49 protein-coding genes (2 of these 49 cut by a window edge) are annotated in these 57,671 nt (G+C 71.0%); 36 read left to right on the forward strand and 13 right to left on the reverse strand.

From position 1 onward, the window contains the following. On the forward strand, positions 1-888 hold the 3' portion of the coding sequence (locus F8566_RS04805; protein WP_151558409.1) for a bifunctional glycosyltransferase/CDP-glycerol:glycerophosphate glycerophosphotransferase. 1,350 nt of this gene lie to the left of the window's left edge; 888 of the gene's 2,238 nt are visible here — the last part of the coding sequence; its start codon lies beyond the left edge, outside the window; its stop codon occupies positions 886-888. A 36-nt stretch (positions 889-924) separates the two neighbouring features. Further along, on the forward strand, positions 925-4,374 hold the full coding sequence (locus F8566_RS04810) for a bifunctional glycosyltransferase/CDP-glycerol:glycerophosphate glycerophosphotransferase (RefSeq protein WP_192809520.1): 3,450 nt from the start codon (positions 925-927) through the stop codon (positions 4,372-4,374). Positions 4,375-4,387: 13 nt separating this feature from the next. Here the strand turns inward: F8566_RS04810 and F8566_RS04815 are convergent, their stop codons facing one another. Continuing rightward, entirely contained in the window at positions 4,388-6,403 is a 2,016-nt protein-coding gene (locus F8566_RS04815; RefSeq protein WP_151558413.1) for a PIG-L family deacetylase, read from the reverse strand. A gap of 285 nt (positions 6,404-6,688) precedes the next feature. Between F8566_RS04815 and F8566_RS04820 the strand changes: the two genes are divergently transcribed. From F8566_RS04820 to F8566_RS04880, 13 genes are all read left to right on the forward strand, one after another. Next, a complete protein-coding gene (locus F8566_RS04820) occupies positions 6,689-7,405 on the forward strand; it encodes a glycosyltransferase family 2 protein (RefSeq protein ID WP_225992884.1) in 717 nt (238 codons plus the stop codon). Beyond that, positions 7,402-7,794 carry a DUF2304 domain-containing protein gene (locus tag F8566_RS04825; RefSeq protein WP_151558415.1) on the forward strand — a complete coding sequence of 131 codons (393 nt, stop codon included), beginning with the start codon at positions 7,402-7,404 and terminating at the stop codon, positions 7,792-7,794. Before F8566_RS04820 ends, F8566_RS04825 begins: the two co-directional genes overlap by 4 nt. Positions 7,795-7,982: 188 nt before the next feature. Continuing rightward, positions 7,983-9,992 (forward strand): DUF6077 domain-containing protein, encoded by a 2,010-nt coding sequence (locus F8566_RS04830; RefSeq protein ID WP_151558417.1) that lies wholly within the window; start codon positions 7,983-7,985, stop codon positions 9,990-9,992. Positions 9,993-10,043: 51 nt separating this feature from the next. Further along, entirely contained in the window at positions 10,044-10,469 is a 426-nt protein-coding gene (locus F8566_RS04835) for a phosphomannose isomerase type II C-terminal cupin domain (protein ID WP_151558419.1), read from the forward strand. Positions 10,470-10,492: 23 nt separating this feature from the next. Next, positions 10,493-11,596 (forward strand): acyltransferase family protein, encoded by a 1,104-nt coding sequence (locus F8566_RS04840; protein ID WP_225992885.1) that lies wholly within the window; start codon positions 10,493-10,495, stop codon positions 11,594-11,596. Positions 11,597-11,721: 125 nt separating this feature from the next. After that, entirely contained in the window at positions 11,722-12,906 is a 1,185-nt protein-coding gene (locus F8566_RS04845) for an acylneuraminate cytidylyltransferase (protein WP_151558421.1), read from the forward strand. Then, a complete protein-coding gene (locus tag F8566_RS04850; RefSeq protein WP_151558423.1) occupies positions 12,903-13,793 on the forward strand; it encodes an N-acetylneuraminate synthase family protein in 891 nt (296 codons plus the stop codon). The genes F8566_RS04845 and F8566_RS04850 overlap by 4 nt, the downstream gene beginning before the upstream one ends. A gap of 10 nt (positions 13,794-13,803) precedes the next feature. Beyond that, positions 13,804-14,748, forward strand: a complete 945-nt coding sequence (locus tag F8566_RS04855; RefSeq protein ID WP_151558425.1) for a glycosyltransferase family 2 protein — start codon at positions 13,804-13,806, stop codon at positions 14,746-14,748. Beyond that, positions 14,745-16,175, forward strand: coding sequence for a hypothetical protein (locus tag F8566_RS04860; protein WP_151558427.1), 1,431 nt, complete (start codon positions 14,745-14,747; stop codon positions 16,173-16,175). The genes F8566_RS04855 and F8566_RS04860 overlap by 4 nt, the downstream gene beginning before the upstream one ends. 115 nt (positions 16,176-16,290) lie before the next feature. After that, positions 16,291-17,256: a glycosyltransferase family 2 protein gene (locus tag F8566_RS04865; RefSeq protein WP_151558429.1), complete on the forward strand. Its 966-nt coding sequence runs from the start codon at positions 16,291-16,293 to the stop codon at positions 17,254-17,256. After that, positions 17,253-18,626 (forward strand): alpha-2,8-polysialyltransferase family protein, encoded by a 1,374-nt coding sequence (locus F8566_RS04870; RefSeq protein ID WP_151558431.1) that lies wholly within the window; start codon positions 17,253-17,255, stop codon positions 18,624-18,626. The genes F8566_RS04865 and F8566_RS04870 overlap by 4 nt, the downstream gene beginning before the upstream one ends. 36 nt (positions 18,627-18,662) lie before the next feature. Continuing rightward, on the forward strand, positions 18,663-20,993 hold the full coding sequence (locus F8566_RS04875) for a phospholipid carrier-dependent glycosyltransferase (protein WP_151558433.1): 2,331 nt from the start codon (positions 18,663-18,665) through the stop codon (positions 20,991-20,993). 148 nt (positions 20,994-21,141) lie between these two features. Continuing rightward, entirely contained in the window at positions 21,142-22,626 is a 1,485-nt protein-coding gene (locus F8566_RS04880; protein ID WP_151558435.1) for a glycosyltransferase family 39 protein, read from the forward strand. A 2-nt stretch (positions 22,627-22,628) separates the two neighbouring features. Here the strand turns inward: F8566_RS04880 and F8566_RS04885 are convergent, their stop codons facing one another. Then, positions 22,629-23,819, reverse strand: a complete 1,191-nt coding sequence (locus F8566_RS04885; RefSeq protein ID WP_151558437.1) for a DUF6716 putative glycosyltransferase — start codon at positions 23,817-23,819, stop codon at positions 22,629-22,631. Beyond that, positions 23,816-24,835 carry a hypothetical protein gene (locus tag F8566_RS04890; RefSeq protein ID WP_151558439.1) on the reverse strand — a complete coding sequence of 340 codons (1,020 nt, stop codon included), beginning with the start codon at positions 24,833-24,835 and terminating at the stop codon, positions 23,816-23,818. The genes F8566_RS04885 and F8566_RS04890 overlap by 4 nt, the downstream gene beginning before the upstream one ends. Positions 24,836-25,039: 204 nt before the next feature. Between F8566_RS04890 and F8566_RS04895 the strand changes: the two genes are divergently transcribed. The 7 genes from F8566_RS04895 (at position 25,040) to F8566_RS04925 (ending at position 32,280) form a co-directional block, all read left to right on the forward strand. Next, positions 25,040-26,167 carry a glycosyltransferase family 4 protein gene (locus tag F8566_RS04895; RefSeq protein ID WP_151558441.1) on the forward strand — a complete coding sequence of 376 codons (1,128 nt, stop codon included), beginning with the start codon at positions 25,040-25,042 and terminating at the stop codon, positions 26,165-26,167. A 31-nt stretch (positions 26,168-26,198) separates the two neighbouring features. Next, a complete protein-coding gene (locus F8566_RS04900) occupies positions 26,199-26,789 on the forward strand; it encodes an HD domain-containing protein (protein WP_192809522.1) in 591 nt (196 codons plus the stop codon). A gap of 42 nt (positions 26,790-26,831) precedes the next feature. Next, positions 26,832-27,317, forward strand: a complete 486-nt coding sequence (locus F8566_RS04905; RefSeq protein WP_151558443.1) for an SRPBCC family protein — start codon at positions 26,832-26,834, stop codon at positions 27,315-27,317. 43 nt (positions 27,318-27,360) lie between these two features. Beyond that, positions 27,361-28,074 (forward strand): acetoacetate decarboxylase family protein, encoded by a 714-nt coding sequence (locus F8566_RS04910; RefSeq protein WP_225992886.1) that lies wholly within the window; start codon positions 27,361-27,363, stop codon positions 28,072-28,074. After that, positions 28,071-28,907, forward strand: coding sequence for an SDR family NAD(P)-dependent oxidoreductase (locus F8566_RS04915; protein ID WP_151558445.1), 837 nt, complete (start codon positions 28,071-28,073; stop codon positions 28,905-28,907). The genes F8566_RS04910 and F8566_RS04915 overlap by 4 nt, the downstream gene beginning before the upstream one ends. Before the next feature lie 91 nt (positions 28,908-28,998). Further along, positions 28,999-31,533, forward strand: a complete 2,535-nt coding sequence (locus tag F8566_RS04920) for a HelD family protein (protein WP_151558447.1) — start codon at positions 28,999-29,001, stop codon at positions 31,531-31,533. A 78-nt stretch (positions 31,534-31,611) separates the two neighbouring features. Continuing rightward, the gene (locus F8566_RS04925) at positions 31,612-32,280 is read left to right on the forward strand and encodes a TetR/AcrR family transcriptional regulator (RefSeq protein ID WP_151558449.1); all 669 of its coding nucleotides are present in this window, start codon (positions 31,612-31,614) and stop codon (positions 32,278-32,280) included. A 38-nt stretch (positions 32,281-32,318) separates the two neighbouring features. Here the strand turns inward: F8566_RS04925 and F8566_RS04930 are convergent, their stop codons facing one another. Next, positions 32,319-32,729, reverse strand: coding sequence for an ester cyclase (locus tag F8566_RS04930; RefSeq protein ID WP_151558451.1), 411 nt, complete (start codon positions 32,727-32,729; stop codon positions 32,319-32,321). A gap of 99 nt (positions 32,730-32,828) precedes the next feature. Here F8566_RS04930 and F8566_RS04935 point away from each other — a divergent pair, with 99 nt between their 5' ends. Beyond that, entirely contained in the window at positions 32,829-33,266 is a 438-nt protein-coding gene (locus F8566_RS04935; protein WP_225992887.1) for a nuclear transport factor 2 family protein, read from the forward strand. A gap of 43 nt (positions 33,267-33,309) precedes the next feature. Next, positions 33,310-33,801 carry a metallophosphoesterase family protein gene (locus tag F8566_RS04940; protein ID WP_151558452.1) on the forward strand — a complete coding sequence of 164 codons (492 nt, stop codon included), beginning with the start codon at positions 33,310-33,312 and terminating at the stop codon, positions 33,799-33,801. A 3-nt stretch (positions 33,802-33,804) separates the two neighbouring features. Here F8566_RS04940 and F8566_RS04945 read toward each other — a convergent pair whose 3' ends face one another. The 6 genes from F8566_RS04945 to F8566_RS04970 form a co-directional block, all read right to left on the reverse strand. After that, positions 33,805-34,704, reverse strand: a complete 900-nt coding sequence (locus tag F8566_RS04945; protein WP_264159287.1) for a glycosyltransferase family 2 protein — start codon at positions 34,702-34,704, stop codon at positions 33,805-33,807. A 93-nt stretch (positions 34,705-34,797) separates the two neighbouring features. Next, the gene (locus F8566_RS04950; protein WP_151558456.1) at positions 34,798-35,703 is read right to left on the reverse strand and encodes a CDP-alcohol phosphatidyltransferase family protein; all 906 of its coding nucleotides are present in this window, start codon (positions 35,701-35,703) and stop codon (positions 34,798-34,800) included. Positions 35,704-35,710: 7 nt separating this feature from the next. Further along, positions 35,711-36,784: an iron-containing alcohol dehydrogenase family protein gene (locus F8566_RS04955; protein ID WP_151558458.1), complete on the reverse strand. Its 1,074-nt coding sequence runs from the start codon at positions 36,782-36,784 to the stop codon at positions 35,711-35,713. A gap of 165 nt (positions 36,785-36,949) precedes the next feature. Further along, positions 36,950-37,681: a phosphocholine cytidylyltransferase family protein gene (locus tag F8566_RS04960; RefSeq protein WP_151558460.1), complete on the reverse strand. Its 732-nt coding sequence runs from the start codon at positions 37,679-37,681 to the stop codon at positions 36,950-36,952. A 2-nt stretch (positions 37,682-37,683) separates the two neighbouring features. Beyond that, entirely contained in the window at positions 37,684-38,244 is a 561-nt protein-coding gene (locus F8566_RS52185) for a DUF5941 domain-containing protein (RefSeq protein WP_264159288.1), read from the reverse strand. Further along, entirely contained in the window at positions 38,241-39,827 is a 1,587-nt protein-coding gene (locus F8566_RS04970) for a CDP-alcohol phosphatidyltransferase family protein (protein ID WP_151558462.1), read from the reverse strand. The genes F8566_RS52185 and F8566_RS04970 overlap by 4 nt, the downstream gene beginning before the upstream one ends. Positions 39,828-39,956: 129 nt before the next feature. Here F8566_RS04970 and ispD point away from each other — a divergent pair, with 129 nt between their 5' ends. Next, positions 39,957-40,676: a 2-C-methyl-D-erythritol 4-phosphate cytidylyltransferase gene (gene ispD / locus F8566_RS04975; protein ID WP_151558464.1), complete on the forward strand. Its 720-nt coding sequence runs from the start codon at positions 39,957-39,959 to the stop codon at positions 40,674-40,676. Then, a complete protein-coding gene (locus F8566_RS04980) occupies positions 40,673-41,470 on the forward strand; it encodes a glycerophosphodiester phosphodiesterase (RefSeq protein WP_151558466.1) in 798 nt (265 codons plus the stop codon). Before ispD ends, F8566_RS04980 begins: the two co-directional genes overlap by 4 nt. Positions 41,471-41,489: 19 nt before the next feature. Here the strand turns inward: F8566_RS04980 and F8566_RS04985 are convergent, their stop codons facing one another. Both F8566_RS04985 and F8566_RS04990 read right to left on the reverse strand, forming a co-directional pair. Further along, entirely contained in the window at positions 41,490-42,326 is an 837-nt protein-coding gene (locus F8566_RS04985; RefSeq protein WP_151558468.1) for a hypothetical protein, read from the reverse strand. A gap of 113 nt (positions 42,327-42,439) precedes the next feature. After that, positions 42,440-43,438: a glycosyltransferase family 2 protein gene (locus F8566_RS04990; protein WP_151558470.1), complete on the reverse strand. Its 999-nt coding sequence runs from the start codon at positions 43,436-43,438 to the stop codon at positions 42,440-42,442. A 291-nt stretch (positions 43,439-43,729) separates the two neighbouring features. Here F8566_RS04990 and F8566_RS04995 point away from each other — a divergent pair, with 291 nt between their 5' ends. From F8566_RS04995 to F8566_RS05035, 9 genes are all read left to right on the forward strand, one after another. Next, positions 43,730-45,418 (forward strand): LCP family protein, encoded by a 1,689-nt coding sequence (locus tag F8566_RS04995; RefSeq protein ID WP_151558472.1) that lies wholly within the window; start codon positions 43,730-43,732, stop codon positions 45,416-45,418. Between the two features lie 117 nt (positions 45,419-45,535). Then, positions 45,536-46,837, forward strand: a complete 1,302-nt coding sequence (locus F8566_RS05000; RefSeq protein ID WP_151558474.1) for an FUSC family protein — start codon at positions 45,536-45,538, stop codon at positions 46,835-46,837. Between the two features lie 139 nt (positions 46,838-46,976). Continuing rightward, complete coding sequence (gene guaD / locus F8566_RS05005) at positions 46,977-48,371, forward strand: guanine deaminase (protein ID WP_225992888.1); 1,395 nt, start codon at positions 46,977-46,979, stop codon at positions 48,369-48,371. Between the two features lie 74 nt (positions 48,372-48,445). Continuing rightward, positions 48,446-49,087, forward strand: coding sequence for a 2Fe-2S iron-sulfur cluster-binding protein (locus tag F8566_RS05010; protein ID WP_151559022.1), 642 nt, complete (start codon positions 48,446-48,448; stop codon positions 49,085-49,087). After that, positions 49,084-50,070 carry an FAD binding domain-containing protein gene (locus F8566_RS05015; RefSeq protein ID WP_151558478.1) on the forward strand — a complete coding sequence of 329 codons (987 nt, stop codon included), beginning with the start codon at positions 49,084-49,086 and terminating at the stop codon, positions 50,068-50,070. The genes F8566_RS05010 and F8566_RS05015 overlap by 4 nt, the downstream gene beginning before the upstream one ends. Continuing rightward, the gene (locus F8566_RS05020; RefSeq protein WP_151558480.1) at positions 50,067-52,085 is read left to right on the forward strand and encodes a xanthine dehydrogenase family protein molybdopterin-binding subunit; all 2,019 of its coding nucleotides are present in this window, start codon (positions 50,067-50,069) and stop codon (positions 52,083-52,085) included. The genes F8566_RS05015 and F8566_RS05020 overlap by 4 nt, the downstream gene beginning before the upstream one ends. A 128-nt stretch (positions 52,086-52,213) precedes the next feature. Continuing rightward, positions 52,214-52,507, forward strand: a complete 294-nt coding sequence (locus tag F8566_RS05025) for a hypothetical protein (RefSeq protein WP_151558482.1) — start codon at positions 52,214-52,216, stop codon at positions 52,505-52,507. 317 nt (positions 52,508-52,824) lie between these two features. Further along, a complete protein-coding gene (locus F8566_RS05030; protein WP_151558484.1) occupies positions 52,825-54,000 on the forward strand; it encodes a hypothetical protein in 1,176 nt (391 codons plus the stop codon). Between the two features lie 136 nt (positions 54,001-54,136). Then, complete coding sequence (locus F8566_RS05035) at positions 54,137-54,481, forward strand: hypothetical protein (protein WP_225992889.1); 345 nt, start codon at positions 54,137-54,139, stop codon at positions 54,479-54,481. Positions 54,482-54,499: 18 nt separating this feature from the next. Here the strand turns inward: F8566_RS05035 and F8566_RS05040 are convergent, their stop codons facing one another. Then, on the reverse strand, positions 54,500-55,321 hold the full coding sequence (locus F8566_RS05040) for a hypothetical protein (RefSeq protein ID WP_151558486.1): 822 nt from the start codon (positions 55,319-55,321) through the stop codon (positions 54,500-54,502). 167 nt (positions 55,322-55,488) lie between these two features. Here F8566_RS05040 and F8566_RS05045 point away from each other — a divergent pair, with 167 nt between their 5' ends. After that, positions 55,489-57,671 carry the 5' portion of a protein kinase domain-containing protein gene (locus F8566_RS05045; RefSeq protein ID WP_151558488.1) on the forward strand. Its footprint extends 97 nt past the window's final position, so 2,183 of the gene's 2,280 nt are visible here — the first part of the coding sequence; its start codon is at positions 55,489-55,491; the stop codon falls past the right edge of the window.

Consider the following 57,671-nt stretch of genomic DNA (forward strand, 5'->3'; position numbering starts at 1 on the left):
TACTTCGTCAACAACGTCAACTTCTCGAACGCCCTGGTCAAGCGGCGCGGCCAGATCCATGTCATGACCGAGCACGGCACGCCGCTCAAGCGCATGGGCCTCGACCAGCTGCAGTACCCCGCGGGCGGCGGGACGATGGACTTCGACGCCCTGATCAGGCGGGCCGACCGCTGGGACTTCCACCTGTCGGCCAACCCGCTGACCACCGAGGCCTGGGAGCGCAGCTTCCCCTGCGACTACGAGATGCTGGAGATCGGCTACCCGCGCAACGACCGGTTGGTCCGCGCGACGGACCAGGAGCGCGACCGGCTGCGAGCCGAGCTCGGCATCCCCGAGGGCAAGAAGGCCATCCTCTACACGCCGACGCACCGCGACTACCGGCGTGACTTCGCGCCGATGTTCGACATCAGGCGCTTCGCCCAGGAGCTGGGCGAGGAGTACGTCCTGCTTCTGCGGGCGCACTACTTCTACAAGCCCGAGGCCGAGATGTGGGACCGTGAGCGCGTCATCGACGTCTCCGGTCACCCGTCGGTCGAGGACCTGTGCATCGCCTCCGACGCGCTGCTCACGGACTACTCGTCGATCATGTTCGACTACGCGGTGCTGCCGGACCGGCCGATCGTGATCTTCGCCAATGACTGGGAGACCTACAAACTCACCCGCGGCGTCAACTTCGACCTCACCGAGTTCCCGCCCGGTGTGGTGGCCTACACCGAAGAGGACCTGCTGAAGAGCATCCGGTCCGGCGCCCCCTGGGGCGAGGCCGCGGCCCGCTCGCGAGGCGCGTTCCGGGAACGTTTCTGCCCTTGGGAGGACGGCCGGGCATCCGAACGCGCGGTCCGGCGCGTCTTTCTAGGTGAGAACGTCCCGAATCCGCCCCAGCCGTAACAACGCCGCGCTTCCGCCGCAAGGAGTCTCCCTTTGGTGCCCAACCTGATCAGCGTCGTCGTGCTCGCACGCCGGTCCGGAACCGACCTGGCCGAAACGCTGGCCTCGCTGGCCGCCCAAACCCACCGCACCCTCGAGGTGCTGGTCGTGGACGGCGGCACCGGCGCAGGGGCGGACGTGACGCTTCCCGATGAGCGTTTCCGGCTGATCCGGGAGGGAGCTCCCGGACGCGGCGCGGCGCGCAACATCGGTGTACGGGAGGCGACCGGCGAGTTCCTCGCCTTCGCCGAGGACGGCGACGTCCTGCCCGAGCACGCCCTGGCGACGCTTCACGCCGCCCTGACCGCCGGAGATTCGGACTTCGCGGCGGGCAACGTGGGGATCCGGCGTGAGGGCGGCGCGGGGACGCGCCTTTCGCCCGTGCACAAGAAGGCGTTCGCGACCGATCTCGCGGGCACGCACATCCGGCGGCACGAGGCGCTGCTCGACGACCGCCTGGTCGGCAACAAGCTGTTCCGGGCCTCCTTCTGGGAGCGGAGCGGCCTGGCGTTCCCCGACGTCAACCGCGACGACGACCTGGCCGTGGCGGTGCCCGCGTACTACCTGGCCGACGCGGTGGACGTGGTGTCGGAGGTCGTCGTCCGGCGGTTCGCCGACGTCGCACCCGCGCCGAGCGCCGTGCCGCAGGACGCCGCCGACGGCTTCGCGGCGGTGGAGGCGGCGCTGGCCGCGCTCGACGGCCGGTGGAAGCCCAAGGAGCGGCGGCGGTTCCTGGCGGCCGTGCTCGACCGCGAGCTGCGCGCGTTCCTCGAAGGGCTGCCCGACACCACCGACGAGGAACGCGACCAGGTCGTCGCGCAGGCGGCGGCGCACGCCGACTGGCTCGACCCGAAGGCACTCGCCGCACTGCCCGCGATCACCAGGCTGAAGTGGCATCTGGCCGCGCAGAAGAAGCGCGGCGAGCTGGTCAAGGTCGTCCGTTACGGCCGCGGCAAGCCCAACCCCTCGATCGTCCGTGAGGGCATGCGCCGCTATGTCGTCCACCCGTACTGGAAGGACGACAAGCTCGGGGTGCCGCAGGAGACCTACCGTGCACGCAGCGAGGTCGCCCTGCGCGGCCGGGTGCACGAGGTCTCCTGGCGCGACGGCAAGCTCGTGGTGACCGGCGAGGCGTACATCAACTCGGTCAGCTCGCGGCGGAAGTGGACCGCGATCAAGGGCGTGAGCCTGCGGTCGGGCCGCAAGCGCATCCCGCTGCTCGCCAGGCAGACCCCCAAGCCGGGCAAGAAGTCCGGCGCGTGGACCGGCTTCGAGTTCACCCTCGACCCCAAGCGCCTCAAGCGTCGCGGTGGCTGGCGGGACGGCGTGTGGGACGTCGAGGCCACGGTGTTCAACGCGGGCGTGCTCCGTTCGGCCCGGCTGCGCGGCGGCACGGGAGGAAGCGGTGCCCGGCCGCCGTACCACTACGTCACCGACGACGTCCGGATCGTCCCGAAGGTCGTCGACGGCGCCCTCCGGATCGCCGTGGAGACCGTCACCACCAAGGCCACCGGCCTGCGCTGGGCCGGCGACGGCGTCGAGCTGGACGGCGTCACCACCGGGGCGGTACCGGCCGAGCTGAGCCTGGCCTTGGGCGACGAGGTCGTGCGCGTCCCGGTGACCGCGGGCGACAGTGACCAGTTCAGTGGCCGGTTCAGCGCCCGGTTGCCGCTGCCGTCGGCCTCCGGCGGCACCGACCCGCACGCCATCGACGACACCCGCGACTGGGCGGTGCTCGTGGACGGGCAGCCGCTCGTGCTCGCGGAGGGCGTGGCCGATCTCGAACGGCTCATAGGCAGCCAGGAGGTGTTCGCCGGCCGCGGCCCGTCCGGCTACCTGCGGTTGCAGCTGCGCACGGCGCGGCTGCTGGTGACGGCTGCCGACTGGAGTGACGACGGCACGCTGGTCCTCACCGGCTCCCACGCGGCGTACGACGCCGGCGAGATCGTGATCCGCAGCCGGGGCCGCCGCAAGGACTACCCGTTCACGGTCAAGGCGTCCGGCGACGGCACGCTGGTCTGCCACATCCCGGCTGCCGCGATGCCGAGCGTCGCCGGAGTGCTGCCGCTGCGGCAGGGCCGCTGGGATGTGCTGTTCCGGCCCACCGGCGGCCGGCCGCTGGCGGTGCGCACCACACCCGAGATCTCGGTGGGCCCGCAGCCCTCGGTCGAGATCGCGCTGCGCGCCTACTCGCTGGAGAGCCAGGGCAACAACCTGGTCGTGCACGTCACCAGCAACCTGACGGCGGAGGAACGCGGCGCGGGCGCGACCGCGATGCGCGCGGAGGCCCGCAAGCGCGTCGCCAAGGACGGTCTGCGCGACGCCGTGCTGTTCTCCTGCTTCAACGGCCGGCAGTACTCCGACAGCCCGCGCGCGATCCACGAGGAGCTCGTGCGCCGTGGCGTCGACATGGAACAGCTGTGGGTGGTCAACGACGGCCAGGTGGAGCTGCCCGACACACTCCAGGCCGTCCGCCTGAACGGGCGTGAGTGGCACGAGGCGGTGGCCTCGTCCCGCTACATCATCACCAACCACCGGCTGGGCGACTGGTTCCAGCGGCACCCCGACCAGGTGGTGCTCCAGACCTGGCACGGCACCCCGCTGAAGAAGATCGGCCGTGACCTCAAGGAGGTGCACTTCGCCTACGCGCCGGGCATGAAGAAGGCCCTCCAGGCACAGACGCAGGCGAAGTCGGCCGACGTACCGGCGACGCCCAACCTGCCGGAGTGGACGCACCTGCTGTCCCCCAACCCGTTCAGCACCGAGATCTTCCGCCGCGCCTTCGGGTTCAAGGGCGAGATCATCGAGGCCGGTTACCCGCGTAACGACGTCCTCTACCACCCCGAGTCCGACCGGATCGCCGCCTCGGTGCGCGCCAAGCTGGGCATCCCGGAGGACAAGAAGGTCGTGCTGTACGCGCCGACGTGGCGGGACGACCAGTACTACAGCCGTGGCCGCTACAAGTTCGACATGCGGCTCAACCTCGCCCAGGCCCAGGCGGCGCTCGGCGATGACCACGTGCTGCTGGTCCGCCTCCACAGCAACGTGGTGGACGGCGTGCCCGAGGACGGCAACGGCTTCGTCTTCGACGTGTCGCTCTACCCCGACATCGCCGAGCTCTACCTGATCTCGGACATGATGATCACCGACTATTCCTCGGTGATGTTCGACTTCGCCAACACCCGGCGGCCGATGTTGTTCTTCACCTATGACCTGGCCGACTACCGTGACCGCCTGCGCGGCTTCTATTTCGATTTCGAGAAAGAGGCTCCGGGCCCGCTACTGGAGACCTCGGACGCGCTCATCGGGGCGATCCGCAATGTCGACGAGGCCGCCGCCGACCACGAACTCCGCTACAAGAACTTCGTGGACCGCTTCTGCCCGCTGGACGACGGCCACGCGGCCGCCCGCGTCATCGAAAAGGTCTTCCCCGGCCTTTCCGGGTAAAGGGCAGCGAAGCTCAGGGAGTTTCTGCGATGGCGTGCCAGCCTTCGAAGGTCTGGGCACCCGGTGTCTGACGGTTGATCAAAAGTCGGCCGTGGTCGCCCAGTGCGGCGACCACGGCCCTGCCGGCCGAGTCAAACGCGACCGAAGGCGATGCCACAAGTGGCCCGCCCAGGGAGAACCAGCGGCCGAACGAGAGGCCTCGGCCGTCCGCGAAGGAACAGCTGATGCCCGCCGGCGTCCCGCCGCGCGCGCAGATGAGCGATGTCTGGCCGCCGTCGGACGTCGCCAGGGCGGGGGCGTCGACCGCGTCCACGCCGCCCACTCGCACGGGGGGTGCGAACGTGCCGTCCGCCCGCTCCTTCTGGACCAGGTACTGGCCGGAGCGCGGGTCGCGGTGGAGCAGGCGCGTGCGGGCGTCCGGTCCGGCGGACAACCGCAGCGGCCCGGCCGGTGAGGTGCGGCCGATGTCCTCGCCTCGGACCGGGCGCGTCTCCTGCATGCGCCAGCGCATCACCGTGCCCCGCCCCGTCGCCTCGCGCCGGGCCCGGGCGCGCGGGGCGTCGTCCGAGGCGGCGAACACCTCGATCGGCGACCGCCCGGCAGGGGTGACCGCGAGCCCGTCGCGCAGGTCACGTCCGCCCAGGTCGCGCCATTTGCCGAACGTGCCCAACGGCTTGCCCTGCATGCGCATGGCGACGGTTCCGGCGCCGGTGCGCACGAAGACGGCGATCCGGCCGTCGGCGGTCGCGGTGACGGCCGGGGATCCCGTGTGCTTCCGGTCGCGCTCGCGGCCCGGGGCGCCCAGCTGCGTCACCTGCCACGCGTTCGCCCGGCCCGCCTGGAAGACCACGAGACCGTGCGTGTCGTCGGCACGGCGAGCGGCGACCATCCACTGGTCGCCGACGCTCCCGACCGTGATCCCCGGGCTGAGCGGGAATCCGGGGTCGATGCGGAGCGGCCCGCTCCACTCGCCGGCGTTGCGCTGCGTCCAGACGTACAGCCCGCCCTGCTCGACCGCGAAGGCGCGCAGCAGCCCGTCGGACCCGCGTGCCAGCTGGACGCCGCTCCCCGGCCAGCGGCGGTACATGCGCTTCGTCCAGCCCCAGTACTTGGGCAGCTTCTGGGGGCCCAGCAGGCGGTCATGCCGCCGATACGCCTCGAAGGCGGCCTTCTTGCCCGCCCGCTGCCCCGGGCCGAGGTTCACGGGGAGCCGCAGGATCGCGTAGTCGACGTAGCCGATGGCGACCAGGCGCGGGTCTCCGGCTCCGCGCACGGCCTCGGCGGTCAGGCGCGCCGCTGCGACATGGTCCTTGTGGTCGTGCCCGTGGGGCTGGGTGTCCTGGTGGCGCACGACGGTCGTGCCGAACGTCTTCATCAGCGCCTGCAGGGCCGCCAGCACGTCCGCCCGGCTGGCACAGCGGGAGAACGGCGATCCCGCAGGGACGACGGTGTGCACGCAGTTCGTCCCGATCAGATCCCTCTGGAGGCGTTTCAGGGCGTTCTTGCCGAGCGTGCTGGTGTGCTTGTCGGCGCCGTCCGGCAGCCGGAACCACACCAGCCGTACCGTGGGCCGTTCGGTGAGCGTGTCGACCTGGACGGTGAGCGGTCCGGCCACGAGCGCGCCGCTCGTCCAGCGGTCACGCACTCCGGCCATGCGGGCGTACGCCTGCCGGATTCCCCGTTCTCTGCTCGCCGAATAGGCATACGGGTCATATCCCCGTGCGTATCCCTCGCCTGCGGTCAGGAACACGGTGACCGTCTGCCGCCCGGCGGCGATGACGTCCCGAATGTCGGGATTCATGAAAAGCAGGTCGTCGTCCGCATGCGCGACGACCTGCATATACCGGTCCTTTTTTCCCGCGGCGCCGGCCTTACCGTCCGGGGCGGCCGCAGGCCGCACCGGTACGGGTTCGCGCCGGGCCTGAATGCCGTTCTCGGCGAATGTGACGCCGGCGACCATGGCGAGCCCGGATACGACCACGGCACCGGTGACCGCCAATGGCACGGGCACGCCTTCACGAATCCCCACGTTGTGGTGGCTCCCCCGAGACGGGCGGGCGGCGGCGCCCGCGAAGACGTGGACCTCTGGCAGGAGATCTTGGACGAAATGACCCCCGCGGCGCAAGATCAAAATTGGCCGGATATTGACCGGATTTCGAGGCAACGTTCAGGCGGTGTTAGGGCGTCATTAGTGCGAGATCCACCCGGGTATGCGGCCCACGAAGCTGGTCAGGCCGCTTACCCGCACGAGCGGAGACGGGGAAGCGCCATCAAGGGGACATTTGACTGCAAGGAGGCTGGTATCAGGCAACGAGTGAGCACACTCGTCGTCGTACCGGCGCTCAACGAGGAGCACGCCATCGCAGGCGTCCTCAGGGAGCTCGCTCTCTACTGTCCGGACGCCGACGTGCTCGTCATCGACGACGGCTCGACGGACGGCACCGCCGCCGCGGCGGCGGCCCTGAGCGTCCCCGTCGTGCGGCTGCCCTTCAACCTGGGTGTCGGCGGTGCCATGCGCGCCGGATACCGGTATGCGCAGCGCCACGGGTACCAGGCCGTGGTCCAGGTGGACGCCGACGGCCAGCACGACGCCTCCTACATCCCGCGGCTCGTCGCCGAACTGGAGACCGCGGACCTGGTCATCGGCGCCCGCTTCGCCGGAGAGGGCGCGTACTCGGCCGGACGCGGACCACGCCGCTGGGCGATGAGCCTGCTCGCGGGCGTCCTGTCCAGGCTGGCCGGAACGCGGCTCACGGACACCACGAGCGGCTTCCGGGCCGCGGGCCCCCGGGCCGTCCAGCTGTTCGCCGAGCACTACCCGGCCGAGTACCTCGGCGACACGGTCGAGTCGACGGTCATCGCCCTGCGGTCCGGCCAACGGGTCAGGCAGGTGCCGGTCGCGATGCGGCCACGGGCGGCCGGGCAGGCCAGCCAGTCCTCCCTGCGAGCGACGATCTACCTGCTGCGCGCCGTCGTCGCGCTCGGGCTGGCGCTGGTGCGCCGCTGGACGCCGAGGTCATCCGCGGCATGAAGGCCTATCACCTCGGACTCATCGGCGCCGCGATCGCCCTCCTCGTCATCTTCGAGATGTTGCGCCGCCGCAGGCTCCGCGAGAAGTACGCGATCACCTGGGTCGTCCTGGCCGTCTTCATCGTGCTCATCGCGGCATTCCCCGGCATCCTCACCTGGGCCGCCGACCTCACCGGGGTCGAGGTCCCCGCGAACCTGCTGTTCTTCGGCGCGAGCCTGCTCCTACTCGCCATGAACGTGCAACTCAGCTCCGAAGTGAGCCGCCTGGAGGACAAGGTCCGCACCCTCGCCGAAGAACTCGGCCTCCAACGACTGCGCATCCAGCAGATCGAACAACGGGCGGATCAGCCCGAGCCGGCCGGATCGGCCGAGCCTGCCGACACCTCCTGACGGCACGGACGAGTACGCCAGCCGCCTCCGGACCGCTGCCGTCATAACGCCACCGGCCAGGCCGCCGCGCCGGCCGTCTTCACCCTCACCTGCCTGATTCCTTGCCGGCCCCGCACAGGGTCGAGCCGCCCCTCAGTGCGCCGTGGCCACCGGTCTGTCGAGCGCGCGCGTCTTGATGGAGTGATCTCTTGATCAACCGTATCCTCGACCGGTTCTCGGATCTTGCGGTCGTGGCGTTCGCGGTATGGACGGCCGTGTACCACGTGGGACTGCTGGTCACTCCGCGCACCTGGGTCTTACTGACCTGCTGGCTCGTGGTGCTCGCGATCCTGGGCGGGCTGTACGCGTGGCGGCTCACGCCCGAGCCGTCCGAACGAGCGACGGAACGAGCCGCGGGCGCTTCCGTCGACCGGCCGCCCCTCGGCTACTGGGCGTTCGCCGCCATCGCGACCGGCGTGGTCGCGGGAGCGGCGGCGGGGCTCCACAAGTCCGGTGTCCCGTGGTGGCTGGTCTGGGTGGCCGGGCTGCTGAGCGTCGCGGCCACCGCAGTGGTCTTCGTCAGCGGCCGGGTCGGCCCGCAGATCTTGCGAGACGGGAACGACGCGGACCAGCCCGCACGCGGTTTGACTGCGGTGCCAGTGCTGACGGCAGTGGGATTCGCGATCGGTTCGCTCTTCCTCATCAACACCGATGGTGACGACGCGTTCTTCGTGTCCCGCTCGGTGTGGACCGCCGCCCATGGCCGCATCGCGCTCCAGGACGTCATCTTCACGCAGGGCGAGATCCCGCCGATCGCGGGCGAGCCGCCGGTCTCCTCGATCGAGGTCCTGGTCGGGGCGCTGGCACGGGAACTGGGGGTGCCCGCGGCGTCCCTCCTGTGGTACGTCGTGCTGCCCGTGGTCGTCTTTCTCGCGGTCTGGGCGCTGTGGCGGCTGGTCCGGGAATGGGCACCGCGGCGCCTGCTCGCGTGCTTCGCGGTCGCCGTGGTCTATCTGGTCTGGTCGGGCGAGAGCGCGGGCTCGCTGGGGGCGTTCCACCTGCTGCGCATGTGGCAGGGCAAGGCGATGTTCGTGTCGGCGCTCATCCCGTTGCTGTACGTCTATCTGACCCGCTGGGCGGAGCGGCGTTCACCGGCTGCGCTCGGGCTGGCCGCGGCCGCGGGCGTCGCGGCGACCGGGCTGTCGTCCACGGCGGCGCTCCTCGTCCCGCTCGTCGTCGCGGCGGTGGCGGCACCGCTGATCATCACGGGCCGGGTGCGCGCCGGGCTGGCGGCCACGGCGGCACTGGCCTACCCGGTCGGCGCGGGCCTGCTGGTCACGCTCACCCACAGCGGTAGCGCGATGGTCGAGGGGCACGCCGACGGCGCGGCCGGCAGCTACTCGAAGGTCCTGCTCGCCGGAGTGCTCGGCGTGATCGGCGGATGTGCGCTCTGGCTGGGTCCGTGGCTGGCCCGCCCGGGTGTCCCGGCACTGATCACTGGTGGCGTCGCGGCCGTCACCACCGTGCTGCTCGTGAACGGGCTGCTGGAGTTCATGGGCTCCGCGACGGGCGCCGGACCCGTGATGTGGCGCACGATGTGGGTCGTACCCGCGCCCGTGCTGGTCGGCCTGCTCGCCACCGTCGCCCTTCCCAGGGCACTCGCGCACGCCAAGGCGAGCCGGTGGTTCGCGCTGGCGCCTGCCGGGCTCGTCTCCATCGCCCTTGTGGTGGGTGGGCTGCCGCTCTGGACGCCGGACGCCGGGACGCTCGTCGAAGACCGCCCCTCCTGGAAGGCCGTACCCAAGGAACTGCGGACATCGCGGATGGTGGTGAACGCGGCCAAGGAACGCGGCGGAGGCGTGGTGTTGATGCCGCAGCGCTACATGCGCACGGTTCCGATGTTCGCGATCAAGGTCAACGCCGTCAGCCCCAACAGCCATCACCTCCACATCCTCGGCGCGTCTCGGTCGTTCACCAACGACCGGAGGCTGCTCCACGAGCTGGTCCAGTCACCCCGGGGCCCCAAGCCGGACGCCGGGGCCGTACGCGACGCGCTGCACCGGGTCGAGGTCACCGTGGCCTGCGCGTACCACACCGACCAGGCGGCGCTGCGGCTCATCGCCGCCGCCGGCTACGGCGGGCAGCGCAAGGTCGGCGGCCTTGGCTGCCTCTTCGCGGGCGGCTCCCAACAAGACCCTGACCCTCCAGCGAAACCCTGACGCCTCCTGGCGTACGACCGTCGTTCGCCAAGGCGGTCCACCATCTCCGGGATGACCGTCCTCCAGCCCCCACCCCCCACCAATCAAACGACGAGCTTCGCTCGGCGGCCCCCAGCGACCGACCTCAGAACCGAACTGGCGATCATCACCGACGAGCGGCCCTGGGGGCGCTTCGAGCGGTTCACGCTGAACGAGCAGTCCACCGTGAAGATCATCCACGTGGCGCCGGGGCAGCGGCTGAGCCTGCAGCGGCACCGCCACCGGGACGAGCTGTGGGTGGCGCTGGACCGCGGCGCGGTGTTCGAGGTGGCGGGGCAGCGGATCGAGCCCGAGGTCGGCGAGCGGGTGCTGATCAAGGCCGGTGACACGCACCGGATGGGCTCGTCGGGACCGGCCGTGCGCGTACTGGAGATCGCCTTCGGCGAGTTCGACGAGGACGACATCGAACGCCTCGAAGACGCCTACGGCCGCACCTGACCCCTATGTGACCGAGGACCGACGTGAGCCGACGTGACGCCGTCGTGACGACCGCCGAGGCGGCGCCGGCGGGCAAGCGGGCGCGGGATCCCTTCTTCGACAACGCCAAGTTCGTGGCGATCGTGCTCGTGGTGGCCGGCCATGCCATCGGCGGGCTGCGGGACGTGCCCGCCGCGCGGGCGGTCTACGTCTTCATCTACATGTTCCACATGCCGGTGTTCATCCTGCTCACCGGCTACCTGTCGCGTGGCTTCACGCTGGCCGGCGGCCGGGTGCGCAAGCTCACCGTGCAGCTGGTCGTGCCCTACGTGCTCTTCGAGGCCCTCTTCTCGCTCTATTTCTGGGCGACGACGAACAAGCCTCTGGAGTTCAGCCTGCTGCGACCGACGTTCGTGATGTGGTTCCTGATGGCCGTCTTCCTGTGGCGGCTGTCGACGCCCGTGTGGAAGCAGCTCCGCTGGCCGTTCGCCATCGCGCTGGGCATATCGCTCCTGTCGTACATGACGGAGATGCCCAAGGAGCTGAGCCTGCACCGCATGTTCGGTCTGCTCCCCTTCTATGTACTGGGCACACTGCTCCGCCCGGAGCACTTCCAGGCGCTAAGGACGCCGCGGGCGAAGGTCGTCGGCACCGCGGCCCTGCTGGCCGGGCTGCTCTTCATCAGCACGGTGGGCCGCAAGCTGCCGCACCAGTGGGTCTACTGGGACAGCGGCCATGAGGCGCTCGGCGTCGGCAACCTCATGGGGACCCTGATCCGGACCGGCATGTTCGGGCTCTCGATGGCCCTCACGTTCGCCTTCCTGGCAGTGGTCCCGGCACGGCACCTGTGGTTCACCGTGCTGGGCGCCACCACGCTGTACGCGTACCTGCTCCACGACTTCGCCGTCCGCACGTTCATGATCTATTTCGGCTGGTACGAGCTGGAATGGCTGCACACGCTGCCCGGCGTCACGCTGGTGGCCGTCGCGGGCTGCGTTCTGGCGACCGTGCTCTGCACCCCGCCGGTCGTCCGAACCACCCGGTTCCTCGTCGAGCCCAGACTGACCTGGCTTTTCGCTCCAGCGCAGCCGTCCTTGCCGACGCCCCGGAGCGTCCACCGGAGCGCTCACCCGAGCGGCAAGCCTTAGGGAGGACGACAGCGCCCGTTCATGTTCGGGACACAGAACCGCAGAACTGCGTCCCTAACGTCTGGGGCTCCGGGGCAGCCACCGGTCGACCAGGGCTCCCCACCCCTTACCACCTGAGGAAACACGTGCGTGTCGTCTGCATCATCCCTGCGCGCGGCGGCTCGAAGGGCGTTCCCCGAAAGAACCTCGCCCGCATCGGCGGCCGCAGCCTCGTGACCCGTGCCGTCCAGTCGGCGCTCGCCGCACCGCGCATCGACGCGGTCGTGGTCAGCACCGACGACGCCAAGATCGCCGCCGAGGCGCGCGGCGCCGGCGCCCGCGTGGTGGACCGTCCCGGAGACATCAGCGGAGACACCGCCTCCTCCGAGTCGGCGCTCCTGCACGCGCTTGACCAGATCGAGGAGAGCCCGGAGGTGACGGTCATGGTGCAGTGCACCAGCCCGTTCATCGACCCGGCCGATCTGGACGCCGCCGTGGGCCGCGTGCTGGACGGCGTGGCGGACAGCGTCTTCGCGGCGATGGAGTCCCACGAGTTCCAGTGGCGCGAGGTCGACGACCGGGGCGTCACCGCTGTCGGCCACGACGCCACCCAGCGGCCGCGACGCCAGGACCGGCCCGTCCACTACCGCGAGACCGGCGCCTTCTACGTGATGCGCACCGCGGAGCTGCGCGTCCTGAAGCACCGCTTCTTCGGCCACATCGCGGCGCAGCCCGTCCCGCCCGAGCACGCCATCGAGGTGGACACCGCGACGGACCTGGCGCTTGCCCGCGCCATCGCGCCGATCGCCGAGCCGCCGGAGTCCCTGGTCGTGGACGCGGTGGTGACCGACTTCGACGGCGTGCACACCGACGACCGGGCCTGGGTGGACCAGGACGGCACGGAGAGCGTGGCCGTCAGCCGCTCCGACGGCATGGGGGTCTCGCTGCTGCGCCGCGCCGGCGTACCGCTGCTGATCCTGTCGACCGAGGTCAATCCGGTGGTGGCGGCGCGCGCCCGCAAGCTCAAGGTGCCGGTGCTGCACGGCCTGGAGGACAAGGCCGCGGCGCTGCGCAAGTGGATGGCCGACGAGGGCTACGACCCGGCGCGGGTCGCCTATGTCGGCAACGACGTCAACGATCTCGGCTGCCTGGCACTCGTCGGCTGGCCGATCGCCGTTCCCGGCTCCCACCCCGAGGTGCTGGCGGCGGCACGCATCACCCTCACCCGTCCCGGCGGCGCCGGGGCGGTCCGCGAACTCTGCGACCGGATCCTGCGGGCACGCGGGACCTCGGCGCGGACCGAACAGCAATCCAAGGACGGCGACATATGAGCTCGGCAGTGGACACCCGCACCGTGCGGATCGGCACCAGCGAGGTCGGCGAGGGACACCCCGTCTACGTCATCGGTGAGATCGGCATCAACCACAACGGCGACGTGGACATCGCCCGCCGTCTGATCAACATCGCGGCCGACGCCGGTTGCCAGGCGGTCAAGTTCCAGAAGCGCACGCCGGAGATCTGCGTGCCGGTCGAGCAGCGCGACAAGATCCGCCAGACTCCGTGGGGCGAGATGACCTACATGGAGTACAAGGAGCGGGTCGAGTTCGGCATCGACGAGTACCAGCAGATCGCCAAGTACGCCGCCGACCGCGGCATCGACTGGTTCGCCTCGCCGTGGGACGTGCCGTCGGTCGAGTTCCTGGAGGAGCTCGACGTCGTCACGCACAAGGTCGCCTCGGCCTCGGTCACCGACCACGAGCTGCTGCGCGCGCTGGCAGCCACGGGCAAGCCGATCATCCTGTCCACCGGCATGTCGACGCTCGACGAGATCGACGCCGCGGTGGAGATCCTCGGCACCGAGCGGCTGGTCATCCTGCACTCCACCTCGACCTACCCGCTCCCTCCCGAGGAGGCCAATCTCCGCACGATCGGCACGCTCCGGCAGCGGTACGGCGTGCCGGTCGGCTACTCCGGCCACGAGCGCGGGCTGCAGATCTCGCTGGCGGCCGTCACGATGGGCGCGGTCATGGTCGAACGCCACATCACCTTGGACCGCACCATGTGGGGCTCCGACCACGCCGCCTCGCTGGAGCCGACCGGCCTGGAGCACCTCGTCCGCGACATCCGCATCATCGGCGAGGCCCTCGGTGACGGCGACAAGCGGGTGTTCCCCGGTGAGGAGGAGCCGCGAGCCCGCCTGCGCCGGACCACGGTCTGAGGGACGGAGCGTGACCCCAGCGCTCTCGGTCGTCATCCCGGCCCGCGACGTCGCGCCCCATCTGGACGATCTGCTCCGCGGGCTGGCCGCCAACGCCCGCGCCGACGTCGAGTTCATCGTGATCGACGACGGCTCCGCGGACCGTACGCCGGAGATCCTCGGAGAGGCCCGCCTCGACGGCCTCACGGTGGTCCGCAACGACCGTCCCACCGGCGTCGCGGCGGCCCGCAACCAGGGCTTGGCCCTGTCGTCGGGCCGGTACATCACGTACCTGGACGCCGACGACTACGTCATGCCGGGCTACTACACCGACCTCCTGGCGGCGATCGAGGGCCTGGGCTGCGACTTCGTGCGCGTCGACCACGTACAGGTGACCGGGACCCGCCGCATCCCCGAGCCGGCCCCGATGGGCCGGCGCGGGGTGGTCCTCGACCCCCGGGACGGGATCCTCCCGGTGCACGAGAACTCCATGGTCGACTATCCGGCGATCTGGGCCGGCATCTACCGGCGGGAACTCGGCGACCTGCTCACCATGGACGAACGGCTGCACACCGCCGAAGACCGCCCGTGGGTCTGGCGGCTGCACCGGGAGGCGACCTCCTACGCGGTCGTCTCCCTGGCCGGGCTGCACTACCGCCAGAGAGCGGGCTCCCTACGCCAGATCGGCGACGAACGCCAGCTGCACTTCTTCGACGCGTTCGACCAGGTGATCCGGGATCTGGCGGACGACCCCGACAGGGAGAGCTTCCTGCGCAAGGCGGCCCGCACGTACTGCGCGATCATCGCGTTCCACCTCAAACGACGAGACCGCCTGTCCCCCGAGCTCAGAGAGCGACTCTACGAACGCGGCCGGACAGCCCTGCAGTCCCTGCCGGAGGAGACCCTGGCCGAGACACTGCCGGGCATGGGCGCCGAACGGGAGCGCCTCTTCGCCGACCTGCTGGGGGTCACATGACCGTCCAGCTCTTCACCTGTGCCTCCGCGCCGGTGGCCCTGGCCATGGCCGCCGCGATCGACGCGGGCATGCTCGGCGCCGCCTCTCGCACTCCGATCCACCGCATCCTGCTGGTGAGCGACGAGACGGCCATCCCCGAATTCACGCCCTCACTCCGGGACACCCCCGGCTTCGCCGCAGCCGCCGAGCGCTTCACCCAGATCCTGTCGTGGAACGAGACCGTCGCCCCGGCACATCCGGCCAGTTGGACGCCTCGCAGCGAGGACCGCCCGATGTTCGAGCGCATGCTCCGCCGCGAGTGGAACCTCGGCAACGAACCCATCGAACTGGTCCTGGGCTCCGCGACGTCCGCGCAGAGCAGAGCGCTCGCCACGATCTTCCGTTCCGCCCCGGTCATCGTCTGCACCGCCTCACCCGAGGTGTACGCCCCCACCCCCGCCGCCCTGCCCACCGGAATGAGCAGCCGGATCGAGCGCCTCCTCCACCTGGACCTGGTCCCCGGCCTGGCCCCCCACCTCCTGGGTGAGTACGGCATCCCCGCCGAGGTCATCCCTCCCGACGCCTACCGAACACTCCTCACCGAAGCCGCCGCCAACCTGGCCTCACCCACGACCGGCACCGCCCTCATCATCGGCACCGAACACGCGAACACGAACCTCACCATGCTGCGCGGCGTCGCCGCTAACGGCCACAAGACCATCGTGTACGCGCCGTCCCCCGAAACACCCACCTGGTCGGCCGCAAGCCTGGCAACCCGCCTGTCCGAAGAGGCCGAGGCTCTCGGAGTACGCCTGCTGCCACCCACCGGCCTACCAGCCACCGGAGCTGCACCGACCGAGGTGCTCTGCGCGGCCCTGGCACCGGACCTCCTGGTCGGCTGTGACGTCTCCGCTCTCCTCGCAACCAGGCGCCACCTCGGCATCCCCACCGCCTACGCAAGCTCGGAAACGTTTCCAAGCCACGCGAACAACGAGCAGCAGCTCCTAGCCGTCATCGTGGCCCACCTGCTCCCCCAACTCTCCACCGAGGGCACGCTGGCCCAGCACGCCGGCTCAGCACGGGCGCAGACCAGCGGACCGGCGCAGACGCGGACTGGTGACCTGTCACAGGCGCACGCGCAGCGTGGCTCGGTGCAACACGGCGGTCCGGCACCTGGGCAGGCCGACGGGGCGGTGCGGGAGCTCGGTGCGCTGGTGACCGCCGTGAGTTACTGCCTGCGGCCTGGTAGTCGGCCGGATTTGCGTGCCGACGCCGTGGCCTACCTGGAGCGCCAGGTGGATTCGCCCTACTTCCGGCGGGAAAGGCTTGCTGAGCTCGGGCTGCCTGGCGGGGAGCCGCCTCCGGTGGAGGAGCCCGTGGCGCCGCCGCCAGAACCGGTCGCGCGTAAGCGTGGCCGTATCACCACGCGCCTGCTTCGATCCGGATGACCGTCCTCCAGCCCCCACCCGCCACCATCAAAAGACGAGCTTCGCTCGGCGACCATCGTCCAGCCCCACCCGCCACCAACCAACGAAACGGCCTCATGAGCAAGGAGAAGATCCGATGACCACGTTGTCGGTCATCGTGCCGGCCAGGAACGTCCAGGGCTATGTCGGCGACATGCTGCGCGGCCTGGCCGCGAACGCCCGGGACGACTTCGAGTACATCGTCGTGGACGACGGTTCGACCGATCGGACCCCGGAGATCCTCGCGGCGGCGGCCGAGCGCATCCCGCAGCTGACGGTGGTACGCCACGATCAGGCCAAGGGGCTGAGCGGCGCGCGCAACGCGGGGCTCGCCGTCTCGACCGGCCGGTACATCAGCTACCTGGACGGCGACGACTGGGTCGTTCCGGGTTATTTCGCCGACCTCGTCGAGGCGATCGACGGGCTGGGGTGTGACTTCGTCCGGGTCGACCACATCCAGGTCTTCGGGCGGCGCCGGGTGGTCGAACGTGCCCCGGCGCCGAGGCGGGGTGTGGTGTTGAAGCCGCGGGAGTCGATCCTGCCCGCGCACGACAAGACGATGGTCGACTACCCGTACGCGTGGGCCGGGGTCTTCCGGCGGGAGCTGGCCGACGCGGGCATGCTGACCTTCGACGAGCCGCTGCTGACCGCCGAGGACCGGCCCTGGATCTGGCGGCTGCACCGGCTGGCGGGCTCGTACGCGGTGGTCTCCCTCGCGGGCCTGCACTACCGGCGCGAGGTGGCCGGGTCGTTGACCCAGGTGGGCGACGCCCGGCAGCTGCACTTCTTCGACTCGTTCGACATGGTCCTGGCCGAGCTCGCCGACGATCCGGACCGGGTGGGTTACACGCGCAAGGCGGTGCGGACCTACCTGGCCGTCATCGCGCACCACCTCTCGGAGCGGGAACGGCTGACGCCCGCGCTCCGCCGGCAGCTGCGCGCCCGCGCCCGGACGACCATCAAAGGCATGCCGCCCGAGGTGCTCGCGGAGGTCCTGCCCGGCCTGGGCGGCGAGCGCACGCGGTTGTTCACCCAGCAGCTCGGAACGGACGTGATCCTGTGACCCAGATCTTCGTCGCGGGCACCATGTACGGCGCGATGACCGTCGCGGCCGCGATCGACGCCGGGCTCTTCGGGGGTGGGCGGCGGGTGCTGCTGACCGCCAACAACGCGGCCATCCCGCAGGTCTCCACGTCCCTGCACGAGATGCCCGGCTTCGAGGCGCTCGCCGGCCGCTTCCACGAGGTGCTGTCGTGGAACGACCTGATCGATCCGCTGCATCCGTTCGGCTGGACGCCGCGCGCCGAGGACCTGCCGGTCTTCGAACGCCTGCTGCGCGACCGGTGGGGCCTGGGCGGTGACCCCGTCGAGCTGGTGACCGAGTCGATCGCGGTGAGCCCGGGCAGGGCGCTGGCGATGATCTTCCATGACGCGCCGGTGACGGTGTACTCCGACGGGCTGATGGCGTACGGGCCGACCCGGACCTCGCTGCCCAACGTCGGACCGCGGATCGATCGGCTCCTGCATCTGGATCTGGTGCCGGGCCTGAAACCGCGCCTGCTCGAAGAGTACGGAGTGCCCCCTGCGATCGTGCCGGACGAGGCGTTCCTGGCGGTGCTGGCCGAGGTCACCACGGAGGTCGCGCCGGTGCTGGCCCGGCACGGCTCGGGCCTGGAGGGAAGCGCGCTCATCGTCGGCCAGTATCTGGCGTCCCTCGATTTGATCTCCGAGTCGGCCGAGGAGGATCTGCATCTGCGGATGGTGCGGGGTTGTGCCGCGCGCGGCCACGCGACCGTGCTGTTCAAGCCGCACCCGACGAGCCAGTCGTCGCTGTCCGGACGGCTCGCCGAGGAGGCCGGAAAGCTCGGCGTCCGGCTCGTGGTGATCGACGACCCGGTGCCCGCCGAGGTGTGGTGCGCCACGGTGAAGCCCGAGCTCGTCGTCGGCTGCTTCTCGACCGCCCAGATGACCGCGCTGCGCTTCTTCGGGGCCACGGCCGCGTGCAGCGGTACGCGCATGATGCTCGACCAGCTCACCCCGTACCAGAACAGCAACCGCGTCCCGCTCGTCATCACCGACACGCTGCTCCCCCATCTGGACGTGGAGGGCAGGCTCAGCGCGCCGGTCATCGGTCTGGACCAGGTCGGGGAGAAGCTGGCTCCGCTGCTGACCGCCGTCACGTACTGCATGCAGGCCGGCAGCCGCCCTGAGCTGCGGAACGACGCCGGCGCGTACCTCGCCGAGCACGCCGAGGGCCCGATGCTGCGCTACTTCAAACGGCGGCGGCTGACGAGCCTGAAGCTCCCCGGCGGCCTGTCCCAGGCCAACCGCAGGCTCCTGACCGCCGCGCTCCCCCCGCACACCAGGCGCCGTGAGCTGGCGCTGAAGGCGCTGCGAAAGACCGAGGAGATGCGCGGCCAGACCGACGAGTGAACAGTGCGGTCAGGTCGATGAACAGGGGAGCTACAGGTGGGCGTAGGCCTGCTGGGGGCCGCCCGTGCGGCTGGGTTGTTCGTGGCGCGCCACGTCGTGTTCCTGGGTTTGCTGGCGTACGCGATCCGGCTTCGCGTGATGGCGACGCGCGGCTATCCCGGCGGGCTGTGGTTCGGCGACACCGGTAAGTACCTCGACCACGCGACGCACCTCAGCCCGGGAAGCTGGCACACCAGCGGATATTCGGCGTTCCTGGCGTTGCTGCGCGGCGAGCACAGCCTCACCGCGGTGGCCGCCGTCCAGCACTCGCTCGGCGTCGCCACCGGAGCCATGGTCTACCTGCTGCTCCGCAACCGGGGCATCGCGGCGTGGTGGGCCACGCTCGCGGCGGTGCCCGCGCTCCTGGACGCCCGGCTGCTCCAGCTGGAGACCATGCTGGTGTCCGAGTCGCCATGGATCTTCTTCATGATGCTGGGCCTCACGCTGGGGGCGTGGCGGTTCCGGCGTGCCCGGTGGGCGTACTGGATCACGGTGCCCCTGGCCGGGCTGGCGATCGCCGCCGCGACCCTGATCCGGCCGCCGGCCGCGCTGATCGTGGTGCTGGTCGCCGCCCGGCTGCTGTACCGCCGACGGACCCGGTGGGTCACGATCGCGCTGGTGGCGGCGTTCGCGATCCCGGTCGGGTCGTACGCGGTGTGGTTCCACGAGGAGTACGGCCGGTACGGATTGAGCAACAGCGACGGCGCCTTCCTGTACGGCCGGACGGCGGCGTTCGCCGACTGCGCCAAGATCAAGCCACCCGCGGAGGAGCGGTTCCTCTGCCGCCCGAAGCTCCCGGAGGACTCGGTCGTCGCCCCGGCGTTCTCCGCGCTCTGGGGCGGCTGGGGCACGTCCTCGGCGTTCGTCCGCTGGAACGGTGTGGAGAGGTCCGGCGCGGAGGGCAACGCGCTGGCCAAGAGCTTCGCCAAGCGCGCCATCATGGAGCAGCCAGGCGACTATCTCGCCGTCGTCTGGCGTGACACCGTCCGGTCCTTCCGGGCCGTGGACACGGCCTACCCCACGCCCGCCACCCCCGTCGCGCTGTCCTTCCCCCGGACCCTCACGCCGATGGAGGGCAACGGCGCGATCAGCATCGCCCGCTATCTCGACATCCCGCAGGCGGGGGCGGACGACCAGCCGCGCGTCGTCGAGCCGCATGCGGGGCGGGTCCGCGACTACAAAGCCGACCGCTGGACCAGCCTGCCCGGCCCGGCCCTGCTGATCATCCTTCTCGTCGCGCCCATCGGCATGGTCGTCCGGCGCCAGTGGATCGCGGTGGTGCCCTGGCTGACCGCCTGGTCGCTGCTCGTGGTCCCTGCCGCGATGGCCGATTTCGATCCCCGCTACGTACCGCCCGCCGTCCCCTTCGCCGCGCTGGCCCTCGGGCTGGCACCGCCGTGGCGGATCGCGCCGCATCGCTGGCGCGCACCGATCGCCGCCGCCTCCGCCGCCGTCCTCGCCGCCGCGCTGCTCGTCACCTGGCCGGGCTCGGCCTCCGCCCGCGAAGCCAGGCAAGCCGAAGCCGATCGGCGGCAGCTCGCGGCATCGCTCGAAGGCCTCCGCACTCCCGACGGCCTCTTCCGGCCGTCCACGACCACCGACCCGGAGTGGTCACGCAAGCTGCCCTTCCCGGCGAAGGAGAAGCTGACCGCTCTCTACGCCGCGTACTACGTCACCCAGATCCGCTCGCTGGGACGGCTGCCCACCGCCGATCCCCGGATGGTCGCGGGCCTCACCGCGCGTACACCGGACGTCATGCGCGCGACTCCGCTCGACCGGGCGATCTGGCTCGCCACGCTCAAGCAGGCCGGCGGGACCGTCGAGCCCGGCGTGGAGAACCGGATCCGCCGTGAACTGCCGCGCGGCTATCCGAAGGGCCGTGAGCTCACCCCGGATAACGCGCGCCACTGGCTGCTCTCAGCCCAGCTAGCCACGGCGCTGAACGCCAAGGCGCCCACGTTCGATCAGCCGGAATTCGAGAAGTGGACGGCGACCAAACGGGGACGCGCCGCACGCGGCATCGCGCTCGAAACAATGAAGATCTTGGGCAGGCCCCTCCCGGCGGGCACCTGGCGGCCCGACATCGTGCCCGAGGTGCGGTGGAAGAGCGGCGGCGCGCTGGACGAACTGGAGGGCGCCGCCAGCGGTCTCACCGCCACCGGCCTGCGGGCCCCCGACATGCTCTCGCTGGTCATCGCCGCGCGCCTGGAGGCGCAGCGGGCGTGCCCCGGCATGCCGGGCCTCTACCGGTGGGACCGCGACGCCCCCGTCTGCGACCTCCTGGCGACTCACCACGCCCTCCGGATCGACGCGTTCACCGCGCCCTGAGACTTCGTTCAAACGGCCGGTGAATTCTGCGCGAAAAAGGGATGCAGAAGATGAACAAATTGTCATCTGATCCATTTAGTCAGTGCTCTCGGGCACCCCGATTGGTCCTCTTAATCGTCCTACAAGTGTGGCACCTGGCACCCATTCGATGAGGACCTGCGCCGTCCCGGCCTTCGCGGCGGCCATGACGCTGGTCATCGCCCTGCTGGGCATCAGCGGACCGTCCTTCTGGCTGGACGAGGCGGCGACGATCAGCATGACCGGGCGCTCGCTGCCCGATCTCGAACGCGCCGTCCACCGGCTCGATCTCGTGCATCTCGCCTACTACCTGATCATGAAGCCGTGGGTCGCGGTGTTCGGTGAGAGCGAGCTGGCCGTGCGCGTTCCCTCCGCCGTGGCCATGGCGGCCGGCGCCGCCGGAGTGGTGGCGCTCGGCCGCCGGTGCGGCTCGGACGCGACGGCCCTGGTGGCCGGCATCTGCTACGCGACGAGCGTGACCGTCACCCGGTACGCGCAGGAGGCCCGGCCGTTCGCGATGGTCACGGCCGCCGCCGTGCTGGCGACCTATCTGCTCGTACGCGCCGTCCAGGCCACGGAGAAGACCGGGACGAGGGACCGGCGGCGGATCTGGCTCACCGGCTACGCCGTCGCCCTGGTGCTCGTCGGGCTCTTCAACATCTTCGGCCTGCTGCTGGTCGCCGCCCACGCGATCACTCTTCTGTGGACGCGCGTGGAGCCGTGTCTCCTGCGCCGCTGGCTCGCCGCGACAGCGGCGGCGCTCGTCGTGCTCGCCCCGTTCGTCATCGCCTCGCAGACCCAGAAGGCACAGGTCGCCTCCCTACAGAAGCCGACGGCCGTCATGACCTGGAGCCTGGTGCGCTTCATGGCGGGGGGAGAACGGCTCATCCTGGTCCTCACCGCACTCATGGTCATCGGCGTGATCGCCGGCAGGCTGCAACGGCCGCGAACGCCGGGACTGGCCGCGCTGGCGCTGCCTTGGCTCTTCTTCCCGCCGGTCTTCCTCCTGTCGGCCTCGTTCGTCCAGCCGATGTTCCGCACGCGGTACGTGCTGTTGTGCGTGCCTGCGCTCGTGCTCCTGGTCGCGGCGGGATTGGTGGCACTTGGACAGCTGTGGCGACCTCTCACCGCGGTCGCGCTCGTGGCGGTGCTGGCGCTCACCGTCCCCGGCCAACTGGAGATCCGCAAGCAGGACGAGCGGATCGACGACCTGCGTGCCGCCGCCGACATCGTGCGGGAACGGGCCATGCCCGGCGACGGAGTCCTCTTCCTCGCACGGCACCAGCGCTGGCGTACGGCGGCCTATGCGGACGCCTACAAAGGGCTCACCGATCTCATGGTCCGGAAGACCCCGGCCAAAGCCGCCAACCTCGACGGCGAGGACGTGAACCCTGCGGTGCTGGCAACTCGGCTGTGCAATGTCGGCCGCGTCTGGCTGATGGACGGCGGCGGTGCCCGCCAGCCGCCATGGGTCCGCAACCGCGAGAACCTCGTGCAGAGGATGGGCCTCGACGTGACGCTCGGCGTCTGGCGTTACAAGGGCGGAAGCATCAAGCTCGTCACGCGCTCTCGTCCCGCCGACGCCGGTGTGTGCGGAGGCAGTCCCCCCATCTGACCTCAGCCTCCGGCTGCGCGCTGGCGGGCTTGGCGCACAGCGGAGATGACCTCCATGGCGGCCGGGGCCTCCAGGCGCATGCGGGCCCGGCGGCGGGCGCGGGCGCCACCGGGGTACGGGAGGCGGGTCGGCGCGGGCAGACCGCCCGTCCGGGCCTGCGCGACCAGGCCGGACAAGTGGGTGGTCCAGTCGTCGTCCACCGGGTCGTGGAAGTAGTTGGCCGCACACCAGCCCCGGTCGGGAGTACGGAAGGCCCCCACCTCAAGGTCGGCCAGGGTCCCGAGACAGTCACTGCCCTCGAAGACCACGTTGATCATCTCGGCGTTCACCCCGAAGTCGGACAGGACGAGAAGGGGCACCCGCGCGGCGATGGCCTCCAGGGCCGCGGTGGAGCTGACCGTGACGAAGCCCGCGGCATGCGCGAGATGCTCGCGCATGGGACCGGCGTCGAACGTCAGAGCACCGGCGCGCACCTTGCCCTCGGCCACCAGGTCGCGCCAGAGAAGCTCGTAGTGGTGCAGCTCCCGGTGGGTCTGCTGTTCGTCGGCGCGGCCGCGCAGCTTCACCACAGGCCGCAGATCCGGGCGCTTGCCGGCCAGCGTCGCCAGCGAGAGGAGGATGCGACGCCGTTCGTCCAGGGCGACGGGCACCTTGGCCTGCGTGGCGAAGACGACGCGGTCGCGTAGCGGCCTGGGCGGCGCCGGATCGAGGAACGGGAGCCGGGCGCGGCCCACCGTGCCGCGGATGCCGAGGGCGCGGGCGATCCCGGTGAACTCGTCGACCTCGCGGTGGCTGTGCACGATGAACAGGTCGGCGGCCGAGCGGAAGACCCAGGCGCGTTCGCTGGCGGGCACCGAGATCCCCGGCAGCCCGGAGACCAGGACGGGCCGGGGACCGGCGCGGTCGAGGATGATGCCGCTCAGCACCTCGACCACCGGACCGGTGCAGGCGAGCAGCACGACGTCGGGTTCGTACGAGGCGAGCAGGCGGCGCAACCGGCGGGCGGGGAGCACCTCGGCCTCGATGGTCATGGTCCCGTTCAGCGCGGCCCGGATCTGGTCCGCGGACGGCGTGATCGGGGACCGCACGACCGCGGTGCGCGCCGTCCAGCCGGGCGGCAGCGCGTCGAGCAGGCCGGCCGCCCACTTGAGATAGGAATCGGAGTCGGCGACGGCGAGGACCCTGGCGGTCAACGGGCGGGCTCCAGCCCGTCCAGGAACAGGCTCAGATGCTCGCGCAGTCCGGCGTCGGCCTGGTCGGTCCACCACTCGGCAGGAACGGTCACGCCCTGGATCGTAGTGCCGTTGCCCCGCAGGACGAGCCGCAACGAGGTGAGCGCGGTCGACGGGAGGCTGATCACCCGGTGCTCGCGGGTGAGCCCGCGCAGGCAGACCTCGACAGGGGGTCCCGGCTCGGCCACCGAGATCCGCGGGTTGCGCCGGAGCTCGGCGAGGTCGGCCGGAAGTTCGCGCCGGTGCGGGCGGTAGGCGATCGGCTCCGCGGCGGCCAGATCGGCGACCCACTCGAGGTAGCGCTCGCGGTGCACAAGGCCGTTCGCCACCAGGGAGCTGCCCAGGACGACCTGCCGTTCCGGCGGAGGAGGGCCGGACGGCCGGCTCCGCAACCACGGGAAGTCGTGCCCGACGATCGTGACGCCGTGCTTCGTCACCGCCTCGCGCAGTTCCCCCGGGACCGGGAGCGCGGTGAAGACGATCAGGCGGCCCGCGCGGCCGAGGGCTCGCATGCGGGTGGCGGCCGCCAGGCCCAGCGCCTGCCGGGCCATCGTGGGCTGGGCGCGCGCCCGGATCAGCGGCCGCGGATCCGGCGCGGCGAGCAGTTCGAGCAGGTGGATGGTGGCCAGGCCGTCATCGGCGATGATCAGCCGCTGCGCCCGGAACGTCAGGAGCCGCCGCTGCACGGTGCCCGAGAAGGCGTCGCCGATCACCAACGTGCCGGTGCCGCTCGGCAGCGGGACCCGGGAGCCCACGTGCAGCCCCGCCAGCCCCAGGTGCGGCCCGAGCCGCTCTACCTCGGACGCGGTCGCCACCAGCGGCTCCACGCCCGACCGCAGCACGACCTCGGTCCCGTGGCCGAGCAGGCCGGCGTGATGGGCCTCGACCGCCGACAGGAGCTGCAGCGGCGACTCCACCCAGACCTTGGTGGCGGGTGGTCGCCTGAGCGCGGGCGGTGACGGTGCGGATAGGGACACCTTGCGCATTGTGGCCCGGCTTCGCGACGGGAAGGTGAACCTCTGGACAACTACATGGGGACATTCTTCCGCCCACCGACCGCGCCGGGGTCCGCCCACCGACCGGCCGACGTTCACCCGCGGTCACCCTGCCGTACGGCGGGAATTCTCCCAGCGCGCTCACAATCGCCCAGAAGGACAGTGTCTTCCCCCAGGAGTGAGCCAATGCGGGTCTGCGTGTGCACCATCGCACGTCATCCCGAGGACGCCCGGGTCCTGCACCGCCAGATCCGTGCCCTCCTCGACGCGGGCCACGAGGTCACGTACATCGCGCCGTTCCGCGCCTGCAACGTGACGCCCTGGCGCGAGATCACCCCGGTCGACGTGCCTCAGGCGACGGGCCGGCGGCGCCTGCACGCGGTCCGCACCGCGCACCGCGCCCTGGCCGAGCACGCCGCGTACGCCGACGTGGTGCTGCTGCACGACCCGGAGCTGCTGATCTCGCTCCCCCGGTCGGTCCGGCGGCGGACAGTCGTCTGGGACGTGCACGAGGACACCACGGTGGCCCTGACCGAACGCGGGCGCCTGCTCCGCCCCGTGCGCCCGCTGCTGCGCCCGTTCGTGCGGCGGCTGGAGGCGCGAACCGAGCGCCGGCATCGGCTGCTCCTCGCCGAGGACGCCCACCGCACCCGGTTCGCCAGGGCGCACCCGGTGGTGCCGAACACCGCGTACGTCGCCGCGGAGCCGCCCGCTCCGCCGGGCCCCGGCCGCGCCGTCTACGTCGGGCGGCTGTCGCCCGGGCGGGGCGCCCACGACATGATCGAGCTGGCCCGGTTGCTGGCCGCCGCGGGCGTGATGGTCGAGCTGATCGGCCCGGCCGACCCGCAGGTCCGGCCCGCGCTGCGGGATGCACAGCGGGAGGGGATCCTGCGCTGGTACGGATTCGTCCCGAACGACCGGGCACTCCGTATCGCGGAAGGCGCGACGGCCGGGCTCGCGCTCCTGCACGACGAACCGGCGGAGGACCGCCCAGTGCCTGCCAAGGTCATGGAGTACATGGCCCATGGAGTGCCTGTGGTCACCACGCCGCATCCCGCGACGGTGGCCGTGGTGAAGCCCGCCGGCAGCGGGATCGTCGTCCCGTTCGGCGACCCGCGGGCGGCAGCGGACGCGGTCCTCGAACTCTCCAAGGACGCGAGCCTCCGCACCGAGATGGGCAAGCGGGCGTACGAGACGGCCCGCGCGCGCTTCCACTGGGCCGTTCACGCTGAGGAGTTCGTCTCCCAGCTGGAAGCCTGGGCCGGGCGCCCGAGCGCCGCTGGACTGCCCTGTGCCAGTCTGGAGTCCGGCTGAACGGGCAGAACGTGCTGAACGGAGCGCACGAGTGGAGATCTTCACCTCTTGGCGGACCTGGGACGAGGCCCGGGTGGACCTGGCGGAGCTGCCCGTGGACCTGGCCGCCGTCGAAAGGGCGGCAACGGCGGCGCAGCGCTGGCACGGTGACCAGTTGCGGCCCACGGGTGTGCCGTACGTCGAGCACCTCCTCGAAGCCCTCGAAGTGCTCGTCCGCGGGGCCGAGGTGACCTCCTCCGACCTGCTCACGGCGGTCCTGCTACACGACGTCGTCGAGGACACCGACGCCACCCTCAACGAGGTGGAGGCGGAGTTCGGGCCGGTCGTCACCGAGCTGGTCGACTGGGTGACCAAGCCCCCGGCCGCGGGCGCGGGACGGGAGGCCAAGCGCGCGGCCAAGGCGGCGTACCTGCGGCGGCTCGGCGAGGCACCGCGCGAAGCGGTGCTGGTCAAGCTGGCCGACCGCGTCAGCAACGTGCAGCGCCTCTACCAGATGCCACCCGACAAACAGCGCCGCTACTACGCCGAGACGGTGACGTACATCCTGCCGCTCGCCGCGCAGCATCCCTGGTTCGCAAGGTGGTACGGCGAATGGCGCGAAAAGTTCGCCCATTTGCGCTGACGCCCCTGATCGCCCCTGGCCGCACCCTGAGATGATCGGGACATGGACAGGGAATGGGTGGTCGAGGAGAGCGTGGCCATCAAGGCGGAGCCCACGGCGGTGTACGCGGCGATCGCGGATCTGCGGCGGATGCGCGAGTGGAGCGAGGAGACGTTCGCCGTGTGGGTGCGCGGGCGATCCGTCGAGACGGGCACCAGATTCGTGGGCTTCAACCGGATCAGCTGGCGGGTCTGGTTCACCAACTGCCAGGTCAACGCCGCCGTGCCCGGGGAGGTCTTCGCGTTCCGGGTGTCGAGCTTCGGCATTCCCGTGGCGCTGTGGGGGTACCGGATCGAGGGCATCGGCGACGGCTCGACCCGGCTGACCGAATACTGGGAGGACCTGCGGCGCGACACCCGCGGCGCGGGGTTCGTCTCGCTGCTCGGCAAGGTCTTCACGGGTGTTCCGGCCGAACGGCGTGCCGAGATCAACCGGGCGGGCATGCGCGCCACCCTGGACCGGCTCAGGGCGGCCCTCGAATCACGGTGATCCCGTAGTGACAGGAAAATAAGAACCTGTTCTACTTGGCGGTGTGAGCCATGTGATTCAGGGTGAGCGGGTCACCATGCCCGTCCGGATCCGGGACGCCGCGGTGGCATCGGCGATGTTCGCCGTGCCCGCGGCCCCGGCGCAGACCCTCATCGACTACTCCGGCCTGCGGGTGGCCACGCCCATCCCGGGCCCTGCTCGTCCAACCCGGCGACGCGCCATCTGCTCGCTGGCCTTCATCCGCTACGCGGACGGTGATCTGGGCCCGTACCACGAGTTCGCGGTGGCGTTCCTCGTACGCCCGCCGGACGGCGGGCCCATCGGGGCGTTCATCCACTGGTTGCCGGTCAACCAGGCGTTCACGCTGGACGCGGGCCGGACGATCTGGGGATTCCCCAAGGAGATCGCCGACATCCCCATCGACCTCGCCAGCCGGATCAAACGCTGCGCCGTGCGCTTCGGCGGCCGCACCGCCCTCGAACTGGCCGTGAAGCCCGGCCTGCCGATGCCGGGCGGCGCGGCGGCGCCGAAGGTCGACGCGTACTCCTGCCTGGACGGGATCACCCGCCGGACACCGTGGACGATGTCGCCGTCCGGGGTGCGGCTCCGGCCGGGCGGCGCGCGCCTCACGCTGGGCGACCACCCCGTGGCCGACGAGCTCCGCGGGCTCGGTCTCCACGGCGCCCGCGCGCTGAGCAGCAGCACGGTCGCGCACCTGGCGATGGAGTTCGCGGATGCCACGGAGGTCCGGCGATGAACCGGACCGGCGAGACCGCCCCAGGGTCGTGGGAGGTCGTTCCTCCTCGGGGGACACGGACGGCGCTGGTCACGGGCGCGGGCAGCGGGCTGGGAGCGCTCGCGGCGCAGCGGCTGGCCGCCGCGGGCTGGGACGTCGTCGGCGTGGACGTGGACGAGGCGGGCCTCGGACGCACGGCGGCACGATCCCCCAACATGCACACGCGAGTGTGCGACGTCGCGGACCCGAAGGCCGTCGAGGCCCTCGTGGCCGAGATCGGCACGCCGCACCGGGTCCTGCACGCCGCGGGCATCGGCCCGCTCTCACCGGCCCTGGAGCAGCCCCTGGACGAGGTCGAACGGGTGGTCCGGGTCAACTACCTGGGCACCGTCCACGTCGTACGGGCGGTCCTGCCGGGCATGCTGGCCCGCGGCCAGGGCGAGCTGATCCTGTTCTCCTCGCTCGCGGCTTGGCTGACCGCCCCGCTGACTTCGGCGTACGCGGCGGCCAAGTCGGCGGTGAACGCCTACGCCGAGGCCCTCGTCCGCGAGCACGGCGACAGCGGCGTGAAGATCCGCTGTGTGTGCCCACCACAGGTCGACACCCCGATGCTCCGCCGGATCGTGGAGCGGTACCCGGCGGTCGGCCGGACGCGCATCATGCCGCCCCGGCTGGTCCTGGACGAGATCGACCGTTCGCTGGCCCGTCCCGCCCGTGATCTCTACGTCCTGCCCGGCGGCCGGGCCAGGGCCGCGGTGTTCCTCCAGCGGCACGCCCCCAGGATCGTCGATCTTGTACTGCGGCAGGCCATCCGGCCCGGCCGGGGGCTTTCAGAGGAGACCCGAACCGGCTAGCGGGCCGCCCGAACCGCATAAGCTGGCTCTTTCGCCCCTCCGTGGGGTACGGGGAGGAAACCCCCGAGGAGCACAGTCGCGAGGAGCCTGCATGTCGTCCCTGAGCAGGCCGGGAGCCGTCACGGGCCGGCCGGCCTCAGCCAAGACCACGGTCAAGGACCAGGAGATCGCCGCCGAGCAGCGGTACGTCGACATGGCGTACGAGCGGCTCGACGAGATGCGCGCGGACGCCCAGGCCATGATCCGCGAGGGCTACCGGCAGTCCCTCGCCGGGACCAAGGGCTCGCTGGTCGACCGGGACGCCATGGTGCACCAGGCCGCGCTGCGCGCCCAGGCGCTGGACATCGCCGATGACGGCCTGGTGTTCGGCCGGCTCGACCTGACCGGCCGGGAGATCCGCTACATCGGGCGCATCGGCGTCCGCACGTCCGAGCACGACTCGCTCGTGATCGACTGGCGTGCGCCCGCCGCCGAGGACTTCTACCGCGCCACCCCCGAGGACCCGCGCGGCGTGGTCCGCCGGCGGGTGCTGCACTCGCGCGGCCACGCGGTCGTCGACCTCGAGGACGACCTGCTCGATCCCGAGGCCGCCGACGGGCTCACGATCGTCGGCGACGGCGCCTTCCTCGCCTCCCTCGCCCGGACGCGCGAGGGCGCGATGCGCGACATCGTGGCCACCATCCAGCGGGAGCAGGACGAGGTGATCCGCGCGCCGGCCGACGGCACGGTGCTCGTCCGCGGCGCACCCGGCACCGGCAAGACGGCGGTGGCGCTGCACCGCGTCGCCTACCTGCTCTTCCGGCACCGCCGCCGGTTCGGCTCCCGCGGCGTGCTGATCGTCGGGCCCAACCGCCGCTTCACCGCGTACATCGAGCGTGTCCTGCCCTCGCTCGGCGAGGGCTCGGCGAGCCTGCGCTCGCTCGGCGACCTGGTGGAGGGCGTGACCGCCACCGGCCACGACTCCCCCGCGCTGGCCCGGCTCAAGGGCGCGGAGACCATGGTGCGGGTGCTGCGCCGCGCCGTCGCCGACCAGGCGCCCGGCGCGCCCGACGAGCTGCGCGTCGTCCACCGGGGCGTGGTCGTACGGCTGGACCGGCAGCGCCTCGACAAGCTGCGCAACGAGGTGCACCGGCGCAGCAGGGGCAGCGTCAACGCCGCCAGGGGCCGGGCCGCCGAATTGCTGCTGGAGGCCCTGTGGCAGCAATACACCGACATCGGCGGGCACGAGGAGCCCGCGCCCCCCGGCCAGGAGAACCTCGCGCTCTGGAACGACCTGCTCGCCGCAGACGGCCTCGGCGAGCTGGAGGACGCGGCGGGCGACGGGGCGGCCTCGAACGGGAACGGGAACGGCTCCGGTGCGGCCAAGAAGCCGGAGGGCAAGCAGGGCGAGTTCACCGCCCGGGTCCGTGAGCAGCGGGCGTTCACCGACTTCCTGATGGCCTGGTGGCCGATCCGCCGCCCGCTCGACGTGCTGGCCGCCCTCGGCGACGAGGACCGGCTGCGCCGGGCGGCCGCGCGCGATCTCGACCGCGACGCCGTGGCCCTGCTGGCGGCCTCATGGGCGGACCCCGCGACCCTCAGCTACCAGGACGTCGCGCTCCTCGACGAGATCGACGCGCTGCTCGGCTCGCCGCCCCGGCCCGCCCGCCGCAAGCCCAAGGCGGCCGACGACGATCCGTACGTCGTGGACGGCGTCAACATCCTCACCGGCGAGGAGGTCGCGGACGACGACTGGGAGCCGGAGATGCGCGAGCTCACCACCTCGATCGAGCGCCTCGAACGGTCCCGTCGCGTCGATGACGGCGTCGTCGAGGAGCGCCCGGAGTACGCGCACATCGTGGTCGACGAGGCGCAGGACCTGTCGCCGATGCAGTGGCGCATGCTGGGCCGCCGCGGCCGCCAGGCCAGCTGGACGATCGTCGAGGACCCCGCGCAGAGCGCCTGGGAGGACCTCGACGCCGCCCGCGCCGCGATGGAGACCGCCCTCGGCGGCGACAAGCCCGAGAGCCGCTCGTCCCGGTCGCGCCGGGGCAAGGGGCGTACCCGCAAGCCGTCCACCGTCCAGCGGGCGCGCTACGAGTACGAGCTGACGACCAACTACCGCAACTCGACCGAGATCGCGGCGGTGGCCACCCGGGTGCTCGCGCTGGCCCTGCCCGAGGCCCGCCCGGCCCGCGCGGTGCGCACCTCCGGCATCGAGCCGGTCATCCGCGCCGTACCGGGGCCGGAGCTCGCCTCGGCGGCCCGCGCCGCGGTCCAGGAGCTCCTCGACCAGGTCGAGGGGACGATCGGACTGATCGTGCCGCTGCCCACAGGCCCGTCCCGCACGGGGAACCCGCAGCCCGATCTCTTCTCCGTGGACGGTGAGACAGGCACGGGCGGGGCCTGGAGCGCGGCCGATCGTGATCGGCTCGCCGCCGGCCTGCCGGAGCGGGTCCAGGTGCTGGACGTCCTGGAGGCCAAGGGGCTGGAGTTCGACGCGGCGGTGATCGTCGCGCCTGAGACCGTGGCCGCCCAGTCGCCGCGGGGCCTGCGCGTGCTGTACGTCGCGGTCTCCCGCGCGACCCAGCGGCTGACCGTGCTCACCGGCGACCCCCAGTGGACCGCGATCCTCACCACGGGCTAGTGGTACTGCCCACCCCGGCGACCGGCGGTTAGGCTGCCAAGAGACCTGACCGCTTTGTGTCCTGACGACCGGAGTTGTATGAGCGGCCGCAATCCCGCCCCGCGGCGCAGTTATGGAGGCCGCACGGCTGAAGAACGCCGTGCCGAGCGGCGGGAACGGCTGCTGTCCGCGGGTTTGGAGCTCTTCGGCACCCAGGGCTACGCCGCGACGTCCATCGAACGGCTGTGCTCGGCCGCGAGCGTGTCCACGCGCAACTTCTACGAGGAGTTCAGCAGCCGCGAGGAGTTGCTGGCGGCGCTCCACCTGCGGCTGAACGAACGATCCCACGCCGCGGTGAGCGAGGCGTCCGCCGCGGTCACGGCGGAGGACCTGCCCACCAGGATCGAACGCGCGGTGAGCGCGTACGTCGCGGTCACGGCCAGCGACCCCCGCTGGGCCCGGATCAGCTTCGTCGAGATCATCGGAGTCAGCCCCGACCTGGAGGCGCTGCGGCTCGAATGGCGGGAACGCTGGGCCGACATGATCGTCGCCCTGGCCGACGACGCGGTCGCGCGCGGCGAGGCCGTCGACCGCGACTACCGGCTGACCGCGACGGCCATCATCGGCGCGGTCAACAACCTGGTCCACCACTGGTCCGCGCGCGGCCAGGACGTCCCGCTGGACGCCATCACCGCCGAGCTCACCCACCTGATCCTCGCGGTGGCCACCTATTCAAGGCCCTCTTATTCAAGGCCCTCGCAGCCTTGACCCCCTCGCCTGGCGGCTCGGGGGTCACACCGAACGTGCTATCCGCCGACGGCGCCGAGGGCGGTCATCATGCCCATCGCGTCGGAGATGACCCAGTACTCGGCGAGCAGGCCGTTCTCGACGCGGAAGATGTCCTGGCCCTTGAGGGCGATGCGGGTGCCGGGCGGCGCGGTGGCGCCGGGGATGCCACCCCGGTACGAGCCGTGCAGGGTCCACTGGGCGGCGATCATGTCACCGCCGAGGATCGGGCCCACGTCCACCGAGGTGCTGATGTCGTCGAACATCTCATGGGACTGGCGTACCTGAGCGACGAACTCCTGCGGGCCGCGCACGTCGAGGCTCGGCCAGTGTCCGACGGCGTCCGGAGCGATGATCTCCTCCGCGACGTCGAAGTCCCCCTCCCACAGATCGAACAACCACCGCCGGTAGAGCTTCTCGTTAGCGTCCATGACGCCAGCGTGCCCCCCAGGGCCCAGGCGACACCTTCTGCTCACCGCCCTGCCGCCGCACGCCAGGGGCACTGACCAAGCGCTTGCTAACCTGATGGCATGCCCATGTCGCCCGCGGAGCTCTCCGACCGTTTCGAAATCGGCGAGGTCCTCGCCCGCTACGCGCTGGCGGTGGACTCCGGCCGCTGGGACCTCCTGGACACCGTCTTCACCGCGGACGCCACGCTGGACTACAGCTCGTCCGGCGGCGTGGCGGGCTCACTGGACGAGGCCAAGGCCTGGCTGGCGAAGGTGTTGCCGGCCTGGCCCGGCCGCCAGCACCTCATCGGGGCGACGCTGATCGCCTTCGACGGGGACCGCGCCGAGGTCACCGCCTCGTTCACCGACACGCTCGCGCCGAGCCGCGACGCCGTCAACGCGGACACCCCCGGCCTCATCCGCGGCGGCGGCTGGTACCACCACCGGATGGTCCGCACGGCGGGCGGCTGGCGCAGCCGCGAGGTCGTCATGGAGCAACTCTGGCGCACGATGCAGTGAGCGAGCGGCGATACGGGGGCGGACACGTGGGCACAATGGCCTGGTGAGAGTCGTCGCGATCTCGGATACGCACGCGCCGCGCCGCTGGAAGTCCTGCCCGCCCGCGGTTGCCGAGCATCTGCGTGACGCCGATCTGATCCTGCACGCGGGGGACGTCTGCACGGCGGACGTCCTCGACGAACTCTCCGCCTATGCGCCCGTCCACGCGGTGCTGGGCAACAATGACGGCCCGGACGTGGCGGCCTGGGGCGCCCCGGAGACGCTCCAGCTGGACCTGGACGGCCTCACGGTCGCGATGATCCACGACAGCGGTCAGGCCAAGGGCCGCACGGCCCGGATGCGGCGCACCTTCCCGGACGCCGATCTGGTGGTCTTCGGCCACTCCCACATCCCGCTGGACGAGAGCGGCGACGGGATCCGCATCGTCAACCCCGGCTCGCCGACCGATCGCCGCCGCCAACCGCACGGCACCATCGGCCTCCTCACGATCGAGAAGGGGCGCCTGCGGAAAGCCGAGATCGTCCCCGTGACCTGACGATCAGATGATCGGTGGGCGGCCGGTGCGGGTCATGCGCCAGGCGGTGCGCCAGGAGATCGGGCGGCGCGGACCGGCCGGCTTGCGCCAGCCCTCGACGAAGCCCTTGAACCAGGGCTTGAGGGCGCTCGGCTTGCGCTCGCGCAGGACGGTCATGCCGACCCACACCGCGAGGTAGGTGAACGCCAGGAGCCACGGCAGGTTACGGCGGGCCAGCCAGACACGGTTGCGGGCGTTGTAACGGTAGAACATGTCGTGCCGGGTGGGCAGCACGGCGGGGTGGAACATCACCGCGGACGCGTCGTACACGATCCGGTAGCCGGCGTTGAGCGCCTGCCAGGCCAGATCCGTCTCCTCGTGCGCGTAGAAGAAGTCCTCCGGGAGTCCGCCCGCGGCGTCCCAGGCGGCGCGGCGGACCGCGCAGGCGCCGCCGAGGAAGGTGGTGACCTCGGAGGAGCGCTCCGGGTCGCCCGCGCGCAGCCGCGGCACGTGGCGGCGCTCGCCGCGGCCGCCCTCGGGGTCGCGCACCCGGAACGAGATGATCCCCAGGCCCGGGTCGGCGGCGAAGCGGTCGCGCAGGTAGACGCCCAGCCGCTGCGACCGGTACCAGCCGTCGTCGTCCAGGAAGAGGATCACGTCACCGCAGGACGCCTCGACGCCACGGTTGCGGCCGGCGGGGATGCCGACGTTCTTGGGCAGGTGGACGGTGGTGACGCGCTCGTCGTCGAAGGGAGCGACACCGGCGCGGTCCCCGATGGGATCGACGCCGTTGCCTACCAGCACGACCTCGACGTCGACGTGCTCCTGTTCGAGCGCGCTGCGCACGGCCCTGGCCAGTTCCTCAGGACGGTTACCCATCGTCAGCACGACGACCGACAGCTTCAACGAGACACTCCCTGCCACTCCACGATCATGCACAAGTCTGTCACTCGGATGACACCTTTGTGCAAGATCGCGTTTCTCGTGCGGTGATCTCCCGTTCATTGACGAGTGATCTCACTTGAGTCTCCGCGACGCCAGGATGCTGACCAGGTGCAGCAGGGTCTGCAGGACGGCGACGAAGGCGACCGCGACCGTCAGCACCCGCATCGCGGCAGGTGTGTCGTTGCCCATCACCACGTCGAGCGCGGCCGCGGCGACGATCAGCAGGGACAGCTCGACCGCGCCGATGATGCGGTGGAAGCGCAGCATGGACGCGGCCTGGCGGGCGAGCGCGATGCCGGTGGACCGGGGACGCAGCGCACGGTCACCGCCGACGGGATCGGCGGGCAGGCCCGACTTGGCCCGGGCCACCACGACGTTGTCGGTCTCGGCCTTGATCAGTGCGGCGCCGAGGGCGGCGAGCAGCCCGAGCTCGACCCAGCCGCCGTTCTCCCAGCCGCCCTGGGCGGCGAAGCCGAGGCCGATGAGCAGCGACACCTCGGACAGGTAGTGGCCGATGCGGTCGAGATAGACCCCGGCGACCGAGGTCTGCCGCAGGTAACGGGCGACCTCGCCGTCGACGCAGTCGAGCAGCAGGTAGATCTGGATCAGCAGGGCCCCGCCGAGCGCGGTCCAGAGCGCGGCGGTGCCGGTGGCCGGCAGCGACACCACGAAACCCGCCACGATGCCGCTCAGCATCATCAGGTAGGTGAGCTGGTTGGGGCTCAGGCCGAGGCGGAGGAAGATCCAGGCGAAGTACGGGGAGAGGGTCCGCATGTAGAGGCGGCCCGCCCAGTGCTCCTCGTTCCGGCGATCCTTGAGCCCGGGCGGCTGCCCGTACCGGCGGATGTCGGCGACCTTGGCTGTCCGGCGCGACGGCCGGTGGTCCTGGCCGCCGGGCGGATCCTGGTCGGACGGTCCCTGTCCGGACGGTCCCTGGTCGGGTGGACCCTGGTCGCCGGGCGCACGCGTGTCGGCCATGGGCCGCTCAGCCTCCGTGGACTTGGACAAACTCTTCCACCGCCTTGCGGATCTCCCCCTGGTCCAAGGCGAGATGCTCCAGGATCGTATAGCGGCCCGGCCTGGTCTGCGGGGCGTAGTGCACGGCCTCGGTGAACTGCTCGACGGTCAGCCCCACGTCCCCTGGGCCCTTGGGCAGGCCGTGCCGGTCGAGGCAGGCGACGATCTCGGCCAGCCGCTCCGCGCCGACACCGAGGCGGGTGGCGCGCAGGTGGTAGCAGAACGCGGCGCCGATGCCGGCGAGCTCACCGTGGTTGGCCGTGCCCGGGTAGAGCTGGTCGATGGCGTGCAGGATCTCGTGGTCGCCGCCGCTCGCGGGCCGGGAGTCGCCGGCGAACGACATCGCCATGCCCGACAACACCAGGCTCTCGGCCAGCACGGTCAGGAACCGGTCGGACTCGACCGACTCGGGCTGGTGGAGCAGCGCCTCGCCCGCGGTCCGCGCGACCGTGAGCGCCATGCGGTCCACCGTCTCGCCGACCTCCTCGGCGGCCAGCAGCCAGTCGTCGACCGCGGAGAAGTTGCTCACCACGTCGCCGATGCCCGCGCGCACGAGCCGTTCGGGCGCCGCCCGCACGTAGTCCAGATCGACGATCATGGCGAGGGGCATGACCACGCCGAACGAGCCCTTGCCCTTGTCATGCGTGAGCGAGGCGACCGGGGAGCAGATGCCGTCGTGCGACAGGTTGGTGGCCACCGAGACCATCGGGATGCCGGACAACGTCGCCGCGTACTTGGTCGCGTCGATCGTCCGCCCGCCGCCGATGCCCACGACCGCCTCGTACGACCCCGCTCGCAGCTTGGACCCGAGGCTGACCGCCGCGTCGACGGTGCCGCCGTCCACGTGGAACACCTCGCAGGCCGACAGCGACGGCCTCACATGCTCGGTGATCTGGTCGCCCTGCCCCGGGCCGACCGCGATCGCCACCCGCCCCTCGGTGGCTATCCGCCTGTCGGCCAGCAGCTCGCCGAGGGCCGCGATGGCACCGCGGCGGACGTCGATGGACAGCGGCGCGTTGAGCATCCGCGTCAGCAGGGGCATGTGCCTTCCTTTTCCGGCGATCGCGGCGGTCGCGCGGGGGCGGCACCGCCGCGTCCGGCGCGGGCGCCGGGCGGCCGGAGGTCGGTGTGCGGTTCTGGGCGGTGAACGGATCAGGTGAACGGATCCGTGCGGGTGGATCAGTGTGGGTGGATCAGTGCTGGTGGATCAGTACGTCTTGGCGATCCGCCGGGCCTTCTCCAGGTCGTCGTGGTTGTCGACCTCGACCCAGTCGACGGCGCCGATCGGGGCCACGGAGATCGTGCCGCCGCGGTTGACCAGCTCCTGGTAGCCGTCCTCGTAGTAGAGGTCGGGGTTGCGCTCCCACGTCGCCTTGAGCGCGTCGGCCAGGGGCTCGGCGGCGGCGGGCTCGATGAGCGTGGCGCCGATGTACTCGCCGGCCGCGCTGGCCGGGTCCATCAGCTTGGTGATGGTCTTGAGGTTGCCGGCGTCGTCGAGGATGACCTTCATCTCCTCGTCGGCCAGAGTTTTCACGTTGTCCACGGCCAGGAGGATGTCCGGGCCGCGGTGGGAAAGTAGCGTCTTCTCCACGCTCACCGGATGAACGGTGTCACCGTTGACCATCAGGACGCCCTTGGAGAAATGCTCGCGCGCCAGCCACATGGAGTAGGCGTTGTTCCACTCCTCGGCCTTGTCGTTGTGGACGAGGGTGAGGGAGACGCCGTAACGCTCCTCCAGGGCGGCCTTGCGCTCCTCGACAGCCCCCGCGCGGTAGCCGACCACGATCACGACGTCGGTCAGCCCGACCTCGGCCAGGTTGCCCAGCGCGATGTCGAGAATGGTCGTCTCGCCGTCGACCGGCACCAACGCCTTGGGCAGCGTGTCGGTGTACGGTCGCAGCCTCCTGCCCGCGCCCGCCGCCAGCACCATCCCGATCATGCTTAATCTTCCTCCAGGTCGACGATCTCGCCAGTACCGCGTCCGGTCCGCGTCCACGTCGTGACGCTCTCACTGACGAACAACACGCCAAGGTAGGCGGCCAACGCAGCGTACGCGAACGGGAGAAACCCCGAGAGGCCCGCAAAAGCCACAATGAGCATGCGGCCCTCCCAGCCGAGGCCGGCCCGGAAGACCCAGTCATGTGGCCAGAGCCGCTGACGGGTGCGGTACACGGTGTCGTAGTGGTGGTACGCGAGCACGGCGATCAGCGCATAGATCAGCGGTGCCGACACGCCCTGTGCGAACCCCAGTACGGCCAGGTAACCATACTCGATCGCGCGGATGATGGGCGGGACAAGCCAGTCAAGACGCCCGGTCTGCAGGTGCCTGCCGACCGGTCCGGACGGCAGGCGGCCGCGTGCCAGCCGGCCCAGCGTCATGCAGATCGGCCCGTCGTCGCGGTAGGCCCGCAGCTGACGGGCGGCGAGCGCGGCGGCGGCCTGCGCGGCGGCGTCCGGCGCGCCCGGCTCCTGGATCGCTCCGTCCTCGGCCATGGCGGTCATCGCGCGATCGACCTCATTACTCGTCCGGTCAGCGTGTACATGGCGGCGACGCAGCCCCACACGAGGAGCGCGACGAAGGTCACCCGGGCGTTGAACAGCGCGGCGGTGATCGCGATGAGCGCGAACCGCTCGCCGATGGGCAGGACGATGATCTTCTTGGCCCAGTGCAGCACCCGCACCTGCGACGTACTGCGGGACAGCCGTACGGCCAGGCCCCCGCTCGGCTGCGCGCCCTGGGCCGCCGCAGGACGTTCGATGGGAGCGGCGCCGGATGCGCTCGAACCGTCGTCCGGGGACGTCAGCGGCAACACTGGCAGGGGCCGCGACACATGTTGGCGGCGGCTCGCGCCGTACGAGAAGTCGATCATGTGCCGCACGGTCTGGAGGGCCAGGGCGGCCACGGCGAGACCCCAGACGTCGCCGCCGTGCACACCGCTGCCGGCCGCGGCGGCGGTGGACCCGGCCGCCAGCCCGACGAAGACGACGTACTCCTTGGCCCGGTCGAAGACGGCGTCGAGCCATGCCCCGAGCGTGCTGAACTGCCGGGAGTAGCGCGCCAGCTGCCCGTCCACGCAGTCGAAGACGAAGGAGAAGTAGAAGAGCACGCCGCCGACGATCATGCCGGTGCGGGTGCCCGCCGCGAACCACACGGCCGCCACCACGGCGATGCCCATGGAGATCGACGTCACCATGTTGGGCGTGAGCCCGCGCAGGGCCGCCCAGCGGGCGATGTAGCGCGAGTAGGTGCTGACCGCGAACGTGGTGAAGAAGCCGTCGTTGCTCTTGACCGCCGCGGCCAGCCGCACCTTGTCCTCGTCCACGGCGTCGATCGCCGCCCGCGCGGCGTCCACGGCCTCCGCGCTGTCGGCGCGCAGGCAGACCAGCTGCGGGTCGCCGCACTGGGCCACCGGGATCCCGGCACGGACGAGCCCGACCAGGAGCAGCTCGATCGTCTCCGGCGCCCGTCCCGGCGCGGCGGCGCCCGGCTCCGGCTCGGGGCTCAGCCGTTCGAGCGCGTCGGGGTCTTCCAGGAGCGATGCCAGGTTCCCGGCGATCTCCGCGAGGGCGCCGGCGCGGGAGTGGGCGACCCGCAGCGCACCCGGGAACCCGGCGTTCGGCTCGGTCACCCGGTGGTAGGGGGAGCCCGCAGAGGCGATCCGGCGGCGCTCGGCGCGGACCGGGGTGGCGGCGTCCGGCGGCGGGCCGGTCAGCGCGGTGGCGGGCCCCTTGGCGTCGAGCAGCAGCCGCGCCAGCGGCTCCTCACCGGTGACGAGGTCGCCGGTCAGGACCACGATCGGTGCCTCGGTCCGGGCCGCCAGCTCGGCGATCTCGCGCAGGTCGCTGACCGTGCCCTTGGACTCGATGACGTCGTGGCCGTCCTCGCGCAGCGCTGGTGCCAGCTCCGGCCGGGTGATGATGTGCTGGTCCGGTACGTTGAGCGTGGCCAGCTGGGCGCGCAGCCGTGCCAGGAGCGTCAGCCGCTCCGCGTCACCGGACCCGCCCGCGTAGGGCAGGGCGGCCGCGGGGCACGGATCGTGACTCCCGGCGATCCGTCCGGTCGCGAGGATTACCGCTACGGTCATCGGCGCCTCCGGCGGCATGGTACTCGGGGTCTGCGGGTGGAAGGGCGTCCCGGAGCCGTCGGGACGGCACCGGGAGGAGTTGCTCAGCGTAGCGGTTTGACGACTACCTCAAGAGGAAAGGGGACGGCGATGCGGACGGTCGCGGTGATCCTCGCCGGCGGCACGGGGCAGCGAATGGGCGCCTCGCGACCCAAGCAGCTCATCGAGGTCGGCGGTCGGCCGATCTTGGCATACGCGATCGAGGCGTTCAACGGCCACCTCGGCGTGGACGAGGTTCTGATCGTCATGGCCGCCGGCCATGTGCGCACGGCCGCCGAGATCGCCGCTCCGTTCCACAAGGTGACGGGCCTGATGGAGGGCGGTGACACGCGTACCGCCTCGACGGTCGCGGCGCTGACCGCGCTGGCCGGCCGGCCCGACGACACCCGGGTGCTCTTCCATGACGCCGCCCGTCCGTTCGTGGACCACGGCGTGATCGACCGCGTGCTGGCGGCGCTGGCGACGTACGAGGCCGTCGCGGTGGGCCTGCCCTCCGCCGACACGATCGTCGCGGTCGAGGACGGCCTGGTGCTGTCCATGCCGCCTCGCGAGTCGCTGGCGCGTTTCCAGACCCCGCAGGGCTTCCGCCTCGGTACGATCCGCAAGGCCTACGAGCTCGCCCTGGCCGACCCGCTGCTCGCCGCGACCGACGACTGCGGGATCGTGCACCGTTACCTGCCGGACGTACCCATCCGGGTGGTGACGGGCAGTGAGCGCAACCTCAAGGTGACCCACCCGCTCGACGTCGTCATCGCCGAACAGCTGGCCGCCGAACCCGACGGCACCACCGACTCTCCGGAGAGCAGATGATCTTCGAGAACGCGCCCGCCGTCATCGGCCATCGCGGTTCCGGCTCGGGCGACGTGCCGCTGCCCGGCCCCGAGCCGATCCCCGACCCGGACGGGAACTCCGGCCCCGAGACCGTCGCCGAGAACACGATCCCCTCGATGCTGGCCGCGCTCGACGCGGGTGCCTCGTGGATCGAGATCGACGTGACCCGCACGGCCGACGACGATCTCGTCCTGCGCCACGACCCCACCCTTCCCGGCGGCGCCTTCCTGATCGACACCGCGGCGGCGGACAGCGGCCTGCCGCGCCTGGTGGAGGTGTTCGACGCGCTGCCGGCCGGGGTGCCGGTCGATGTGGACGTGAAGACGATCCTCGAAGACGCCGTGGACGCACCGTCCAGGCGTACCGGCGCGCTGCTGGCGCCCGTCCTGCGCCGTGAGGCGGGGAGGCGCCCCCTGCTGGTGACGTCGTTCGACCCGTCGTTGCTGCTCTATCTGCAGGAGGAACTGCCGGGCGTACCGCTGGGCCTGCTCACGTGGCTTCGGTTCCCGTTGTGGCACGGCGTCTCCGCTGCGGCCGGCCTCGGCCTGCAGGCGATCGGCGTGCACACGGAGTCGTGCGGATTCGGCCACCCCGACACGCGTCTGCGCCCGCTGGAGCACATCGTGGACGTGGCGCACAAGGCGGCTCTGGAATTCATCGCCTGGTGCCCGGCGCCGCAGGACGTCCACGCGTATGTGGCGGCGGGTGTGGACGCGCTGGTCGTCAACGACGTGCCGGGGGTCGTCGGCGCCCTCGATGCCGTCAGCCGGTGAAGGGCCGGCCAGTGAAGGGCTAGCGGGAGCCGCCGCCGTCCTTGAGGTCGTCTCCGCCGTACATCCGGGTCCACTCCCCCGGCTCGTCGTCCGAGGGCGGCTGGGAGCCCTGTGACGGCTTCGCCGGTGGCGGCGCCTGCGGCGGTGGCGGTGCCTGCGCCGGTCTCGGCGTCGGGATCCCACCCGGGCCGGGACTGGCGCCCGGGCTCTGGCTCGGGCCGGCGGCGGGGCCCGGGGGCTGCCCGTACGGCGGCGGAGGCGGGGACGGGCCACGGCCGTACGGCTGCTGCTGCTCCCGCCCGTACATCGGGCTGGGGGCCCCGGGCATGGCGGCGTGCGGCGGCGGCCCGCCGGGCGTCCCCGGTGGCGGTGGCCCGGCCGGCAGGCGGGTCCCCGCCGCGGCCGGCGTCCGCGACCGCCAGCGGGACGGCAGGAGCGAGCCGGCCAGCAACACCATGCCGACCAGGAACGGTATGCCGTAGACCGACATCGTCATGACCGAGAAGCGGTAACGGTCGGGCAGGTCGGGGACCTGGTCCGAGGCCCAGATCGGTTTCAGCAGCCAGACCAGCCCGTACGCGGTGAAGACCGCACCGGGGATGAGCGAGGCCAGCGGCGAGAGCCGCGACGCCACCAGCACCGCGATGACCGCGGCGGTCACGGCGAGGATGGCGCCCGCGACCAGGCCCGGAGACGTCGTCGAGGCGAACCGCACGAATTGGCGGCGGTACTCTTCGAGCCGTTCGAACCCGACCACGAGCCCCGCGCCGACCAGCGGCGTGGCGATCACCCCCGCCAGGACCCCCAGGCCGTGGCGGGCCCCGCTCGACGCACCACTCGACGCACCAGTCGACATGGCCACCTCCTCGTCCGGCCGGCGCCATGATCCGCCAACCTAACCCTGAGACGTGGCTTTATCCACCCAGGTTCACTCGTTCAGTCTGGTTCTTCCCATTTCCGGCATGTCGGTCAGGGCTTGGCCGGGGTGGGCTGGCCGAGCCCGGGAGGGCTGGTCAGGAAGCCGACGCCCCACGAGATGTGCATGGTGGCGAACACCAGGGGCAGCCGTACCCAGGCCGAAACCGGCAATCCGCGGCCCTCCACGGCGGCACCGGCGACCATGGCGACCGCGTAGCCGCCGGGCAGGAGCCAGCCCGGCCAGATGCCGAACGCACCCGCCACCGAGCCCGCGGCCATCGCCAGGACCGCCAGCGGCGGGGCCAGGTAGCGGAAGTTGAGGGTGCCCTGGTGCTCCCGGCCGACGACGCGGCGCCAGCGGCCGGTGTGGAAGTACTGCTTGGCCAGTGCCCGCAGGTTGGGCCGGGGACGGTAGGTGACACGCATCCGCGGGGTAAAGAAGATCTTTCCGCCGCTCTGGCGGATCCGGTGGTTCATCTCCCAGTCCTGGGCGCGCACGAACGTCTCGTCGTAACCGCCGACGCGCTCCAGGGCGCTGCGTTTGAACGTGCCGAGATACACCGTCTCGACCTCACCCGCCTCGCCGCCCGTATGGAAACGCGCGTTGCCCACGCCCAGCTTGGAGGTCATCGCGCGGGCCACGGCCTGCTCGAACGGCGTGACGCCCTCCGCCGCCATGATGCCGCCGACGTTGTCCGCGCCGGTCTCCTCCATCGTCTCGACCGCGGCCCGCACATAGTCGGCAGGCAGCAGCGAGTGGCCGTCCACCCGGACGATGATGGAGTACTGGGACGCCTTGATGGCGATGTTGAGGCCCTGGGGGGTGCGCCCGGTCGGATTGGCCACGACGACGATGCGTGGATCCTCGGTCGCCAGCTTGGCGGCGATCTCCTCCGTACGGTCCCGGGATGGTCCGATGGCGAGGACGAGTTCGAGCTCGCCGGGGTAGTCCTGGGTCACGATACGCCGGACGGCGTCGGTGAGATGCCGTTCTTCGTTGAGCACGGGCATCACGACCGACACCGCGGGCCAGGTGCGGTCTTGTGTCATCTGCTGGACGCCGTTCATTGGACTGTGCGCTTGGGGAGACGGATTCATACAGTGCTCTGGGCCGGTTCGGGTGGCCGGGGGCCCTTCCTCTCTCTTGCTGGCTCCGGTCTATGACGCAGCTCATGACACCCTGGCCGGGTGTGGCCGCCTGGGAGGGAGGTCAAGACGGCGCCACGTTACTCCAAGGACACGAGTCCGAGGTAGCGAACGGACGGGTGTTCCCCACTTTAAGGTGGTGACGACGCGCGTCAGAAGGCGCCGAATCGGTCTCGGGAGGGGGCGGCGGCCAGAATGGCTGACGGTCACGACGCCGGCAGGGGTGCCGGCAAGGACGCCGATCCGTTCGAGCGGTACTTCCGGCCCCGCCCGGGTGACGGCCCGGTGGGCGGTGACGACGGGGGCGACGACGACGGCGTCGACGGCGTCACCGTCGACGGCGCGCCCGCGCCCCGGGTCGCGGTCGAGACCCCGCGCGGCCCGCGCCGGCCGGGGCCGAGCCTGAGTCCCCGGGCGGCGATGAGCGCCCGGCGCCAGCGCCGCTTCCTCATGCTGACCGGCACCATGTCGGCGTTCGTGCTGCTGACGGCGGGCGGCGCCTGGGGCTTCCAGAACTACGTCACCGGCGCCCTCGACAAGGTCAAGGTCGGCGGGCTCGGCAAGGACAAGGACGCCCCCAAGGGCGCCATGAACATCCTGGTCGCCGGTGTCGACCGCCGCGAGGGGCTCACCCGGGCCCAGCAGAAGGCCGCGCGCCTCGGCCGCGAGCCGGGTGAACGCTCCGACACGATGATGCTGGTGCACATTTCACGCAACCACGACCGCGTCACCGTCATCAACCTGCCGCGCGACTCGTACGTGATGATCCCGGCGCACAAGTCGAACGGTTCCGAGGGGGCGAAGGGCAACCGGGTGCCGGCCCGCTACGGCAAGCTGACCTGGGCCTACCAGTTCGGCGGCCGCGACCTCATGGTGGACACGGTCAAGCAGGCCACCAACGTCTCGATCGACCACCTCATCGAGGTCAACTTCTACGGCTTCGTGAGCATGGTGGACGCGCTCGGCGGCGTCGACATCTGTACCGAGGAGCCCGTCGACGACCCGAAGAGCGGGCTCAAGCTGCCTGCGGGCAAGTCCCATCTGGACGGGCTCAAGGCCCTGAGCTTCGCCCGTGCCCGCTACTCGCTGACCGGTGGCAGCGACCTCGGCCGCATCGACCGGCAGCAGCAGTTCATGTCGGCGATGATGAAACAGGCGCTCAGCAGCAGGACGCTGAGCGACCCGGTGAAGTCCACCAAGTTCCTCAACGCGGCGCTCAAGTCGCTCACGGTCGACGAGAAGCTCGCCAAGAACCTGCCCAAGCTGGCCGACCAGATGAAGGGCCTGTCCACCGACAACCTCACGTTCGCCAAGATCCCGCTGTCCAACCCCGGCTACAACACGATGTTGTGGAACGCGACGACCCCGCAGTCGACCGTGCTGTGGGACCAGAACCGCGCCCGCGACCTCTTCGGCAAGATCAAGAAGGACCAGCCGCTCGTCGAGCCGCCCAAGCCCGCGCCCAGTGCCACCCCGAAGGACGGCGCCCCGAAGGACAAGAACGCGCCCACCGTGCCGCCCGGCGACATCCAGGTCCTGGTCCGCAACGCCGTCGGCACGCAGGGTCTGGCCCGCCGCGCCGGCGGTGATCTGTCAGACGCCGGATTCAAGGTCACCGTCGTCCAGGGCATCGCGCGCCGCGGCCTGGCGAGCACGGTGATCCAGTACGGGCCGGGACGCAAGGAGTCCGCGAAGACCCTGGCCGCCGCCATTCCCGGCGCCAAGATCAAGCAGCTCGACTCGCTCGGCTCCCGCGTGCAGGTCCTGGTCGGCGAGAACTGGAAGGGCGCCCAGAAGGTCAAGGTCAAGAAGCCCGCCTCGACCGGCGGCTCCTCCGGCCCGGCCCTGGAGACGGGCACGGCCACCTCCAAGCTCTGCAAGTAGTTCAAGCTCTACCGGCAGGCAGGCGGCGCGCCGTCCGGCGCCCGTCAGGGTGCTTTGCCGGAGATTTGCCGCCCCACTGGAATTTGTCCACCCCTGGATCGCATTGACAACAGGTCTATGGCCTTGCGAACGTTCCAGACCAAGTTCCAGACCGTGTTCCAGTCCAAGCTCCAGACCACGGTGCCCCGGACCGGTCGCCCGCCCCTGCGCGTGGCCACCGAGACCCAGTCCACCGTCTACCGGATCGCCCGGCTCACGCTCACGGCCATCGGCGCGTACCTGCTGGCGCTCTGGCTCCTCCCTCCAGGCAGCCCGGCACCGCTGCTGGCGCCGCTGACCGCGCTGCTCGTCGTCCAGCACTCGGTGTACGAGACGATCAAATCCGGCATCGCCCGGGTGGCGGCGGTGACCTCGGGCGTCGTGATCGCGCTGCTCTTCGCCGGGTTCGTCGGCTTCTCCTGGTGGAGTCTCGGGTTGAGCATCCTGGCGGCGCTCGTGATCGGCCAGGTGCTGCGTCTCGGCGATCACATGCTGGAGGTCCCGATCTCCGCGATGCTGATCTACGCGCTGGGCGCGGCGACCGGCGCGGGCGCGGCCGACCGGGTGCTGGAGACGCTGATCGGCTCCGCCGTCGGCCTGGTGGCGACCGTCGCGGTGCCCTCGATCCGGGTACGGCCCGCCGAGGAGGCCGTCCATGACCTGAGCCACCGGCTGTGCACGCTGGTGTCGAGCATGGCCGACGACCTCCGGCAGGAGCCTTCAGCGGCGGACGCCGAGCGCTGGCTCCGGGAGTCCCAGGCGCTGTTCCGCGACATCGGCCGGACGGACCGGGCGCTCGACGCCGCCGAGGAGAGCGTCCGGCTCAATCCGCGCGCCCGCCAGCTGATCGACGCGGGCGTGGCCTTGCGCCACGCCGTCGAGACGATGGAGCACTTCACGCTCTCGCTGCGCGGGCTCGCCCGTGCTCTGGTGGACAGCGCCAAGGTCGAGAGCGGCGACCAGCTCATCCAGGACGCCGAGATCCGCGGCCAGCTCGCCGACACGCTGGGCGAGGTCGCAGCGAGCATCATCGCGTACGGCCGGCTCGCCCGCTCCGACCTGCGGCGGGACGCCCAGCCGGTCGACGCCGAGCGGGAACTCCAGCGGCACGTCGCGGCCGCGCGCGGGCTTCGCGACCATCTGTTCACGCTGCTGCGCCACCGTCCCGTGAGCGATCTCCAGTGGCCGCTGTACGGGGAGGTCGTCACGCAGCTCGACCGTCTCACCGACCAGCTGCGCGCCGAGCACCGTTCACACGCCCGCGAGCAGTGGCGGCGGCGGCGCGGCACCGCCGCACGGCACCTGGCGCCGCGTCAGGCCGCCGCCCTCCGCCAGGCGCGGACGCGGCTGCGCCGGGCCGCCGGGGGCACCTCCCGGTAGGCGCCATTCGGGTCAAAGGTTGCTGATCAGACACTCCGCAGCCGGTCAGACGATGTTTGATCCGCGCTGTATCGACGAAGTAGGCGCGAGGGGTCGTGCGATACGGCCGGATGTCGTCGAGCGAGGGTGGAGAGCCGATGTGACCAAGGCTTATCGCGGAACCATCCTGCACTTCACCGGGGATCCCGCCGGCGGCGGCGGGAACATCCATCTCCTCGAAGACGGCGCGCTGGTCGTCAACGAGCAGGGACTGATCAACCAGGTGTCGCCGTGGGTGGAGCTGCCCGACGAACTCCGGGCCGAGGCGGTCCAGGACTATTGCGACGACCTGATCCTGCCCGGATTCGTCGACACGCACATCCACTCAGGCCAGATCGACGCGATCGCCAGCCCCGGCGGCGACCTGCGGGACTGGCTGGAGAGTTACGTCTATCCGGCCGAACGCAGGTTCGCTGACGAGGAGTACGCGCGCCGGGCGGCCGGCGATTTCCTGGACACGCTGCTGGCGGCCGGGACCACGACCGCGTGCGTCCACACGACCACTTACAAGGCCTCCACCGATGCGTTCTTCGCCGCGGCCTACGAACGCGACCTGCGGATGGTGGCCGGAAAGGTGCTCATGGACGCGGGCGGCCGCGCCGATGGCGGCCCCGTGCCCGACGACTACCTCGACACGGACGTGCGGCAGGCGGAGGACGACTGCCGCGAACTGATCGACGCGTGGCACGGCAAGGGCCGCGGCCTGTACGCCATCACGCCGCGCTTCGGGCCGACCTCGACCGTCGAGGCCCTGCGCATGGCGGGCCGCCTCTTCCAGGAGTACGCGGACAGCGGAGAGCCCATCTGGGCGCAGGCGCATCTCGCGGAGACGCGGGACGAGGTCGATACGGTGCTCGAACGGTTCATCGCCCTGAAACCGCGCTCCTACCTGGACGTCTACGACAAGTGCGGGCTGGTGGGGCCACGAAGCGTCTGGGCGCACTGTCTCTGGCCGGACAACGTCTACCGGAGCGGCCTCGGCGGCGGGCGGGACTGGCGGCTCCTGAAAGAGCGTCAGGCGGGCGTCGCGTTCTGTCCCACGTCCAACCTGTTCCTGGGGAGCGGCCTGTTCCCGCTGGCACGGACGCGCAGGGCGGGTGTCCGGGTCGGCCTCGGAACGGACGTCGGGGGCGGCACCAGCTTCTCGATGCTCGAAACCTTGAACGAGGCGTACAAGGTGATGGCCCTCCAAGGCGACTACCTGTCGGCGCTCCGCGGCTTCTATCTGGCCACCAGGGGCGGTGCTGAGGCGCTGCATCTGGAGGACAGGATCGGAGGGTTCCAGCCTGGCAACGAGGCGGACTTCGTGGTGCTGGACTTCGCGGCGACTCCTCTTCTCGAACGCCGGACGGACGCCGCCGAGGGCCTCGTCGAGCGGCTCTTCGCACTCGCGACGCTGGGGGACGAGCGCGCCACCAAGGCGACCTACGTGCTCGGCCGCCGGGCCTGGACGTCCGACGAGAGCCACCCCGACCACGGACATCCCCGCAGGTGACGAACATGATCGCGAATGCCGGAGCGGGACTCAGCCGCATGATCCTGGGTAGGAGCCCGGACATGGAGCCGGACATGGAGAGCGAGAACGTCTCAGGCGAGCCGCCGGTGCGCGCCGAGATCACCTTGATCGTCAACGGCCGCGAGCACCGGCTCGCCGTCGACACCCGGGCGTCCCTGCTGGACGTGCTGCGCGAGGAGCTCGGGCTCACGGGGACCAAGAAGGGCTGTGACCACGGCCAGTGCGGCGCGTGCACGATCCTGGTCGGCGGGCGGCGGGCGAACGGCTGCCTGGCGCTCGCGGTCGCCCACGACGGCGCCGACATCGTGACCGTGGAGGGGCTCGCCCACGGTGACGAGCTCAGCCCGCTCCAGGCCGCGTTCATCGAACGGGACGCCTTCCAGTGCGGCTACTGCACGCCCGGCCAGCTGTGCTCGGCGACCGCGGTGCTCGACGAGGCGGCACGGGGCTGGCCGAGCGTGGTCACCCCGGACGTGGCCGCCGAACCCGAACTGGACGAACCCGAGATCCGCGAACGGATGAGCGGCAACATCTGCCGCTGCGGCGCGTACGTCAACATCGTCGCCGCCGTCCGGCAGGCAGCGGCGCGCGAGACGGCGGGGCGTCGGCCCACAGAGCGTCAGGCCGCGGGACGCGAGGCGGCGGGGCACGGGGGTGCGGGTCAGGGGCCCACGGAACGCGAGGCCGCGCGATGAGGCCGTTCACCTACGAGCGCGCGCGAAGCGCCGACGAGGCCCTCGCCCTGCACGACGGCGACACGCACTACCTGGGCGGCGGCACCAACCTGGTCGACCTGATGCGGCTCGGTGTCGAGCGTCCGGCCAGGCTCGTCGACGTCACCCGGCTGCCGTACGACCGGATCGAGGAGCACGGCGGCGGGCTGCTCATCGGCGCCGCGGTCCGCAACAGCGACCTGGCCGCCGACCGGACCGTTCGCGAACGGTATCCGGTGCTCGCGGAGGCCGTCCTCGCCGGTGCGTCCGGGCAGATCCGCAACCAGGCGACCGTCGGCGGCAACCTGCTCCAGCGCACGCGCTGCTCCTACTTCCAGAACGTCACCAAGCCCTGCAACAAGCGCGACCCGGGGAGCGGCTGCCCGGCTCGCGAGGGCGAACACCACAACCTCGCGATCCTGGGCCACACGCCGCACTGCGTCGCCACCCATCCGTCCGACATGGCGGTGGCACTCGCGGTGCTCGACGCCTCGGTCCGGGTGCGCGGCGGTTCGGGGGAACGCGGCGTTCGGCTGGACGAGTTCTACCGGCTTCCCGGCGACGACCCGTCCCGCGACACGACACTGGACCCCGGCGACCTGGTCACCGGGATCCAGGTGCCGCCGCTCGGCATGGCGTCGCGCTATCGCAAGGTCCGGGAACGGGCCTCGTTCGCGTTCGCGCTCGTCTCCGTCGCCGCCGCGCTGGACGTCGCGGATGGAAAGGTCCTCGATTGCCGGGTGGCGCTCGGCGGGGTCGCCCACCGGCCGTGGCGGGCACGGCGCGCCGAGGAGATGCTGCGCGGCGCCCCCGCCACCGAGGAGAGCTATCTACGCGCCGCGCGGGCCGAGATGGAGGCGGCGCAACCGCTCCGCGACAACGGCTTCAAGGTGCCGCTCGCGACCAACCTGATCGTGCGCACGCTGTCCGAGCTGGCGCCGTCGAAGCCGGGGGATGGATCATGAGGCCGCTGGAACGGGTCGAGGCCCGCGACAAGGTGACCGGCGCGGCGCGTTACGCGATCGAGTACCCGGTCGAGGGTGCCGCGCACGTGGTGGCCGTCGCGGCGACGATCGGGCGTGGCGAGATCGAGTCCGTCGCCGCCGCTGAGGTGCTGGCGATGCCCGGCGTTCTGGCGGTGCTGTCGTGCGAGAACGCGCCGAAGCTGAACTCGGTCGACGACGCCGAGCTCGAGGTCTTCCAGTCCCGTACGGTCTCGTACCGAGGGCAGCTGGTCGCCGCCGTGGTCGCCGAGACCCTGGAGACGGCCAGGGAGGCGGCCGCCAGGCTCCGGATCGGCTACCGGGCCGAGCAGCACGACGTTCATCTCCGGGACGGCCAGTCGGGCTTTCGCGCCGACGTCGACCAGGGTGATCCGGAGGCCGCGCTCGCCGAGGCCGCCGTCTCGATCGACGAGACCTACACGACGCCCGCCGAGCACAACAACCCGATGGAGCCGCACGCCACACTCGCGGAGTGGAACGAGGACGGCCTCACCGTCCACGACTCCAACCAGGGTTCGACGACGGTGCGGGACACGCTCGCCAAGGTCTTCGACCTCGACCCGGCCAAGGTCCGTGTCATCTCGCCGCACGTCGGCGGCGGCTTCGGGTCCAAGGGCACGCCGCGTCCGACCGCCGTGCTGGCCGCGATGGCCGCCCGCGAAGTGAAGCGGCCGGTCAAGCTGGCGTTCACCCGGCAGCAGATGTTCTCCATGACCGGCTACCGGACGCCGACGATCCAGCGGGTGCGGCTCGGGGCCGACGCCGACGGGCGGCTCTCGGCCATCGTGCACGAGGTGATCGAGCAGAACTCGACCGTGCGCGAGTTCACCGAGAAGACGGCCGGTCCGTCCCGGATCATGTACCGGGCGCCGCACCGCCGGATGGCGCACCGGCTCGTCCAGCTCGACGTGCCCGCCACCTCGTGGATGCGCGGGCCCGGCGAGACGCCGGGCATGTGGGGCCTCGAATCGGCGATGGACGAGCTGGCCGTCACGATGGGCATCGACCCCATCGAGCTGCGCATCCGCAACGAGCCGGAGACCTCGCCGGAGGACGGGCTCCCGTGGAGCTCCCGCAACCTCGTGGCATGCCTCCGCGAGGGTGCCGAACGCTTCGGCTGGACGGGCCGCCGCGCCGGCCGCGAAGGCCGCACCCTCACCGGTATGGGCGTGGCGTCCGCCACGTACCCGGTCAACCGTGAACCCAACACGGCCACCGCGCGCGCCGAGCCGGACGGCCGCTTCACCGTCCGCATCGCCGCCGCCGACATCGGCACCGGCGCCCGCACCGCCCTCACGCTGATCGCCGCGGAGGCGCTCAAGGCCGACCCGGGCCGTGTCACGGTCGAGATCGGCAACAGCGACCTGCCCAAGGCCTCCCTCGCGGGCGGTTCGACGGGCACCGCGAGCTGGGGCACCGCCGTCCACAACGCCTGCGAGGCCCTCCTGGCCGAACTGGACGCACCCATACCGCCGGAGGGCGTCGAGGTCACCGTGGACACCAAGGAGGAGCTGGAGTCCCAGGAGAAGTACGCCCGCCACGCGTTCGGCGCCCATTTCGTGGAGGTCCGCGTCGACATCGACACCGGCGAGGTCCGCGTGCCCCGCATGCTCGGCGTCTTCGCCGCCGGCCGCATCATCAACCCCACGACCGCGCGCTCGCAGTTGATCGGCGGCATGACGATGGGCCTGGGCATGGCGCTCATGGAGGAGAGCACCATGGATCTGGAGTTCGGCGACTACCTCAACCACGACCTGGCGCAGTACCACGTGCCGGTCTGCGCCGACGTCCGCGATCTGGAGGCGATCTGGCTCGACGAGAAGGACCCGCACCTCAACCCGATGGGCTCCAAGGGCATCGGCGAGATCGGCATCGTCGGCGCCGCCGCGGCCGTCGCCAACGCCGTCCACCACGCCACCGGGGTCCGCGTGCGAGACCTGCCCATCACCCCGTCCCGCCTCCTGCCGTCCCTCTGACCCAGATCGTGCCTGGCGCCCCAGCAGGCGCATGTCCACTATTCTGCCGATTTACGGACATGACCGCCTATGTCCGGTCGGAGTCGGACTGGACGAAGATCGGATCGCTCCCCCGAAAGTGGTGAAGCGTGACCAAGTACGCCGATCCCCAGCGGATCCTGCAGCACGCCGATGATCTCAAGAGCGACGTCATCCCGATGGTCAAGAAGGCCGGCGACACTCTCAACAAGGACGGCACGTACAACCTCGAGGGCGGTGACTTCAGCATCAGCTGCGTCGCGGCCGGAAGCGCCTACCCGATGGCCCTCCAGTTCGCCTTCGAGGACATCAAGATGCTGATGAAGACCGTCCAGGGCTTCGCCGAGAAGGTCGACCAGGCGGCCGTCACCTACCGGAAATCCGAGCAGAACAGCACCATCTGACCGTGCAGCGGTGAACCGACGACGGCGAGCAGCGAAAAGGAGACGTAGTGGGTAACGGCCCCGGAGACGGTCCAGGTTCGAGTCCCGGCCCCAGTTCGACCCCGAGCCAAGGGGCGAGTCCGAGCCCGGCCCCCAGCCAGGGATCCAGCCCTTCCCCAGGAGCTTCCCCGAGCCAGGGCGGCAACACGAGCCCTTCCGCGCCACAGCGGTCCGCGCAGACGAGCGCGACGAACTCCAAGGGGATCAAGCAGGGCGCCGGAGCCGCCGGGCTCGGCCTGGCGGGCGCCCTGTTCGCGGGAGCCTCAGGCGGCTCGGTCGTGGGAACGGCCGAGAGCCTGATGTCGATCGCCACCGCCATGGCCATGGGCGCCGGCGTCGTCCTGCCGCCCGCGCTCATGGTGACGTTCCTCTACAAGGAGTCCACGGGCAAGCCTTCCAAGCTCGAGAAGGCGGCTCAGGACTGGGCGGACGCGGCCAAGGAGCTGAGCCAGGCGGTCCAGAAGATCACCGACCTCGTCAACGCCATCCCCGGCGAGGCCTGGACCATGGACGACCGGCCGCTCTACGAGAGCAAGGTCGTGGATTTCGGCCAGCAGGTCGACGCGCTCGCGAGCTACATCGAGGCGGTCCAGATCTCGATCATGGTCGTCGCCTGGGCGTTGTTCACCTACGCCGTCTTCGCGATGGGCATGGCCGTCTACCTGGACGCCCTGGCCATCGCGGCTGCGGCGGCGCTGGCCGCGACGGCCACCGTCGTGGGCGCACCGGCGGGCGCGACGATCTTCGCCGAGTGCCAGGCCCTTGCGGCCGTCGGCATGAAGGTCACCATGGTCGCGACCGGCATCCTCGCGGTGACCGGCGTCGGCGTGGCCGCGGTCATGGTGGGAGGTGCGGCGCTCACCGCCAACTCGCAGGAGGGCAACGGGGCCACGAACGCCTTCGACGCGTTCCAGAAGGGCATGGCCACCGGTGCCGCAGGCGCGGCGGCCAACCTCGCCCAGGCCGGCGTCAACAGCGGCCTGAACTTCCTCAGCCGCGGCGTGCCAGGGGTGAGCAGGCCCGCAGCGGAGCTGGACTTCGACGCCGACCGGGACATCGACAAGACGTGGAATGTCGGCGGCGGCGCCAAGGTCTCCACGCCCGGTGGCATGGGGGAGTTCGAGGGCGGCTACCACGCCAAGATCAAGGACGGCCAGGTCCAGGGCCAGGAGGCCGAGCTCAAGGGCAAGATCACCACGCCCGGCGGCATGGCCAGCGCCAGCGGCGGCGGCAAGCTCGAATGGGACGAGAACGAGAACCTCAAGAACAAGTCGTTCAACGCCGGTGTGGAGAGCGGCCCGCTCGGCACGAAGGGCGAGTACGAGGGGAACTGGGACCAGAAAAACCAGTACAGCGACAAGTACAACGTCAACTCGCCGTTCTTCAACCGGGTCGACGGAAGTACCCAGAAGAAGAAGGACGACGAGCCGCCTCCCTGGGAGAAGAACCTGTGAGCTGTGCCGGGGGCAGCGACCGCTGCCCCCGGCGCAGGCCGAGCAACCGTCCTCAGAGGGTGCCCGCGCACGAACTCCTCCTGGTAGCGCAAGTAGGAGGAGTAGACGGCGGAGCCTCCCCAATACACTGAACGCCGTGTGCAGATATGCCGAGACCACGTACAAGGTCCATTACGTGTGCGTTCCCTGCCGCCAGAGCCACAAGTACGCCTGGGACGGCGCTGAGCACCTCTGCACCCGCTGCCGCGCTCCCATGGCGTTCGCCGGCCACGACTTCGCCGCTCCCCGCAAACTCGACGACAACCGCTGGGCGGCCGTAGCCGCCGTCCTGGAAGCCGGCCTCGCCTACGACGGCTTCGAAACCTGCGGCTGCGGCCACGAGCCCAAGTCCCGTCCCCGCACCAAGGCTCAGGTCCGAGCCCGCCGCCGGGCAGGCGCCCGGCAAGGTCTCACCGACCCCGAAGCCCTCTCCCAGCCCTGACCCGTCATCCCGCCCGGGTCAACCGCCGGCGGCGGCGATCCTGCCGCGCTTGTTCATTTCCTTCTTGTACCACTCGATGAATTCCTCCTGGTACCGCATATAGGAGGAATGCACGTCCTGGTATCCGGGATACGGCTCGCCTGGGGCCTGCACGGGCTCGGGTGCGCTGTAACCGGACGTGATGATCGACACCTGCAGGCGTTCGTCCACCCGTCCTGCGATCATCAGCGCGGTGACCAGAGCTCTGACCAACTGGGGCGCCTGCGGCGCGAACTCCACCTTCGTCGAGTCGTAACCCCGCATCTGCGCCAGCAGTGCGCCGTCGCGCCCCATGAACCGCACCCCGGGCTCCGCCGTCGCCTCCGGATTCATGGCCACCCGTGCGACCATGTCGCAGACAACCTCATGATCGCGGTCCCGCAGGTGCCCGCGCCCGCTGAGGAGCGTCATCCCTTCCGCGTCGACGGGCCCGTCCGGCGGCACGAGACTCTGCCGGTGGTCGTTGGTGGTGTACCCGATCACACCCCCTCCCACGTCCACGACGGCGTAGTGCGGCATGCAGCCGTGCCCGGCCAGCTTCTCCGCCCGGTCGACGAAGAAAAAGGTCCTGCCCTCCCGGTCGCCCACCCCGAACGTGATGCGAGGGATATGAACGTTCTCTCCAGGGAAGCGGCCAGGGCCCTTGGAGCGCAGGAACCGCTTGAAGCCCTTTTCCTCCCGCAACTCCCCCACAGCCACCGGCGCGACCATGGCCAGGGCGCTTTCCGTCTGCGGATCCCTCAGCTGGTAGTGCAGATCCCGCGACAGCGAGATCACCTCAAGCTGAGGAACCTCGAACAAGTTCGCCACCATCTATCCCAACCTGCGGAGAATCGGCCACCAGGGAGGCTACACCGCATGCCCAAGGATCCCTGGTCCGTCCTTCCTTCCGCGGGCGCGTCTGGTCAGGCCGTTGTACGCGTGCGAGTCTCGGGGGCGGGCGCCTTGTAGCGGAAGGGCCGGCGGTTATGGGCGTGATGGACTGGCGGGTTCCCGGGCTTACCGAAGTGCGCGAGCTGGGTGCCGGCGCCCAGGGACGGGTGGTGCTGGCACGGCGGGACGATTCCGGGGTGACCATCGCGGTCAAGTACCTGGCGCCCGCGCTGCTGAGAAATCCGGGAGCCCGGGAGGTGTTCCGGACGGAGGCCCGGCTCCTTCAGCGGGTCGACGACGTGCACGTGGCGCGCCTGTTCGCCTTTGTCGAGGACGAGGGCGGGGCGGCCATCGTGATGGAGGCCGTCAACGGCGTGGCGTTGCGGCGGATTCTCGACGAGCACGGGGTGCTGGAGCCTGAGGCGGCCTTCACGGTGCTCAAAGGGGCGTTGCTGGGCCTGGGCGCGGCTCACCGGGTCGGTGTGGTGCATCGCGATTTCAAACCGGCCAACGTGATGGTGGAGCGGACCGGCAACAGCAAGCTCATCGACTTCGGGATCGCTGTGCTCGCGGGCCAGGGTGATCGTTCTGGGACGCCTTCCTACATGGCGCCCGAGCAGTGGTTGGGCAGGCCTGCCTCCAGCGCGACCGACATGTACTCGGCGACCTGTGTCTTCTTCGAGTGCGTGACAGGTTCGCGGCCGTTCGGCGGACGGGACACCAGGACACTGCGGGAGCAGCACACGACGCAGCCGCCACCGGTCGACGATGTGCCCGAGCCATTGCGCGAGCTGGTGGCCCGGGGGTTGGCGAAGAACCCGCAGGATCGCCCGTCGGATGCCGCCGAGTTCGTGTCCGAACTGGAGACCGTGGCTGTGGGGGCCTACGGCAAGGACTGGGAAGGCCGGGGCCTGGCCGCGCTCGCCGCGTCGAGCGTCGCCGTCGCCGCCACGGTCCCGGCGGCCGCGGCGACGGTCGGCGAGGGCGCAGGAGTCCTGGCCAAGCTCGGGATCGGGCTCGGGAGCGTGGCGGCCGCAGGCACCGCAGCAGCGGTGGGCGCTTACTTCATGTGGCCGACCGATCCGTCCATCAAGCACGCCTGGACCGCCCAGAGCGTGAAGCCCGCCAGTCCGGTCGCGGCCGTCGACGGGGGATTCGCGCTCTATACAAGCGACGGGCGGGGAGGCTTCGAGATCGTCGGGCTCAACGGCAAGAACGGGCGGGTGAGATGGCGTCATCCCGCCACCCCGTCCGCGACCGTTCGCGGGGTCGACCTGTATCCGGCGGCGAAGGATCGAACGGTCGTCTACATGAGCCCCGTGGGCAGGCTGCAGGACAGGCGGGCCGCCATCGTCGCGGTGGACGCGGCGACAGGGACGACACGATGGAGCTACGGGACCGGCGGCGTCCTGGTGGATTCCCAGCCAGAACTCTGTGCCAATGAGTCGAAGATCTGCCTGACTCAGAAAGTGAGCGGCCGAACGTCCCAGCAAAAGACCCTTAACCTCTCCGACGGTCGCCTGCTGACGACCTCCACGTCCGTCGACGGCCGCAGGCTGCAGTCCGCCGAGAACGGTGACACCCTTCTGGTCTCGAGTGACGGCAAGGATCTGCTTCTCATACCGCCCACGGGTCCGACTCGATGGCGGCGGCCCCTCACCGAGGTCTTCAAGTCGAAAGTGAACCCCGACAACGGCTGGTGGCTGGAGCTGAAAGACGGCCGCTACATCGGCAGCATCGGCCGGACCGATTCCGCCAACTTCGCCACACAGACCTACTACTACGATCGTGCGGTGGTTGCCGCGTTCGACGCCGCCACTGGCAGGCCGCTCTGGCTCGACCGGGGTGCCTCGGTGTTCTGCGGCGAAATCGTGTTCGAACTCCAGCATCCGGTGCGGTGCCGTACGAAGGGCACGCAGAAGGGCGAACGCCGCCAGGGGCTCAACGTCACCGTCGAGGGATTCGACCCGGCGACCGGCGCGACGCGGTGGTCCTGGAACGCCGGCGACGTGCCCGCCCTGGGCCCCTATGGCGCGAGCGGCGAACGCGGCGTGATGCGGCTGAGCGACACCGAATACCTCGTCAGAACACCCACGCAGGGCCACACCATCCTCAACCTCGACACCGGACCGAGGCCATTGCAAGGGAGTGCGCCGTCGGGATGGTGCCGAGAACATACGTCCGTACCCGGCATTCCAGGGGTCAGCTGGCCGGTGGGCCAGAATGCCTACCTCCACCAGTCGCTCTGGCCGTGCACGATCGACCGCCGCCCCGTCAA

The sequence above is a fragment of the Actinomadura rudentiformis genome (assembly GCF_008923185.1).
GTDB classification, from domain to species: Bacteria; Actinomycetota; Actinomycetes; order Streptosporangiales; family Streptosporangiaceae; genus Spirillospora; species Spirillospora rudentiformis.

Excerpts from the sequence above, each read along its gene's own strand:
- F8566_RS04825 (WP_151558415.1), top strand. The coding sequence starts at position 7,402 with ATGAAGGCCTATCACCTCGGACTCATCGGCGCCGCGATCGCCCTCCTC.
- F8566_RS04835 (WP_151558419.1), top strand. The coding sequence starts at position 10,044 with ATGACCGTCCTCCAGCCCCCACCCCCCACCAATCAAACGACGAGCTTC.
- F8566_RS04850 (WP_151558423.1), top strand. The coding sequence starts at position 12,903 with ATGAGCTCGGCAGTGGACACCCGCACCGTGCGGATCGGCACCAGCGAG.
- F8566_RS04860 (WP_151558427.1), top strand. The coding sequence starts at position 14,745 with ATGACCGTCCAGCTCTTCACCTGTGCCTCCGCGCCGGTGGCCCTGGCC.
- F8566_RS04865 (WP_151558429.1), top strand. The coding sequence starts at position 16,291 with ATGACCACGTTGTCGGTCATCGTGCCGGCCAGGAACGTCCAGGGCTAT.
- F8566_RS04880 (WP_151558435.1), top strand. The coding sequence starts at position 21,142 with ATGAGGACCTGCGCCGTCCCGGCCTTCGCGGCGGCCATGACGCTGGTC.
- F8566_RS04895 (WP_151558441.1), top strand. The coding sequence starts at position 25,040 with ATGCGGGTCTGCGTGTGCACCATCGCACGTCATCCCGAGGACGCCCGG.
- F8566_RS04905 (WP_151558443.1), top strand. The coding sequence starts at position 26,832 with ATGGACAGGGAATGGGTGGTCGAGGAGAGCGTGGCCATCAAGGCGGAG.
- F8566_RS04915 (WP_151558445.1), top strand. The coding sequence starts at position 28,071 with ATGAACCGGACCGGCGAGACCGCCCCAGGGTCGTGGGAGGTCGTTCCT.
- F8566_RS04920 (WP_151558447.1), top strand. The coding sequence starts at position 28,999 with ATGTCGTCCCTGAGCAGGCCGGGAGCCGTCACGGGCCGGCCGGCCTCA.
- F8566_RS04925 (WP_151558449.1), top strand. The coding sequence starts at position 31,612 with ATGAGCGGCCGCAATCCCGCCCCGCGGCGCAGTTATGGAGGCCGCACG.
- F8566_RS04930 (WP_151558451.1), bottom strand. The coding sequence starts at position 32,729 with ATGGACGCTAACGAGAAGCTCTACCGGCGGTGGTTGTTCGATCTGTGG.
- F8566_RS04935 (WP_225992887.1), top strand. The coding sequence starts at position 32,829 with ATGCCCATGTCGCCCGCGGAGCTCTCCGACCGTTTCGAAATCGGCGAG.
- F8566_RS04950 (WP_151558456.1), bottom strand. The coding sequence starts at position 35,703 with ATGGCCGACACGCGTGCGCCCGGCGACCAGGGTCCACCCGACCAGGGA.
- F8566_RS04955 (WP_151558458.1), bottom strand. The coding sequence starts at position 36,784 with ATGCCCCTGCTGACGCGGATGCTCAACGCGCCGCTGTCCATCGACGTC.
- F8566_RS04960 (WP_151558460.1), bottom strand. The coding sequence starts at position 37,681 with ATGATCGGGATGGTGCTGGCGGCGGGCGCGGGCAGGAGGCTGCGACCG.
- F8566_RS52185 (WP_264159288.1), bottom strand. The coding sequence starts at position 38,244 with ATGACCGCCATGGCCGAGGACGGAGCGATCCAGGAGCCGGGCGCGCCG.
- F8566_RS04970 (WP_151558462.1), bottom strand. The coding sequence starts at position 39,827 with ATGACCGTAGCGGTAATCCTCGCGACCGGACGGATCGCCGGGAGTCAC.
- ispD (WP_151558464.1), top strand. The coding sequence starts at position 39,957 with ATGCGGACGGTCGCGGTGATCCTCGCCGGCGGCACGGGGCAGCGAATG.
- F8566_RS04980 (WP_151558466.1), top strand. The coding sequence starts at position 40,673 with ATGATCTTCGAGAACGCGCCCGCCGTCATCGGCCATCGCGGTTCCGGC.
- F8566_RS04985 (WP_151558468.1), bottom strand. The coding sequence starts at position 42,326 with ATGTCGACTGGTGCGTCGAGTGGTGCGTCGAGCGGGGCCCGCCACGGC.
- F8566_RS04990 (WP_151558470.1), bottom strand. The coding sequence starts at position 43,438 with ATGACACAAGACCGCACCTGGCCCGCGGTGTCGGTCGTGATGCCCGTG.
- F8566_RS04995 (WP_151558472.1), top strand. The coding sequence starts at position 43,730 with ATGGCTGACGGTCACGACGCCGGCAGGGGTGCCGGCAAGGACGCCGAT.
- F8566_RS05000 (WP_151558474.1), top strand. The coding sequence starts at position 45,536 with ATGGCCTTGCGAACGTTCCAGACCAAGTTCCAGACCGTGTTCCAGTCC.
- F8566_RS05010 (WP_151559022.1), top strand. The coding sequence starts at position 48,446 with ATGGAGAGCGAGAACGTCTCAGGCGAGCCGCCGGTGCGCGCCGAGATC.
- F8566_RS05015 (WP_151558478.1), top strand. The coding sequence starts at position 49,084 with ATGAGGCCGTTCACCTACGAGCGCGCGCGAAGCGCCGACGAGGCCCTC.
- F8566_RS05020 (WP_151558480.1), top strand. The coding sequence starts at position 50,067 with ATGAGGCCGCTGGAACGGGTCGAGGCCCGCGACAAGGTGACCGGCGCG.